Source organism: Gottfriedia luciferensis (assembly GCF_002156865.1).
GTDB classification, from domain to species: domain Bacteria; phylum Bacillota; class Bacilli; order Bacillales; family Bacillaceae_G; genus Gottfriedia; species Gottfriedia luciferensis.
The window spans coordinates 1-47,203 of sequence record NZ_NCTA01000020.1; the positions used below are offsets into that span (position 1 = coordinate 1).

The following is a 47,203-nucleotide window of genomic DNA, read 5'->3' on the forward strand; positions in this document are numbered from 1 at the left end:
GCCTGCGGGGTCTCAGCCTTTCCGCATCTCCCATAGGAGTCGAGCATTCTTCCGTTCCAATCAACTTATTGTTCAATAAAAGTATTCATAAAAATGGTATAAATATTCTTTACCTATAAAAATGATTAATCAGTTTAAACGACAAATTCAAAAAAGCATCGTCTTTTAAGATTTGAATTCATTTTTAAAAATTAGTATTTAATATTTTAACTAATGAAAAAGATCTAATAGTGATTTGAGTTTGATGGTGTTATAAATATTGCTCAGTACAGATTAACATTTCTCTTCATTAATCGATTATCAAACATACTAACTTTATTTCCTTTTTCATATTGTCTGATATATATTTCAACACTCTTAAAAAAAAGAATTCGAATTGAATTCGTTTTTAATTTGCCATTTTCAATAATCACTTCCAAATCGTCATATATTTTTTCCGGTACTTCAGATCTTCTTCTGTTTCGATTAATTCCAAAGCCTTTTGTTTAATTTCTTCATTCTTAAATGCATCATACAAATTTCTCATGCATTGAATAATATCATATCGTATTAATGTATAGTTTTTTTCTTCTCTACAATTTAAGAAACGATTTACAAGATGTTCAATCACAATCGCTCTTTGTTCAGGACCAGCTAATCCGACTCTCCATATTGACTGTAGAGTGTGCCTTGCAGTAACAAATTTTGGATCATAAGTAACTTTCCATATTTCAGAAAAATCATTTAGCATTCTTTTTTCAGGGTCACTAATCGCTAAATTTGATAAGAACTGTGCGGCCCTTGCTCTTTTATGATTACCTTTATGAGTTAGATCCGATTTTAATCGATCCCATACTTCATACGACCAATCCACTTTTTCTTTCGTAACCGAAATAATATAGTTAAACGCTTCATATTGTAAATTTTTATCTTTTGCTTCTAGATTATCAAAATAAATTTGAACTTTATTATCCATCTCACTACCTCTTTAAAATAGTAAATTGATCTTATTCCTCGATGATATCTTTCCCAAGCATTTCATTGCAATGAATAAAATTTTTTCCTTAGCTCTATTCATTATTTTTACTGATTTTCCACATACTAATCTACATATTTAAAGTTTTTTATTTGAAATGGAGCATATTTCCATTATCTAAGTAATCTTTAAGCCTATCATTTGGACTTATAGAGTCTTGCGCAAACGAGTTATAGCATTTGATTAACATATAAAATTCAATTAAACGTTTGTTTAATTTTCACTTACTTACATAAATTTAAATGGAGGAAATACGATCAATTAATTAATCAATGATCGCTATCAATTTCTTTTTAGAATGCTCTGTTTATGTTAATTGTTGATTTTTTACAAAAAACATATTTGAAAAAGATTTTATACAATTTAAAGACATTGATTGGAGTGGAAGGTGGGATAAATAAAAAGCAGGAAGAGCAGGCAGGCAGGGAAAGAAGAGGAAAACAAATTGAAATGAATACTGAAAGGAAATTAATTAAATTCTCTAAAGTCTTTTAATCTCTTTTCCTTTCTCTTTGATCCTGCCTAAAAAAATACCACTGGTGCATATCTTTCTATCACCAATGGCATTTATAATTATTTTTAAGATTTAACAGTTTCTACATTTGCCTCTTCAAAAGGCCAAGATGGAAGCATTTTTCTTAAAACTTTATCTTCTCTATAACCAAGATCATATTCAGCCTGCATAATTGTATGAACTTCTCGTGTTCCTTCATAAATTACCGGTGCTTTTGAGTTTCTTAAATAACGCTCTACCGGGAACTCATTAGAGAATCCATATGCACCATGGATTTGAACGGCATCATTCGCTGCTTCATTTGCCGCATTACAAGAAATCCATTTTGCAAGTGAAGTTTCTCTAGTATTGCGTTTCCCATTATTTTTTAACCAACCAGCCTTATAGACTAATAAACGAGAAATTTCAAGATTTGAAGACATTTTAGCAATCATTTGTTGAACTAATTGGTGTTTACCGATTTCTTTACCGAATGTTTTTCGCTCATGACAGTATTTTACACTCGCTTCAAGTGATGCTTGGATTAAACCACAAGCACCAGCCGCAACTGTAAATCGTCCATTATCTAAAGCTGACATTGCAATTTTAAATCCTTCACCTTCAAAGCCTAATAGATTTTCAGCAGGCACTCTCACATCGTCTAAAAATACTTCTCCAGTATTCCCTGCTCTAATTCCCATTTTCCCTTTAATTGCTTTTGTAGAAACTCCTTCAAAATTACGTTCTACAATAAAGCAGGAAATTCCATGATGCTTTAATTCATGATTTGTCTTAGCAAAAATTAAGAAATGATCCGCTACATCACACAAAGAAATCCATGTTTTTGAACCGTTTAAAATATAACTATCGCCGTCTTTTACAGCTGTTGTCGCCATCGCTACTACATCAGAACCAGCATTCGGTTCCGTTAACCCAAATGCACCAATTTTCTTTCCTTCAGCCTGAGGTACTAAATACTTTTGCTTTTGCTCCTCTGTGCCCCATTGTAACAACGTCATACTATTTAAGCCTGTATGTACAGAAACTGCAGTACGAAAAGCTGTATCGCCACGCTCTAACTCTTCGCATACAATTGCTAATGTATTGTAATCCATTCCTACTCCACCGTATTGTTCAGGAATACAAACGCCCATTAATTGTAGCTCAGCAAGTCGCTTTAAAATATTTGCTTCAAAATGACCTTTTTCGTCCCATTCTTTAATAAAAGGGATAATCTCTCGATCTACAAAAGCCCTTACTACTTTCCTTACACTAATTTGTTCCTCAGTTAATGAAAAATCCATTCTTAATTCCTCCTCAAATCGTTTTATTTAATTTCATTTCTTCAATTTCAATTCGGGAATAACCAAGTTTGCTCATAACTTCTTCAGTATGTTCACCATGTAATGGCGGATGTCTCAATACTTCGATTGGTGTTTTTGATAATTTTAGTGGCGATCCAACAAGCTTTAGATCTTTTATAAGTGGATGTTTTACATCTAACACCATATCCCTCGATTTAGCTTGTTCGGACTGTAAAGCTTCACTCACATTATAGATTGGACCATTAGGGATTCCATGTTGATCTAATCGTTCTTTCCATTCATTTTTACTTTTCATTTTTAACTTATTTTGGATTAATTGCTCGATTTGTTTTCTATACTGTAGACGACTTGTATTCGTCTTGTATTTTTCATCTAATAAAGTTGGTTCTTCAATTAATTGAGCAAATCTCTTAAATTGTTCATCGTTACCAACCGCGATAACTAGCTCCCCGTCGCTTGTAGAAAAGACTTGGTAAGGAACTATATTCGGATGATAATTTCCCATTCGTTCAGGAATCATTCCACTACATAAATAATTACTAGCTACATTTACCAAAGCTGCTAATTGGGAGTCAAATAGAGAAATATCAACTTCTTGACACTCTCCAGTACGATTTCGATGCTGTAATGAAGCAAGAATTCCGATACACGTAAATAACCCTGTTAAAACGTCTGATATAGCAACTCCAACTTTTGTTGGCTCTGCCTCCTTCTCTCCAGTAATGCTCATTAAGCCTGACATCGCTTGAATGATATAATCATACCCTGGGAGACTTGAATTAGGTCCTTGACTACCAAATCCGCTAATTGAAGCTAGAATAATATCTTCTTTTATCGCTTTCATTTCCTCATATGAAAAGCCTAATTTTGCTAATGTTCCAGGTTTAAAATTTTGTACGACTACATCTGCATCTGAAATTAGCTTCCTTAAGATTTCCTTACCTTGTTCGCTTTTCAAGTTTAAGGTAATGCCTTGTTTATTACGATTTGCACACAAATAATAAGCGCTTTCATCTTCAACGAAAGGTGGCCCCCAACCTCTTGTTTCATCGCCATTATTTATACTTTCTATCTTTATTACCTCAGCCCCTAAATCCCCAAGGATCATTGTACAAAAGGGACCGGCTAGCACTCTGGTTAAATCAATGATTTTTACTCCATGTAATGCTCCCGGCAACTTATTCACCTCTATTAATCTAGTTAATAAGCCAGAAAAACGATCAAGTTTAACTGGCTTACAATTGCGCTTTTTATAAACAGTAGTTTTATTAGATTTCTATTCCAATTGAAATATATTTAACTTCTAAAAATTCTTCAATTCCGTAGTGGCCGCCTTCTCTTCCTAGACCGCTTTCTTTATATCCACCAAATGGAACTTGTACAGCTGATGGTAAAGCATCATTTAAACCAATAATTCCATATTCAAGTGCCTCAGTAATACGGAATGAACGACTTAAGTTTTCCGTATACACGTATGCAGCTAGACCATAATTTGAATTATTCGCTCTCTCGATTACTTCCGCTTCCGTTTTAAATGTAGCAATCGGAGCTAGTGGTCCAAATATTTCTTCCTTCATACAAGCCATTTCATCAGTAATTCCAGTTAAAATAGTTGGTGCATAATAGTAACCTGTTTCATCAGATGGCTTATTGCCACTAAATACTACTTTCCCACCGTTTTTTGTAGCATCTTCAACTAATGATTTCACTTTCTCTAGAGCAGAATTGTCAATTAGCGGGCCAACATCAATCCCTTCTTCTAGACCATTACCCACTTTTAACTTTTCTAGTTCTTTTGTAAATAACTCAGTAAATTGTTCTGCAACGCTTTCTTGTACATAAATACGATTCGTACAAATACAAGTTTGCCCAGCATTTCGGAATTTTGACTGAACTAAACCAACCGCTGCTTTTGATAAATCTGCATCGTCCATGACAATAAAAGGTGCATTTCCACCAAGCTCAAGAGATACTTTTTTAACATTCTCCGCTGCGTTTCTCATAAGCGTTTTACCAACTTCAGTTGAACCAGTAAATGTAATTTTTGTAACCCTTGGATCATTTAGCCAAACATCACCGATTTCTGACGATTTACCAGTGACAACATTAATTACACCTTTTGGAATTCCAGCTTCATGTGCGAGTTCTGCTAGTTTCAATGCTGTTAGTGGTGTTTGTGTTGCTGGTTTAATAACTGTTGTACATCCAGCTGCAAGAGCAGGAGCTACTTTTCGAGTAATCATAGCTGCTGGAAAATTCCAAGGAGTAATTGCTGCTACTACACCAACAGGCTCTTTTCTAACAAGAATTCGCTTATTGGGCTGAGACGCAGGAATTGTTTCTCCGTAAATTCGTTTACCTTCTTCAGCATACCAAGAGATAAATCCATTCGCATAAACAGTCTCACCAAGCGCTTCTTTTAAAGGCTTACCTTGTTCGATTGTCATTAATCTAGCGATTTCCTCTTTATTTTCATCAATTAGTCGGTACCAATTCATTAATAAATGATATCTTTCTTCCGCTGTCTTTTTTGACCAAGTTTTAAAAGCTGTATGAGCAGCATCAACTGCTAACTTAGCTTCGTATGTGCCACCTGTCGGAATTGCTCCTACTACCAATCCAGTTGCAGGATTTGTAACCTTTGTAAAATATTCATGATCAATACCAACCCAAGCTCCATCTATATACATTGGGTAGATTTCATATTTTTCTTTAATTTGGCTCATGAGTTTACCTCCAATTGAAATTCCGGTACCAATACAGCTTCAATTGACTCTCTTAAAATATCTAATCCTTCTTCAAGCTGCTCATTTGTAATTGTTAGCGGCATTAAAAGACGAATGACATTTCCAAATATTCCCGCGCTTAGTAACATTAATCCCCTATTGTTAGCTTCTTTAACGATTTTACCAACCGTTACTTTGTCAGGTGTTTTGTCCTTTTTATTCGTGACAATCTCCATTGCACACATTGCACCAATTCCGCGAATGTCTCCGATTTGTTCAAATCGACTAGCCCATTGGTTCATTTTTTCGTTCACTTTTTCTCCAATTTCAATCGCTCGATTATTTAATCCTTCTTCTTCAATAATATCTAGTACTGCTAAAGCCGCTTTACATCCCAGCGGACTTCCAGAGTATGTTCCACCTAATTCACCAATATCAGAAGCTTCCATTATTTCTTTTCTTCCGATAACGCCACTAATTGGTACCCCAGCGCCCATAGATTTTGAAATAGTAATTAAATCAGGCTCAATGCCAAAATGTTCAATTGCAAAATATTTACCAGTTCTAGCAAAACCAGTTTGGATTTCATCTGCAACAAATAAAATTCCATATTTCGTACAGATTTCTCTAACCTTTTTAACAAACTCAATATCTGGAACAATAAAGCCACCTTCACCTTGGATTGGTTCCATTACAACAGCAGCAATTGTTTCTGGTGCAACTTCTGCTATTAGGAACTGCTCAAACTGTTCAATGATGAATTTGCTATATTCTTGTTCGTTCATTTGATCAGGACGTCGATACGTATAAGGATATGGTGCTTTGTACACTTCAGGAGCAAAAGGTCCAAATCCGTATTTATAAGGCTTAACCTTACTTGTCATCGTCATTGTCATTAATGTTCGACCATGGAATCCTCTAGTAAAAGAAATGATTCCTTGACGCTTTGTATATTTACGTGCAATTTTAACAGCATTTTCAACAGCTTCAGCACCGCTATTAAAAAATGCTACTTGTTTATCAAAACTTCCAGGCGAAACCTCAGCTAATCTCTCTGCAAGTTGAATATATGATTCATACATCATGACATTAAATCCCGTATGAATATAATCGCCTACTTGGCTTTGAAGTGCTCTAACAACTTTAGGATGCGAATGTCCAACATTCAGCGTTCCAATCGCTCCTGCAAAGTCAATAAATGTATTTCCATCAATATCTTCAACAAGTGCACCATTTGCTCTTTTTACAAAAGCTTCACTATTATTGCTAATTCCTTTTGGAACGATTTTATTTCTTCGTGCAAGTAATTCTTGAGATTTTGGTCCTGGAATTGTCGTTTTGAGATTCACAAATTTACGATCTGCCATTATTACACCATCCTATCTAGAATAATTAACGTATTTGATCATTTTTTGACTGTAATCAAAGTATGTCATGCTTATAAATGGCATGACATACTCAAATTTGAAACAAAGTCATATGCATCTGATTTCAGGCTGATTAAAAATACTTATCTCACGAGGAGTGGAGTTACCTAAAACGGTAATCAGCACCGCCCATCCAACAAAGAAAGGATCTGCCTGAGCACATTATGTGCAAAAAAATCATTGATGCTAATGAACAGATTAAGCTTTAATTGTAGATAAAATCTCTTTAAATGTGCTTACTACAGTATCAACTTCTTCATAGCTAATCTTTAATGAAGGCTCAATACGAATTGTTTTTGAATTGATTAATGTACCAGCAACTAAGATACCTTTATCGAACATACCTTTAGAAACCTCATAGCCAATTTCATCTTGATGGAACTCAATTCCAATCATTAATCCTTGACCACGAATTTCTAAAACCTTATCTTCATGTCCTTTTGCTGCTTCTTTTAATTGATCCAAGAAGTAAGCTCCAACTACTTCTGCTCTTTCAGGTAACTTTTCTTCAAGTAGCACGCTAATTGTAGCGATTGCAGCAGCACATGCTAATGGATTTCCACCAAATGTTGTTGTATGCATAAATGGATTTGGGAACCAGCTTTTAAATACTTCTTCTTTTGCAACAACTGCACCAGCTGGCATTACTCCTCCACCAAACGCTTTTGCAAGACAGATAATGTCTGGAACAACTTCATATAAATCAGCAGCAAACATTTTACCTGTACGACCCATACCTGTTTGAACTTCATCAAAAATTAATAAAGATCCGTACTCATCACATAGCTCACGTACTTCTTTTAAATAGTTTGGTGGAGGAAGAATAATTCCGCCCTCACCTTGAATTGGCTCAAGGATAACTGCAGCAACATCCTCACCTACTAATGAGCATGTTTCAAATGTTTTTCTCATCATGTCAATATCACCAAATGGAACATGACGGAATCCTGGAATCAGTGGTAAAAACGGTTTACGGAACATGCCTTTTGCAGTACCTGATAAAGCACCTAAGCTTTTTCCATGAAATGCTTTTGTTGTTGAAATAAATGTTGTGCGTTCGCTATACATTTTTGCAAGCTTTAATGCTGCTTCCACACTTTCAGTACCACTATTTGTAAAGAAAGCGTATTTTAAATCCCCAGGAGTAATTTCTGCTAAAATTTTTGCAAGCATCGCACGTAATGGATCTAATAAATCCTGACTATGAAGCGCTTGTCTTTTTAATTGATCTGTAACTGCTTTTACAACTTTTGGATGACGGTGCCCTACATTGTAGATTCCGAATCCGCCTAGACAGTCAATGTACTCTTTACCGTTAACGTCTTTAAAGCAAGAACCGCTATCAGACCATTCTACAGATGCAAATTGCCCGCCTTCTGTAACAGTTTTACGGTAAGCAAGAAAACCTGGATTTACATGCTCTCTAAAACCATCTACTGTTTCTTTTGTAATCCATGCTGCGTCTTCTTCTGTAACAGTCTCTTTTTCAATTAAACTTAAAACTTTATTAATGTACTCGGTTACATTTTTTTCTTCACTTTTTAATTCGTTTTGTAAATTGATACTCATTTTGTCCACTCCTAATTGTCGTTTTCGTTTTTTATTCTGCAAACCAACCGATTGGTTCAACTTGTAAATTAATGTTAATTTGTTTAATTTCTTGGAATTCTTCTAAACCAAATGTTCCAAGACTACGACCTACTCCACTTTGCTTATAGCCACCCCAAGGTGCTTCATTATAAGTTGGATGATAAGCGTTAATCCAAGTAATACCAGAGCGTAGCTTTTTAATTACTCTTAAAGCTTTAGCGCCGTCCTTACTAAATACCGCTCCCGCTAAACCGTAAACAGTTCCGTTCGCTAGTGTTATTGCTTCCTCTTCAGACTTAAACTTTTGGATACAAACTACTGGACCAAAAATTTCTTCTTGAACGATCCGCATGTTTTGGTCAACATCTACAAAAACTGTTGGTTCAACAAAGTATCCCTTCTCTAAACCATTTTTCAAGATGCGATTACCGCCGCACGCAACTCTTGCGCCTTCTTCTTTACCGATTTCAATATAGCTTAATACTTTTTCTAAATGTTCTTTACTTACAAGTGGTCCCATTTCATTTTCTGCTACATTACCTGGGCCAACTTTAATTTTTTGCGCACGCTCAACAAATCGATCAACGAATCGATCATAAATTGATTCTTCAACTAAAATTCTCGATCCTGATGAACATACCTGACCTGAACCTGCATAAATTCCAAAAAGAGCATAGTCTACAGCAGTTTCAAAATCTGCATCAGCAAAAATAATATTAGGAGATTTCCCACCTAGCTCTAGAGATACTTTTTTCATCGTATCAGCCGCTGTTTTCATAATATGTTTTCCAGTTTTTGTTCCACCTGTAAATGAAATCATATCCACATCAGGATTCGCTGAAATCTCGTTTCCAACTACTGGTCCTGCACCCATCACCATATTTGCAACACCACTTGGTAGACCAACCTCTTCAAAAATCTCAAATAATTTCTTAGGAGTTACTGGTGTTACTTCTGATGGTTTGAAAACAATTGTATTACCCGCCGCTAAAGCTGGAGCAATTTTCCAAACGCTCATTAACAAAGGATAATTCCAAGGTACAATTAATCCACAAACTCCAACTGGCTCACGAACAACCATTGCTTGCATTGGATCTGCTACATGATACGTGTATCCATCTGGCTTTGTAATTAATCCTGCATAGTAACGGAAGCACGCCGCAGCGTCAGCTACATCATAGCCTGCTTCACGATTTGTTTTTCCGTTATCTAGTGTTTCAAGCTGTGTTAATTCATCTTGATACTCTTCTATTTTGTCTGCAATTTTAAACAAATAAGTTGCTCTCTCTTGAGCTGATAAATCTGACCATCGACCGTCATTAAATGCTTTACGAGCAACATCAATTGCTTCTTTCGCATCTTCTATTGTTCCTTCTGGAGCATATGCAATAATTTCTCCAGTTGCTGGGTTAATAACAGGGCGTTTCTCATGATTGCTAGAATCTTTCCATTCACCATTAATAAACATCTTTAAATCAATTGTTTTAAATTGAACATCGATCATTGTGAATAAACCCTCCTTAATTTCTTAACAATCTAATAGATTGCAAGAACTGTGCCAATTTGTTTTTCCAAGGTTAATAGGGTTTTGACTGAATAATCTGTACGATTCTTATTCATTTTTGCATAACACTATTACTCCATGCATAACTCCTTAAATCCGAACCAGGGAAGAATAAAAAAGGCAGGGAACACTAAAGTCTCTTAATCTCTTTTTCCCTCTCCTTATTCCTACCCTTAATGCAGAGTTAAATAATAAAAAATATAAGTTCTAATGTTTTATTAAAATGTTTTAAAACGATTGCTGTAAATCAACATAATGAGAATATTCGTTGCATAGGCTAGAACACCATGAAAGGAGGAAAAAATATGTTACTAGCTGGGACGTGTATTGCAGTGGGGCTAATTATCATATTCATGGCATTTGGAATTACAAAGGATCAAGTTGGTATGAGAGAAGTAATCGAAAGTAAGATTGATAATGTAGGAGATTTGGAGAAATAAAGAAAACCCGCCGATTGGCGAGCCTTTGCACTTATACTTTATCTCTAAAATTAGCAACTACGCAGAGTTTTCTCCACCGTTGCTAATTATAAAAGTAAAAAACGCACCCATTGTGCGTTTTTTTAACTTCTATATCCTATTTAAAAGACATAGAATCATTAATTAAATTCTTTTCGTTCATTATTTTTTGATACTTGCGGCTAACTGAAGATTGACTAATGCCCAATACTTGTGCGGCTTTCGTTGTTGTTTTATATTGTTTCATTGCAAGCACGATTAGCTGTTCTTCTACATGATCAATAGCTTCTTGAAGAGGAATGACTTTACTTATGATTGGTTTAGATTTATTGAAATCGTAACTATTTGGTAGGAGCTGATTAACATCTTCTGCATTAATGAGTTGTTCATCCGCTGAAACGACTAATCTTTCAATAATATTTTGAAGCTCTCTGACATTTCCTGGCCATGAGTAAAATTCTAAAACATTAATTGCATCTGGCGTAAGGTGAAAGCTCTTATTATATTTATCATTTAATTGTTGTAAGAAATGGAAAGCCAGTAAGGAAATATCTTCAATTCTTTCTCTTAGCGGAGGAATATTTAAAGGAATAACATTTAATCGATAATACAGATCCTCCCTAAATGTCCGTTCTTCTACCATTTTTTCTAATTTCTTATTTGTAGCCGCAATAATTTGGACATTTACTTTAATCGGCTTTGTACTTCCTATTGGAATTACCTCTTGTTCTTGCAGAACTCTAAGTAGCTTAACTTGTAAATGCAATGGCATTTCACCAATTTCATCTAAAAATAAAACACCTTCATCTGCCTGCTTAAAGTATCCGTCTTTATTTTGATCTGCTCCTGTAAAAGCTCCTTTAATATAGCCAAACAGCTCACTTTCAAGGAGGTTTTCAGGTATCGCACCACAATTAAGTTTCAAAAATGGTTTTGAAGAACGATTTCCTAGTTGATGTATAGCTTGTGCAATAACTTCTTTCCCTACTCCAGACTCTCCATGTAACAAAACTGTTGAAGAAAAGTCAGCAATTTTTTTTGCCTGATTAATGATTTGCTCCATTTTAGGACTACAGTAAATTAATTTTTTTATAAAACGATCCTTGCTCTTAATATCATCGAGTTCCTTTTTATATTGCTCTGAAATTTTCTTAATTTCCTTTAACTCGGTTTTAAGTCGTGATGTTTCAGTAATATCCCTTGAAGCAATAATAATTCGATCAATTTCCATATTCTCATCAAATACTGGATTTCCTACTGCAAGAACTTTACGTCCATTAATTGTTTCTTGAACGATCGATACCTTTTTCTTTTTTTCCAAAACTAATTTTGTAACAGATGGTGTAAAGAGCCCTTGGTTTTCAAACTCTAATATACTTTTTCCAAGTAAATCCTTTAAATCAACGTTCCAAAATCCAGGGATTATATTCTCACTGTAACGAATCAACTCACCTTTATGATTCACCACAAGAATTTCATCATAAATACTTGATAAAATAGCATTCAAATCTTTATTTAAATCTTTAACATACTCAATCTCAGAGGCCATGTCTTCAACCATTGGTAGATCTTGTACAACAACAATTACACCTTCAACTTCATTATCAACAAAAATCGGGCTATAATCGACAAGAACCCCCATATCGTCATTTATTTGAAGTTGATTAAGAATCGTTTTCCCCGAAGTAAATACATGGTCAATTTGTTCACCACTAAAAATAGTTTCTGCTTTTGTATTGATCACTTTTTCCGACGTTGACTTAATCATTTTTAATCCAGCGTCATTACAATTAATAATCATTTTATCTTTATCAACTACAAAAGTTCCCATTGGAATCGATGTTAAAATACTCTTTAATAAATCTACACTTTTATTTTCTTGTTTAAATAGCTCCGCCAATATATCCTCACGACGTATGTACCCTACTGGATTGCCGTCTTCTTCTTTTACAATCGAGATTGGTTCACCAATAATTTGAAATAGAACCGTTAACGAAATTTGCCCACTTAATCGAGAAATACTATTAATTGATTGGGAACAATTAATAATCTTTGATAATGCTATATTTTGTTTTTTATCATTTCCTTGAATAATATTATTTAATTGAACATAACTGGTAATTTTGTTTTGCTTGCTTAAAAATAGAAAGGGTTCATTTATATTAGATAAATCGATTTCATCATTTTCCTTAAACTGATCGAGATTTAATGTAATAACTGGTCTAATTTGTTTCTCGTTTAATAAAAACATTTATTTCCCCCCTTATGTCTAACCTATTATAACTATTTTAACAGAATTTTTGAATTTATTTTAAAAATCTAAAATTAGAATTGTCTAATCTGTTCTGTTATTTGGCTTTCATACTTTGAAATTATGCAAACAAACAGAAAGAAAGGGCAGTCTCATAAGTCTATTTGACAAGAGATGCCCCTTAAAATATTTAAAAAATAGTATGTTTTAATTAGAGCGAAAGGATGATCAATTTATATAGGACCTGTGAACAGCCTCAAAACGTTAACGTGATCTCACCTGTTCTTAATTTACTCTGTTCCTTTTCCCTGCATTTCTCTTTCTTTCCTAAAACCTGCTCTTATTAATCACTAGCAGTCACAAACAAATCTTCTTTAACAAAAGCAAGGACCATTCCAGGTACTACTTTATCTCCTTGTGAGACTTCTAGTGAAACAATTTCGCCGCTTATCCCTTGGTGAATAACTCTCGTGTTTCCGTCAGAAGTTTTAATATAGAATAAAGGCTCCCATTCATAAATTCTAGAATCTTTTTCAATAGCTGTTCGCTCAACTATCCCATGGTAGTCACTCACAATGACTCCAAAATACATATAGATCATTCCTTTCGGGGAAAAAATAAGGCAATTTAATATTGTTCGTTAAATTGTTTTGATTGCAATACTAAACTAAAGAAATTCTGAATTTCTAGAATATCCTCTTCTGCAATACCTAGTTTAGGAGCCCAATAATGTTCCGAATTAATATCTTCTGCACATAATAGCGCCATTCTACTAGACTGAATTGATGTAACCATTGATTTACCATGAAAGTGATTTGAAAAAGCAATCGACAAATCATATCGATTATTCTGTGTTAATAAACAATAATGGTGTACAAGCTGTCTTTCAGTTTCTTCAGAAATAATATCAATCATTCTAATCTCTCCCTTTATTTAGTATTTTACCCAGCCTCTCAAACGACAAGCTTCAGCAATTTTTCGAATTCCTACGATGTATGCAGCTATTTTCATATTCACTTTATATTTTTGTGAACTTTTATAAACTTTTAAGAAGCTATCTGTCATTTTTTCTTTTAAACGCTCATCTACAATACTTTCTGTCCAATAATAACCTTGCATATTTTGACACCATTCAAAATATGAAACAATTACTCCACCTGAATTAGCTAAAATATCTGGAACTACCAAAATATCTTTTTCATCAAGAATTTCTAAAGCTTCTTTTGTAGTTGGACCATTTGCTGCTTCAACTATAAATTTGCAATTTAATTTATGTGCATTACGATTGTTGATCACACCACTTATTGCAGCTGGTATTAAAACATCACATTCTTTTTCTAATAGTTCCTGATTAGAGATCGCATTTTTAAATAAGTTGGAAACAACTCCAAATGAATCTCTATTATCTAAAAGATATGGAATGTCTAAACCTTTAGGGTCATAAATGCCACCAAGTACATCTGATATTCCAACAACCTTAGCCCCAGCTTCATATAAATATTGAGCTAAGTAGCTACCAACATTTCCAAATCCTTGGATAATAACCTTCATATTTTTAATTTCAATTTTCTTTAATTCACTTATTAACTCAAGAGCATAAAATACTCCCTTTGATGTTGCTGTTTCACGGCCTACTGATCCACCTAAAGTTAGTGGTTTACCCGTAATAAAGCTCGGTGAATCAAATTCTCTTATGTGGTCGTATTCATCAAGCATCCATGCCATTACTTGAGCATTTGTATACATATCCGGTGCCGGAATATCTTTTGTCGGCCCTACGATTTGGCTTACTGCTCTTACGTAACCTCTACTTAATTTTTCAAGTTCATTCATACTTAAAAGTCTCGGATCGCAAACAACTCCACCTTTTGCTCCACCGTAAGGTAAATCAGTAATACTACATTTTAGACTCATCCATCCTGCTAATGCTTTAACTTCCTCTGGCGTTACGTCAGGATGAAATCTGATTCCACCTTTTGTAGGTCCTAAAGCGTCATTATGTTGAGCTCGGTATCCTTGAAAAACCTTCGTCTCACCATTATCCATTTGAACTGGTATATTAAATTCTAAAAATCTCATTGGTGATTTAAGAAAATCAAATACTTGGCTTGGATAGTTCATGATTTTAATTGCTTCATTTAATGTTTCCCTAAATTCTTGAAGAGAATCATCTACTTCATTCTGTTCACCAATTTTTTCAATCTGTCCTACCTCAGTTGAGTTTGCACTCATCTTATACACCTCATTATTTGTTTTAATAATTAATAAGCAATTCCCGTGCCAAACTCAAGTTCACCCTTTAATTCAACCATTAAAAATAGGAAGAAACCGTATTAGAATGGCTTTTCAACTTAATATTTTTTTATTTAGGTAGACTAAAATCTGATAGTTAAATTAGCCGAATATATGAGCACTTGCATGAATTATTCAATTTTGAATAATCCCTTATTCAAAATTGAATGAATATACTTCCAACCAACAATTTTGACACTATATCAGCAAAAATCAGTCGTATATCAACAAAAATCTGTAATATATCAACAAAGTTCACTACTTTATCAATAAAATCCACAAAGTGTTCGCCTTTGTAGCCACTTCATACTTTCTTAATGTGAAAAAAAAGACACGCTCTTCTTTATAGAACGTGCCATAAGCAAAAATTAAATAATCGCTTGCTCTTCTTCATACTTAGGAGGCGCAATTTGGAATGCCTTAGTAAGATAAATTAGATAAACTAATCCAATAACAAACCAGACTGTTCCCATTATTAATGAGCTTTTTTCAATGTTAAACCATAAAATGGCTACAGATGCAGCGCCAATTAAAGGCAAAATAAGATATGAGAAGAAGCCCTTAAGTGATCTTTGCTTACCTCGAATATAAAAATGGTTTATTACTGATATATTAACGAAAGTAAATGCCATTAATGCTCCGAAGTTAATTAATGAAGTAGCTGTTACTAAATTAAAAAAGATTGCTGATAATGAAATGACACCAACGAAAATGACATTAAATGCTGGCGTTTTCCATTTTGGATGAACAAACCCAAACCATTTATCTGGGAAAACTTTATCGCGGCCCATTACATATAACAAACGAGAGACACTTGCATGTGATGCTAATCCAGAAGCAAGCGTATTGATAAAGGTGATACATAAGAAGATTGATTGAAATAATTTGCCACCCACATATAATGCAATCTCTGGAGATGCAGCATCTGGATGTTTGAATCTAGATATGTCAGGATAATATAATTGAATGAAAAATGATGTAACGGTAAAGATTACGCCTCCCCAAAGTGCTGTATAAATAATCGCTTTAGGAATTGTTTTTGCGGGATTAATTGTCTCTTCTGATAAAGTTGAAACTGCGTCAAATCCTAAGAATGAGAAGCAAAGGATTGTTGCACCTGTCACTAATGATCCGAAATGCATTCCAGCATTATATAGCGGTTTTAAGCTAAATCCTCCATATCCTTCGCCATGATGCAGACCTTGGATAACTAGAATAATAAAGACAATCATAATTGCAAGCTGTACTAATACGAAGAAAGTATTGAAGTTTGCTAACATATTAATACTTTTTAAATTTAGTAATGTAACTAGCCCAACAAATCCAATTACCCAAATCCATGTTGGGACACTTGGAAAAAGTGCATTTAAGTAGATTTTAGTCAATAAAGCATTTACCATAGGTAAAAATAAATAGTCTAATAGTGATGACCAACCTACAAGAAAGCCTAAATGACCACTAACCGCTTTCTGGGTGTATGTATAAGCAGACCCAGCATCAGGAAACACTCTTACAAGCTTTCCATAGCTCACCGCTGTAAATAACATGCCTAATAATGCCACAATATATGCAGTTGGAACGTGACCTTTCGTTACATCAGATACAATTCCGAAAGTATCAAAAACAACCATAGGAGTCATATAGGCTAAGCCCATCATTACTACTTGCCATAATTTTAAGGATCTTTTTAATTGTGTTTTATTTTCCACCTATCATATCCCCTTCATCTAAGATTAAGCGCTTTCACCCTAACTCTATTTCCTTATAATTCTTTTATTTGTGACAGAAACCTCCTTTTTTTGAAAATTTAAATAAATCTAATTTATTGTTCTGCAAGTTTTATGCCAAATTATTAATTTAATGTAAATGAATTGAAAACCGTTTATCCTCTCTTTGAAAACATTAAACTTTAATAGAAAATGCAATTCTCTTCTTCTGGAAAATACAGTTGCAGTTCTTATTCGACACTATTCAACTTTGCATACATTATTCAGACACTCATACATTCAATTGGTTTTAATCATACTGATTTTTAAATTCTCTCTTCTATAGAGCAGGCAGGAATATCGTAAAACTCAGCACCGTTCTCCTTTTATTTATATCCATTTTTTTCCTGTATTTCCTCTACTAGAGTTCTATTAAAATGAAAGAAGTGTAAATGTAAATTAAGCAGATTATAAAAATATTGAAGTACATTGCGTATTTCGATATCTATAATAAAAGGGGGATAATAGGTGATAAATTTTGAATTGAAGTCGTGGAGAATTCTCCTTGTACTATTTTGTTTTTTGATTGGGCTAATGGGATTAAATGTTCCAAAGCGTATTTATGCAGCATCACCTGACAGCGCTGTCGCAATTGACGTTACGAAAACAGAACACGAAATTACTTTACTATGGACAAATAAGGATCCTTTTAATGAATTGAGTTATGAAGTTCAACGTGATGGTAAGGTAATTACAACATTAGATTATGGGATATATCCAATTATTCATGATAGAAACCTAGATTCAAATACTACATATAATTATAAAATTTATGAAATAAACGGTGACGAGAAAAATTTAATTTATACTAATGATATAGCGACTGATAAAGATGATACACCTCCAACAATAACGGAACCATCAACATCAGTTAACCCTAATAGTCTTATTTTTGATGGAAATGGCACTTTATATAAAAATGGTGCAGCACAGCATGTAAACACTGGGGATTCAATCAATGAAGATGGGACCTACACATTAGTGGTTAAAGATGATGTTGGTGATGAAATTAGTAAAAGTTTTATTATCGATCATACTCCACCTGCACACGCAGAACTTGCTCGCGTTGAAACACAAGGAGATTATGCTTATTTAACATTGAGACGACCAATCGATTCCGATTTTTCAAAAATGGAGATATATAGTGGCGGAATTAAAACGATGCCTAATCTTTTAAAAGTAATTCCTAAAGATCAGTTCTCTCAGGATGGAACTTATAAATATCTTCAAAAAATATACAATCTTACAAAAGGATCAGAAACTTTAAATATAGTTACATATGACAATTACGGTAATCAAGATTCGTCAATGGTACCGGATTGGCAAACTGTAGGTGCATATTTAAATCTTCCAGGTGCATTCTTTGAAATCAAACAAAGTAATCCTGTATACTTCACAAGTCCTAAGGTAAAATCCATACAGCAAATCGAAGGCGGATTTACAATTGCAATTGAGTTTCCGGCTGGAACTAATTGGGCTTATTTTAATAGTAATTTAGGAAAGACAGAAATACCTTTTCATGAGGTGACAACAAAATCAACTGATCAAGTTCTGAAATTTCCGCTAAAAAACATAGAAACTCTTAAAACTACACCAATCGGTGAAAAAGCAACTCTAAAGTATGAAATCGATACAAACGGTTATGTTAATACTCCCGTTAAATCACAATACAAATCAAAACCACTAGTTGGTACATTTAACTATGATGAAAATAACTATCGTTTCATATCACCTAAGTTTTTAGAGATAACAAATAAAAAAGGTGCTATTCTTTATAAGGAAAAGTCAATGAAGTTTGTAGCTAAAAAAGGATCGGTAGGTACACGTTTCATTGTAATTCGCGAAGATGTCAAGTACGCTAAAGTTTCAGATGGTTCGAACATTTACTATGTAAAGAAATCGGATGTAAGAATTACAAAAGGGTTAAATCAAAAGAAAAATACTATTGTTTCTACCACTCTAAAATCAGCTAAAAATTCTTCTTCTCGTACTATTAGTACAATTAGTAAGAATAAACAAGTTATTGTTCTTCAACAATTTACAGGTTGGTACTATGTGAATGTTGATGGAAAATTAGGTTATGTCTTAAGTAAATACTTAAAATAAAGGGAAGAATTAAAATTGTAACTCAACAAGGTAAATAGTTAGTTAAAAATTTAAAGGACTGTTATTAAACAGTCCTTTTTGTGTTGTCCGAAGAATATTTTATTGTGGTATATGTTTCCTACAATTTAATAACTACCTTATACGTTCCTAATTATACCTATTAACATCAGGCGATTACAACAGGCGTTTGCTTCCAAGTAATCCCTACTTCTTGACCAGGAAGGTATGAACTATCATCTATCGTTAATACGATTTCTTCTCCATTATGTATCTCAACTACAAGCTTTCGAACAGATCCTGCAAACAAGACTTCTTTTACAACACCTTTAAAGTAAGAATCCTCATTGGATAAGATTAAGTTTTCAGGTCGAATTGAAATATTTACATATTCTTCAAGTTCAAAATTGTCATTTTTATTTGCCTTAAATTTATGACCAAATAATTCAATCGTTGCCTCATTCCCTTGAATACTAGCGACCTTACCTTTTAATAAGTTCGTTTCCCCTATAAAGTCAGCAATAAATACTGTTTTTGGATGATTATAGATTGATTCAGGTGTATCTAATTGATCAATTCGCCCATCCCTCATAACAGCAATACGATCGCTCATTGTTAATGCTTCTTCTTGATCATGTGTAACGTAAATAAACGTCATTCCTAATGATTTTTGCAAATGCTTTAATTCTAATTGCATTTCTTTACGCAATTTTAAATCTAAAGCACCTAATGGCTCATCCAATAAAAGAACTGATGGATTATTGACGATTGCTCTTGCAACAGCAATCCGTTGTTGCTGTCCTCCAGACATTTCTTTTGGCTTCCTACTCGCAAAGCTTTCCATTTGTACCATTTTTAAAATTTTATTAACTCTTTCTAGGCGTTCATTTTTTTTAATCTTCTTCATTCTCATACCATACTCAATATTTTCGTTTACAGTCATATGTGGAAATAATGCATAGTTCTGAAAAACAGTATTTACATCACGTTTATTCGGAGGAATATCTGTGACATCTTGTTCATTAATAAAAACTTGGCCAGAATTAGGCGCTTCGAAACCACCAATCATTCTTAGGGTAGTAGTCTTACCACATCCACTTGGACCTAATAATGTTAAAAACTCCCCTTTATAAACATCTAATGATAAATCTTTTACAATATGATTCGTTCCATATGATTTATTTATCTCTTTTAATCGAATGATTTTTTCCGTCATACTCGTCTTCCTTCCTCTTTAGTTAATGTAGCCGAAATAATGATAAATACAAGTGATGCGAAAAAGACGATTGTTGAAATAGCATTTACCTCTGGTGTAATTCCATTTCTTGTCATACCCCAAATTTGTAAAGGTAAAGTAGAAAACACGCCATTTAAGAAAAATGTAACAGGTATTTCATCTAATGATAGAGTGAAGGCAAGCATTGCCGCCCCAATTAGCGAAGTAGATATAGATGGTAGAATAATATAAAAGAAAGTTTGTATTTTAGTTGCCCCTAAATCATATGATGCTTGTTCAAGATTTCTGTCCAATCGTTTTAATCTTGAGTAAACTTGAGTCATAATGACAGCAATCAAAAATGTAGTATGACCAATAATGACAGCAGACATAGATGGACGAATACCAATCTCCTGGAAAAAGTTTAATAATGCTACACCTGTTAATATTCCTGGAAGCATTAATGGTAATAATACAATTCTTTCAAATAATTTTTTGCCGGGAAAATTAAATCGGTCTACTAAAAAAGCTCCTGGTAAGCCTAAACAAATCGCAAAAAATGTACTAATTAGTGCTACGATTACCGAGTTTTTGAGTGACTGTATAAGTGCTTCATTATTAGCCATAACATGGTACCACTTTAAAGAAAAACCACTCATTGGAAAGCTATTAACGCTATCCGGATTAAATGAGTAAATTGTCACAACAATCAGAGGTAAATAAAGAAAAAGCAAAACTAGCATAGCTATTATAAAAATTGCACTGTTTAAAAATGAAAATCGCTTTGTCATCTAGTTACCTCACTTCCTTTGAATCGATTGCTGAATATTTTTTCTCAGCTCGACCGGTCAAATCTAGTACAACTAGAACTAGTATAAATATGATCACACCAATTGCCGATCCGTATGGCCAGTTATTTGATGTACCAAATTGCAGTTGAACTAAGTTAGCAATCATTGTATTACTATCTGGACCGCCTAATAATGAAGGTGCTAAAAAATCCCCCATTGATAAAACAAATGCAAATGTGGCTCCGGCAATAACCCCCGGTAGCGATAAAGGAAATATAATTTTAAAAAACGATTGGAATCGATTACCTCCCAAGTCCTTTGAAGCTTCAACTAAATTTTTAGGAATCTGTTCGAGTATTGTATAAATTGGCATCAATACAAAAGGTGTATAAATATGTACCATCCCAATAATGACTGATATTTTACTGTACAGGAAAAATTCCAATGGTTTATCGATAATATGCAAGTACATTAAAGAAGAATTTAATATTCCATTTGTACCTAAAATAATTTTCCATGAGTACGCCCTAACAATGTAACTAATCCAAAGTGGAATGATGACTAACATATAAATAAACTGCTTGTATTTTGTTACTCGAAAATTAATAAAATAAGCTAACGGGTAGCTTAATAAAATTGTAAAAAATGTTACCGTTCCTGCTAAATAAAGCGTATCTAGTAGTATTGAAAAAGGTGCCCGTGCACCCTCAGTTGCTGTAAAAAATTTTGTATAATTTGCAGTTGAAAATTCTTTAATAATATTAATAGGTCCAGCCTGCCAAAAACTATAAATAAATAAATTGATGTAAGGTAAAATTAAAAACAAAAGTAACCAAATAATTGTTGGAACAAAAGCAATTAAAACTAGCAATCTTAGTCTTTTCTTTTTCTTCTTGAGTACTACTGCTACTTTTTCTTGAACAACTTCCATCTTCTACCTCCTATATTGATATTTAAAAGGGTTACTATACTAGTAACCCTTCAGACTGGTAGCCAAACGTTCGCTTTCTTCGTTGCTTCGCCTATCTGTGGTGCTCAACCGTTTATGGTAAACCCCGCTCCTCGCTAGGCTACACGCCTCAGAGTTATGGATATTGTCTATAAATTGAAGGGTTACTATGCTAGTAACCCTTCACATTAAAAAAATACTTTACTGGGTTTTAACCTCTGTCCAAATCTCATTATATCGGCTACGTTCTTTTACAGGCTGCCAGAAGTTCAATTTTGAGAACATATCATCCATATTGTTAACGTATGTTTCTTCAATTAATGTTTTATCCATAAATTGTGCAGCTTTTGGATTCGCAATACCATACGTTGTAACTTTGGCAACTTTTGCTTGCGCTTCCGGAGAGGTAATGTAATTTAAATATTTTTCAGCTAGCTCTTTATGTTTTGATCCTTTTACAATCATTAGTCGATCAATCCATCCTGTTGCTCCTTCTTGTGGAATTGTCCATTTTAAGTTACGTCCTTTTGCGTTTACTTCTGCAATTGTTAATGGCCAACCAACTGCCATAACTACTTCTTTGTTAGCAAATAAATCGTTTAATTCACCTGCTGTAGCCCAATATTTACGGATATTTGGTTTAAGCTCAAGCAATTTTTTCTTCGCATCCTGAAGCTGTTTTTCCGACATATTATAAATCGCACTTTCATCACTTTTATCTAGTCCCATAATTTGACCAGTTAAATAAATATTTGAAATATCATCCCAAACTGAAACTTTACCTTTGTACTTAGAATCCCAGAAAGTACTCCAAGACTTAGGTGCTTCTTTGATGACATCTGCATCATAAATCAGATAATCAGGTCCCCAAGTAAAAGGTATTCCATATGTTTTCCCACCTTTTATTACATCTTTTAACGAACGTAAGCGCTCATTTAAATCGCTGTAATTCTCAATTTTACTAGTATCTATCTCATCGACTAAACCTGAATCAACAAGAATAGATGCAACATCCGATGAAGGAGAAATAATGTCATATGTATCCCCACCGCCAGATTTTAACTTAGCTAATAATTCGTCACTTGAGCCAAAATATGTAGCATTAATTTTGACACCATATTTTTCTTCAAATCCTTTTGTAAATTCTGGGTCAGCGTATCCTTCCCAAGTAAGTAAGTTAAGTGTCTTTGATCCTTTTTCATTACCACCTGTTACTTGGCTATCTTTTCCACAAGCAGTAATCATCATTGATGATGCGACAATTCCCATTAACAAAGTAGCAAACTTATTTTTTATTCTCACCTGTAAGCCTCCCATATTCATCTTTTTAACTTGAGATCTCAAATCAACTTATTACACTAAGCATGTAATCTCATTACCACACTCCGTTTTTTTAGAATATTCAATTAATTAAACAAGCAAGATTTATGCCAGTTTTATTAAATTTCTATTAAAATATGCAGCAAACGTACTCAATTACTTAATTTATAAGGAGTTTTCTAGACTAAAAGGTATATTTTATTAGATCCTCATTTACTTCTTTTTGCCTGTTAATTATTCAGCATTGCATAAGTTATTCAAAACATCATATTAAAACATCTTATTTTCACCCTTCGAAGCTACGGAAATCTACTTAATCATCACTACTTTCAAGACTGGCATAGAAGTTGCATTACTAAATTTTAAATATAAATTAGACAAGTGGTTGGGGCTTTAAGATTCACCATCCTCCCCAAGGAAAGTGAATGTCCTAAAGTGAAAATCAACTACACTTTGTTCAATTGAACAAACCGCCTGCACTTACTAAAACGACTCCTTAAGTCATAAAGGAGTTAGTTTGCTCTGTTTGATTGATCTAGATTGATAATAAAACTTTGGTTAATCTCATCAGACAAACCATAAGTTTAATTATAAGAATATTCTGCTAATTAAAACAAGAAATCGGAGGAGATGATTTATGAGTAAACCAGTTATTGATCAAGATGCTTTACAATCATTTAACTACAAACAAGAATTACAGCGATCATTAAAATTTTTCAGTTCCTTTGCAGTAGCCTTTTCATTTATTTCTATTACAACTGGAATCTTTAGCTCTTATAGTCTAGCTTTAGGAGCAGCTGGACCTGCGGGAATTTGGACATGGCCATTTGTTATGTTTGGGCATCTGTTAGTCGCGTTGATCTTTGCAGATTTATCAAGTAAGATCCCGCTTAGTGGTTATGTTTACCAATGGGTAAGTCGTTTGACTAATCGAGGATTTGGCTGGTTTACAGGTTGGGCTGCATTATGCTACTTAATTATAGTTGTTCCAACTGTTGATTATGGGGTAGCACCGATATTTCTTGATTTATTTGGAATTAAAAGTACTACTTCAGTACTAACAACGGTAGTATTAATTACAATTGCTATTCAAGCGCTATTAAATATTTACGGGGTACGAATTGCAACAATTATAAACAATTCGGCAGTATATACAGAAGTAATAGGATTTATTGGTATTATTATTATTTTAAGCTTTGTATTATTTTTCAAAGGCGCAGATTTTTCACTATTAACTTATACAGCTCACAAAGTTGGCTCAAATGGTAGTTATTTTACAGCATTTGTACTAGCAGTAGTAATGGGATCTTATACATTAGTAGGTTTTGAAGCTGCTGCAAACTTAGCTGAAGAAACTGTTGATGCTAAAAAAACTGTTCCTAAAGCGATTGTTTACTCTATGTTACTTGCAGGTGTAATTGGTTTTATTTTCTTAATCATTGTTACTTCAGGTATTAAAGATATTAGTAGTATTATGTCATCTACATCACCTATTTCTGATATTTTACAGTCACGTTTAGGAACTGCAGTTGCAGACTTCTTCCTTGCATTAGTTATTGTCTCAATTTTTGCATGCGGATTAATTATTATGGCTTCAGCATCTCGCCTTATTTATGCTTTATCAAGGGATAATGTGTTTTTTGCTTCAAATGTATTTAAAAAAGTTGATAAAAAACATAATGTTCCATACAATGCAATTATTTTAGTTTCCGTACTTGGAATAATTGCCGTATTCTACTTTGGAAAACTATCCTTACTAATTGGTACATCTGCTGCACTACCGGCAATTATTTACTTAATTACTGTAATCGCTTATGCAACTAAAATTAAAACTTTACCCGATTCGGATGGGTTCAAGTTAGGCAAGTGGCGTCTTCCAGTTACGATTCTTGCGATTATTTGGTTAGTTTTTGAAGTTGGTATTTTAACACTTCCAAAAGACTTTCTACCAACTACAAAAGTTATACTATACTTATTTCTTGCTGGAATTGTTATTTATTGGGTGTTATTCCGTTCTAGAATTCAAGAAGGTAAAATTGGGATCAATTTAGAGAATAAAGATTTGGATATTTAGATAGTTTAATTAATAAGTGAACAAAACCTTTGTTTATTAGGTTTTAGTAGACCGAGGGATAGCATTTCTAGATGTTCATGAAAAGGTCCTTTAACTTATTAAAGGACCTTTCGTATGTTTTTTAATGTTTACTGTCTTCAATTTGAACTAGGTCAGTAAAACAAAATCTAGTTTCCCCTGAATAGATGTCGTTTGTCAGCTTCTTTTCTCCAATATGAAATTGGATTGGCTTTTTAAAAATGGGGCCATCAAAAACAAAAGAATGATACTCTCCATTTTCACCACAAGGATCGATTCCATAAGGAAGTTCATCAATAAATTGATTATCTATCTCTTTACCTGAAAACTCCTCAGTCAATCTTGTTAAATCTACACAAGTAATAATTGTTTTATAGCCTAGATTTAAAAATCGTTTAAGTACGTTTGTCGTATTTTCACCCCAAAGCGGAAAAATTGGCGTTATTTCTAAAGGTTTTAACATTTCTTCCCGATATTTACGGATATCTTCTAGAAATAGGTCCCCAAAGGCAACATGCTCGATTCCTTGTTCCTTTATCTCTCGATTAACCTGAATCATTATTTCTTGATATTTTTCATTAGAACAATTTTCAGGAATCCATATTTTTCTAAGTGGAATTCCAATTGATTCTGCCTGTGCCTCCAATAATTCGACTCTAACCCCATGTATACTAGTACGATTAAAACCTTCTGTTACTGTAGCAATTAGTAAAACTACTTCATACTCATCAGAATGAATAAGGTCATGCAATGCTAAGGTTGAGTCCTTACCGCTAAAAGATAATGCCACTTTTTTCTTAAAAATACAAATCGCCTCCCTCTCCTAATTCAATTATTCAATTATAATATTAAGTCTACCATTATGAACCGTTCAAAAATACTCCGAGTATTTCAAGAATCTATCAGGTAAATTTGTAAAATGTATTTGACATAACACCTTTTAGGTTTATAATTAAAATACAACACCAAAAGGTGTTATATTTTTGTTAGGAGGCATTCCAATGGACAAGCAAGGTCAAGAAATGTTTTTAGATTTTATCTTACAAAGAGTTCAAGAAGGTAAAGAAGCAGAGGCAAAAGAGATCCTTCTAGAAAACTTCAAGAAACAAAATGAAGGAACTTTTTCAATGGATGATATTCAACAATTTGTCCCTAAGATGATTAGCCTATTAAAACCAGAAAAACTAGATGAAGTACAAGCTGTTGTAAAACAATTTTCTGGTAACTTCGGAATTAAATAAGTAATACACATAAATAACTCTGTATTTCAGAGTTATTTTTATGCTGTTGAAAAATAATCTTGTCAAATAATTACATTAAATAACGATTTGAATATCTTTTACTTAGAACAAATGATTCTTCTTTTGTTTTCTCCACATGATTCAAACCACTTTTTAAAATAATTTGCTTGTAACTCTACTATCTGTCTAATCAGGACTACTAAAAATGAATAGATATATTTTATAAGTAGAAAGGAGGCATATTATGTCATTAAAAGAAGAGGAAAACTATAAAGAAGAAATACAACAGGCATTAGCAGCCAACCCGAATTTACAGACGTTAAATATCAATATCTTTAACATTAATATTGAGGATGTCCGTGTCCAAGTTGAACAGAGAGCAGAAGGTGGCGGACAGATTAATCGTAATGTTGGTATGAACGCAAATCAGGGTGGCCAAAATGCTAGAGACAACAGTAGTACTGCAAATACAAAATCACAATTTGCGGATGGAAATGGTAGAAGTGGTATTGCTGGAAAAAACAATGATGAATTGGGCGGTCAACAAGGTATAAAAATCAGAGATAGTAAAATAAAAAGAAGTAGAATAAGAACAGACTCTGAGCATACCGAAGGCACAGCCAATGAAGAAGAGAGCGCGGAAAGAATTAATAGATTACCAAGTTTTAAAAGAATAACAGAATAAGATAGATAGTTGATGTCTGAGAAATAATAACTTTTAAGAACATCTTATCTATCTTGAGAATCTTAAAATGGACAAGCTATTTCTGTACAATTTAATCAAAATAAATACTAGCTTAAATTGTATTTTTAGGATCTTCCTATAGTGGAGATCCTTTTTTAATTAAATAGAAAACGTTATTTCTTCTATTATATATACTCCAAGATTGGAGAAAGTTACAGATTACGGTTAAAAGATACGTTTAGATTTTTTAATGTGTAAAGCCTTGCCGTAAAAATATACAATTCATTATAATGATTATCTATATACTCACCGATAGTGTTTATTCCTTCTTTAAATCGATCAACTAATAAATAAGTATATTTTTCATCCCACGCAAACCGATTAATTCTCAAAAGTTCTTCTGCCAATACTTGAAATCTATATTCCTCGATAAGAAGTTTTAGTTGATAGATTTTATCTGTATTATTTATGGAGGCATTTTTACTATTCTCATAGGTTTCATAAACGAGTTCTATAAACCCTTTTATACTATCCGCCAACAGATTCGCTTTTTGCATTTCGAAATTCATTGCTCCATCCCCTCGTTGTAGAAAATAAATACCCTACTAAAATAAGTGTATGTTTTAATCCCCTTCCATAATACAAACTATCATATTTTTTAAAAAAGTTTTTACAATTCAATCTGGTAGAGTTCTAAAAGTTTGTTGATAGAATCAGCAATAAAAAAAGAGATGCTATTTCATTTACGAATAGCATCTCTAACTATTTATTACCTTTTTCCAACCATATTACTTAAGTATAAATTACTTTTATCTCCTGAATTAATCTCTTCTATTAATTATCCAAATCACATTCATTAAGCGGAACAATTTTTGTTCTTTTAATCAGTTTGTATCCTATCCATAAAACAAGAAATAGTGGTAATCCGATATAAGAAACAAGTACTCCATTCCAATCGATCGTCTTTCCTGTAAAAGCAGAGTAGTTTTGACCAAGAATTACAATCCCACAAAGTGCGAAAGCAAATAATGGACCAAACGGGAACCATTTTGCTTTATATGGAAGATCGTTTAAATCTTTTCCTTGTGCTACAAAAGCTTTACGGAATCGATAGTGACAAACTGCTATTCCAAGCCAAGCGATAAAACCGGACATTCCTGAAGCATTTAGTAACCAAATATAAACAACTCCGTCACCGTATAGCGACGCTAAAAACGCTAGTGTACCAACTGCTGCAGTAATAATTAATGCATTAACAGGAACACCACGGCTATTTAACTTGCCCAGTGCTTTAGGTGCTTTTCCTTGGCGAGCCAAGTCCCATAACATACGTGCTGAAGCATACATTCCAGAATTGCCAGCAGATAACACCGCTGTTAGAATAACCGCATTCATTACAGAGGCTGCAAAGGCAATACCCGCTTTGTCGAAAACCAAAGTGAATGGGCTGACAGTGACATCACCACTTGCGAGACTTTTATTTGTATAAGGAATTAGTAAGCCAATTACGAACACAGATAAAACATAAAATAATAGAATACGCCAAAATATTTGACGAGCTGCTCGTGGAATATTTTTTTGCGGTTCTTCACTTTCCCCCGCTGCTACTCCTAATAACTCAGTACCTTGAAAAGAGAATCCAGCTGCCATAAAGATTCCAAGAGTTGCCATGAAACCACCATGAAATGGAGCATCACCAATTGTGAAATTTTTAAATCCTACTGCTTCTCCACCAAGAATTCCAAATATCATTAAAAATCCTGCAATTAAAAAAATGATAACTGTCACTACTTTTATTAATGAAAACCAGTATTCTGATTCGCCGAACCCTTTAACAGATAAATAGTTTAGAAGAAAGATAATTGCTAAAAATAATGAACTCCATAATAGAGATGATGTATGTGGCAACCAAAATTTCATAATCATTGTAACTGCAGCTAATTCTGCTGCTATTGTAATTGCCCAGTTATACCAATAATTCCAACCAAGGGCAAAACCAAGTGCAGGGTCTACAAATTTAGTTGCGTATGTACTAAACGATCCTGCAACAGGCATATATGTAGCCATTTCTGCAAGGCTTGTCATTAAAAAGTACACCATAATTCCAATAGCGATATATGCTAACAAAACACCACCTGGTCCTGCAGTATGAATGGCACCACCGCTTGCCAAAAATAAACCAGTACCAATTGTTCCACCAAGTGAAATCATTGTAATGTGACGAGGTTTTAATCCCCGCTTTAACTCTTGGGACGTGGAAGATAATTCATATTTAGAATCAATGACTGTTAATGTATCAATTGTATTTTTCATTAAAATACTCCTTTTCAGTCAAAAAATGAAGAGCAGGACAAAGGAAAAGCAGGATAAAGAATCTGGTTAAAGATTTAATTAAATTGATCAAGCTATACCATTTCCCTGCCCTTCCTGCCTTTTCTATTTGGAAAAATCAAAGTAATTTCTTTTTAATAATCTTGGTTGGTTGATTAACTGTTGGTATGACATTGTTTTATCGAGCAGCTTTGTATTAATTAGGTATAATTGCTCCTCTATAGCTGAAACAGTGTCATCTGTTTGATAGGTCATATTACAGTCCAGACATTCAATACAAGGTGTTTCCTTAATTTCAATCGCCTTCGTACCATCTGGAAGCTCCCAGTAGACCGTATTTGTCGATTCTATTACGTTGACTGACTCACACCACTGACAAGCCATCATTCAGTTTCCCCTTGAGAAGCTGCACTTCCTACTAGTTTCTCACTAACTTGAATTTTTGTAAGTTGTGCTTGGAATTTCTTTTCTTTTAATTCATCACGTTTTTCACGTTTATCTTTTAAAGAAGCATGTTCTGGGTTAGTTGCATAAGTTTTACGAAGGTCCATACGTTGTAACCCTTCTGGTACTAGATTAAATTTAGATTCATTCATTAACCCTGCAATTCCAGCATTTGAACGTTTTTCATTCATATTTGGATAAATTTCTTCAAAATACGCTTCGGCTCTACCAGGTACATAGTTTTGTGGCTCTGGATAAGTTGTGATAACGCCTTCAAAATTACGAAGAACAACTTTATCAGCACTTTGAGAAATTAAATAGTTCGGTTGAAGTGAAATTTTTCCACCACCACCTGGAGCGTCTACAACGAATGTTGGGACTGCATACCCAGAAGTATGGCCTCGAAGTCCTTCCATAATTTCTAAACCTTTTGATACAGGAGCACGGAAATGACCAATTCCTTCTGATAAATCGCATTGATAAATGTAATATGGACGAACACGAATTTTTACTAAATCGTGCATTAGTTTTTTCATGATCGGTACACTATCATTAATTCCAGCTAAGATTACTGCTTGGTTCCCTAAAGGCACACCTGCATTTGCAAGCATTTCGCAAGCTCGTTTTGATTCCTCAGTAATTTCAATAGAAGTATTGAAATGAGTATTTAACCAAACTGGATGATATTTTTTTAAGATGTTACAAAGGTTTTCTGTAATACGTTGTGGGAATACTACAGGTGCCCTTGTACCGATTCGGATAATTTCTACATGTGGAATGTCGCGTAAATTTTTTAAGATGTACTCTAAAATATTATCGTTTATTAATAGGCCGTCTCCACCAGAAATTAAGACATCACGTACTTGAGTATTTTTACTAATGTAATTAATTGCTGCATCAAGCTGTTTTTTAGGTACTCCCATTCCGATTTGTCCTGAGAAACGACGTCTTGTACAATAGCGACAGTACATCGAACATTGATTTGTTACTAAAAATAGGACACGGTCAGGATAACGATGTGTTAAACCTGGTACTGGAGAATCCTCATCCTCATGAAGTGGATCTTCTAAATCATACTTAGTTTTATGAATCTCCGCAGAGATTGGAACTGATTGCATACGAACTGGACAACGTGGGTCATCCGGATTCATTAATGAAGCATAATAAGGTGTAATGTTTAATGGAATCGTTTTTGTCGCAATTCTTACCCCATCTTCTTCTTCTGGAGTGATGTTAATCACTTGCTTTAACTCATCCACTGTTTTAATGGTGTTTGTAAGCTGCCAAACCCAATCATTCCACTGTTCCTCTGTTACATCTTTCCATAAACTGATTTCTTTCCAATGTCTTTTTGGAGCATAGACTGCATTTACCATACTTACATCCCCTTTCAAATTGTTTGTTTTTATTAATAGCAAGAGTCGTGCCAAACTGAAAAAAATTTCAACTGAATTGACTATCAATATAGAAAATTCAAACTATTTAAAGGGTTTTTTTATTTTTTTTTTTAATTTCTTGTAAAGATTACTGGAATTCGTATTAATTTTTAATGAACAAAAACAATAAAACCGCCTAATATTAGGCGGCTTATACAATAATATTTAAATTCTTTATTTTATATTGTAGAGTTTGTCTAGGTATTTCTAGTAAAACTGCGGCTTGTTGAATATTAGAGTTTGTTTGTAGTAAAGCTTGTTTAATAAGAGAGATTTCCATTTCTTGCATTGCCGAACGTAATGGCTGAATTCCCTTTGTCTCAGTACTTTTCTTAATGTGTTGTAGTTGTACTGGTAGATGTTTAACTGATAGAGTATGACCTTCTGCCATAATCATTGCATGCTCGATCGTATGCTTTAATTCCCGAACATTACCAGGCCAGTTATATTGGTGAAATAACTCAAATACAGTATGCTCCACATTTCGAACATGCTTCGAGAATCGCTCATTAAATTGCTCTACAAAATGGGATGTAAGAAGTTCTATATCAAAGTTTCTTTCTCTCAAAGGAGGAATGAATAAAGAAAATACATTTAAACGATAATATAAATCTGGACGCATGATGCCATTCTGAACACAGTCTAGAGGAGATTCATTAATTGCTGCAATTACTCGAACATTAACCTTACGAGTTTTTTGATCCCCTATACGACGGACCACTCCATCCTCTAATACCCGCAATAACTTAGCTTGTAGCTCTAAAGGCATCGAATTAAGCTCATCTAAAAATAGACTTCCTCCATCAGCTAATTCAAATAATCCTGGTCTGTCTATAGCGCCCGTGTAACTACCTTTTGTAGTACCAAATAAGATACTTTCTAATAATGATTCAGGCAAAGCAGCACAGTTTTGAGCGATAAAAGGACCTTCACTTCTACCTGAGCTATGATGAATTGACTGTACGAAAAGTTCTTTTCCTGTCCCTGTTTCACCTACTACAAGTACTGCAGAATCAGCATTTGCCACCTTCTCAACTTGGCTTTTTACGGCCATTAAGGCTGGATCATTCGTTAATATATCTGTAATCGTATATGAATGGACTTGTTTAGATTTCCCTTGTTTAATTTGTGGTTTAATTCTTGCTTGTAAATCCAACACCTTTTCTCCAAGCGTTTTAATCGTGGAGTAGTCTTTTGCAATTTCAACGGCCCCTATAAGATTGTTATCCAAAATGATAGGAATCGTAGTATTAACTGTATCAATGAATTGCCCTTTAATGTTTTCAAAGCGTTGGGGCTGTTGAATAATTGGTTGTCTTGTCTCCAATACCTTCAGTAATGTACTCGTTTCTTTTGTTAAGGATGGAAAGGCTTCTAGAACATGTTTTCCTAACACTTCGTCTACAGAAACTCCATCGTGGTCAGCGGCAACTTGATTATAAAATATAGTCATTCCATTATTGTCGACCGCATGAATTGATTCATCGATACTGTTTAATATGGCACTAATCATTTGATTAGTAGGAATTGTTGAAATCATTTTCTCACCATCCTTTTACTGCCGAAAATTCAGCGATTTCACGACCAATTTTCGGCAGCTTGACATTAAGAGACTACTTCTGAAAGATCTTTCACCCATACATTCATATCTTCTAGTTTATCAAAAATATAACAATTGTTTGTCATTCTACCTGTGTACTTATAACCTAATTGATGAAAAGCCGCATTCATACCGTATGATAAGGAACGTGCAATTGTATATGAACAATAAATTGATTGCTCAATTAAATCCTGTTCTAGTTTTTTCATTAGTTCCTTCATTAGGCCATGCTTGCGGTGTTCTTCAAGTGTTGCACAGTTAGTGAGCTCTGCATTTCTTTGTCCGAAATCAATTTCAGCAGATGCAGCACTTACTATATTACTTTCCTTCTCGTAAATCCAGTAGATCGTACCTTCATCCATCGTCTTTTCTACATATTTTGGCTCATTTAATGGTGTTGGGTAGATTTGAAACACCTGTCCATATAAATTTGCCAGCTTTTTTGAATCGCTTTTTTCAGCTCTTCTAATTCGATATTCATCAGGAATGATTTTTTCATTTTTTCGATCACTTTTTAATACAGCTTCTACAATATCATCTCCGGCTGCCCAATATAGACTATTTCTTCTATCTTGACTAGTATATTTCGTAACAAAAAATCCATCACTACCTTGAAAATAGCCTTTAAGCGCAGATTCGATCATATATCCTGACTGTAAGAAGGAATAAAGATGTTCATTTCTTACTTTAATAATTAACTTTGTAAATTTGTATTCTTTCGCGAGTGCTTCTACTCTCTCAATTAGCATTGCTACATTACCTAAGTAATAATCAACACGGATTCGCTCATTGAAATGGTCTAAAGCACATTCAAAATAATAACTCTCTTGTTTAATCTTAATCGTTTCATAATACTTCTTTGTTTTCATATGCACCCTCCCCTACATTCTGGTCTTGTACTCCACACCAATCAATTAATGTACAGGCAATGATTTCTGCGGCTAAAAACATTTGATCTAAGTCAATATATTCATCTGGATAATGAGCTACTTTTGTTTCGCCTGGGCCAAAAACAATCATAGGAATCTCTAATACTTGTGAAAACAAGCCTCCATCTGTTCCCCACGGTGCTGCTTCAATTACTGGGTTTTGGTTTGTTATTTGGCTATAGTTTCTTTGTAGTGTTTGCACTAACTCACTATCTGCTTCAACAGAACCTGGAACCCATCTCGCCCCAAACCATTCTACTTCTACAGGGTTATCTACGAACCAATTATCAAGATTTTTAACTTCTTTAATCCAGTTTTCAAACTCTTCTTTCGCGTCTTCTAATCTTTCACTTGGTGCTACGCCAAATCTTCCCTCAAGAATTACTAAATCCGAAACAGAAGATGGCCATGTTCCTCCGTGAATTGTCCCTAAATTAATTGGAATTGGAATCGGTACTCCATCATATAATGGATCTTCTATTCGTTCATTTCGAATTTGCTCAAGTTTTTGGATTTGCTGAATAATTAACATGCTTTTTTCGATAGCGCTTACACCTTCATAGCGAGTACCCCCATGAGCTACCTTTCCTTTCACTTTAAGACGGAACCACATCGAACCTTGTTGCTTAATGAAAAATTTCATATTAGTTGGCTCAGGAATAATAACTCCATCGGCAGTATATCCTCGTAAAATCGTGGCAAGTGTGCCTGCTCCACCGCTTTCCTCTTCGATTACACTTTGGAAATAAACATTACCTTTAAGCGTAATACCGCTGTTCTTTATGGCTTCCATTGCTAAAATAAGAGAGACGTTTCCGCCTTTCATATCAGTTGCCCCACGTCCATAAAGCTTATTGTCTTTTACAGTTGCACTATATGGTGGATATGTCCATTGTTGAATATTCCCCTCAGGTACGACATCAATATGACCATTTAAGATCATGGACTTTCCTCCGCTTGTACCTTTCAGTGTAGCTACAATATTAGGACTCCCTTTAAAATTTTCTCTTGTTGAAATAAAGTAAGGATTATCCTGCAATTCCTCAATATCTGGCTCCCATACATCTAAATCCATGTCAAGCTCTCTTAATTTTTCTAATACAAGAGCCTGCGCTCTACTTTCATTTCCTGAAACACTATTTTCCATCACTAGCTGTTTAAGTAAATCAATTGCACTCTCTTTATTATTGCTTATATAGTCTTGAATAATTTTTTTATAATAACTCATATTTTTCACCCTTCTATATAAACATTTTTAGTTCTTTACTGATTTTAAGTTCAGCTCCAGTATGTTTTATAACATCCTCTACAGTATAAGGACTCATTAACTCTTTTAGAACTAATGCATGATCAACAACTTCGATGACTGCCATTTCTGTGATAATTAAATCTACACAGTTTTTTGAAGTTAAAGGCAAACTACATTCTTTTACAATTTTGGGATTTCCGGCTTTATCCGTATGATTCATAACGACGATCACTCTTTTGGCTTTTTGAGCTAAATCCATTGCTCCACCAATTCCAGGTACTCTTTTTCCTGGCACAATCCAATTTGCCAAATCACCGCTTTCGCTTACTTGTAATGCGCCTAATACCGTTAAATCTAGTAATCCTCTTCTTATAATCCCAAATGCAGTAGCACTATCAAAGTAACTAGCACCTTCTAATATCGTTATAGGGAAGCCTCCAGCATTACATAAGTTCTCGTCTTCCATCCCTTTTTCAGGACTTGGACCAATGCCCATAACACCATTTTCAGCATGAAACATAACATGAACATCTTCAGGTAGATAATCAGGAACGAGAGAAGGAATACCAATGCCTAAATTTACAATCATTCCATTCTTTATTTCTTTAGCAGCTCGCTTTGCAATCTTCTGACGAACGTCTATTCCCAAGCCCATTTCCAGTTCACTCCTTCTGATGGAATTATGTAATTAACAAATACACCTGGTGTTACGATTTCCTCTGGATTCAACGAGCCGAGAGGCACAATTTCTTCCGCTTCTACAATTGTAATTTCTCCTGCCATCGCCATATGAGGATTCATATTTCTGGCACTTTTGTCAAAAACCAAGTTTCCGAATGGATCGGCTTTCTTTGCATAAATAATACTGACCTCAGCCTTAAGAGCTTCCTCTACTAAATAAGGTTGGCTTTTTACAACCACTTTTTCCTTGCCATCTTCTGCCATGCTATCAAGACCTACATCTACTAAGATTCCTCCTAGTCCCATTCCACCGGCACGAATACGTTCTGCTAGAGTCCCTTGTGGGGAGAATTCGACTTTGAGCTTACCTTCCGTCATCAACTTTCCTGCAAACGGGTTTGATCCAATGTGAGATGTAACGATTGATTTGATTCTTTCGTTTTTTACCATCCTGCCGATACCTATATCTGGAAACCCAGTATCATTGCAAATTAAATGGATATCTTTTATCTCGCTTTCTAGTAGCTTTTGAAGTATTGTAGGCGGTGATCCAACTCCCCCGAATCCACCAACCATCAATGTCATTTCATTATGGAAATAATGAAGAACTTGTTCAATTGATGTTATTTTTTGGTACGTATTCTCAACTAAGTTCATCTGCTTTCCTCCTTAGCTGTATAGATCAGATGGGATCTCTCCATTTCCAATTCTTTTAAACTATTTTTAAGAATATGAAGAAGCTCGTCCAATTCTTCATAAGAAATGGTTAATGGTGGAGCGATCATGAAAGCTGAATCATCCTTTCCGTTCTTTCCAGCTACAGCAGGGTATAAAAGTAATCCTTTATTTGTTGCTTTTTGAATAAAAGCACTCGATTTTATATTATTAATAAATTCAATTCCAATTAATAAACCTTTTCCTCTAACATCTCCAATAATCGGAAATTCCTCTTTTATTTCTTTGAGCTTGTTTATTAAATAATTTCCTTTTTCTTCTGCAGCTTGTACTAAATTATGCTTTTCAACATATTCAATAACCGCTAATGATACGGCCGCAGAAAGTGGATTCGCACTAAACGTATGCCCGCTCATTACTAGCCTTGAGCCTTTCATAATTGGTTCAATTACTCGATCACTTGCAATCGTTGCAGCCATTGGTGTATATCCTGATGTCATTCCTTTACCAAGAGTAACAATATCAGGCTGAACACCCCAATGTTCCATCGCAAACATTCTCCCTGTACGACCAAGCCCTGTCATTACTTCATCAGCAATAAATAAAATATCGTTTTTCGTACAAATATCTTTTATTCTTTGGTAATAACCTTTTGAAGGTACAATCGCACCTCCTGCTGCTCCGATAATTGGTTCAGCAATAAATGCTGCAATATTTTCTGAGCCTATTCTCTCAATGGCTGTTTCTAATTCAGATGCACATGCTAAGTCACATGATGGATGTTCTAAGTTGAAAGGACAACGATAGCAATACGGTGGAGAAATTGTTGGGTAATCTTCTAAAATAGGAACAAAACGTTGACGGCGTAAAGGATGCCCTGACATGGACAAAGCTCCAATTGTTATACCATGATAGCTCATCCATCGTGAAAGGATTTTGTTTTTCCCTTTTATGCCCTTTTCTTGATAGTGTTGTATTGCTAGTTTCATAGCAGTTTCAGTCGCTTCGGTTCCACTATTAACAAAGAATGTCCAGTTTAAATCCCCTTGCGTTATTTCACTGATTTTCTTTGCAAGCTTTTCAGCAGGTTCACTCGTAAACTGTGAACGATAGACAAATGATACTCGTTTTGCTTGTTCAGTCATAACATTAATTATCTCTTCGACTCCATGACCGATTCCTACAGTAATTGCACCAGACGAACCATCAATGTACTTTTTCCCCTCTTTATCGAACAAGTACACCCCTTTCCCATGAGAAATCATAGGGTAATGCTGAGCAAGTAATGGTTTAATTAAATAATCTCGATCCATCTTATCCCCACCTTTTCATAAAAATAGAGCAACGAAATAAAAAAGCCAAACTACTAAATATAAGTGATATTTTGATAGAGGCTATTTTTTTAGTATTCTTTCTTTCTGAAATACTTCCTTTTTATTTTTTTACACTTCTACTTTTGTTAGAGAGAAAATGAGTTAAAAACAGTAGTTTTTAAAGGGGAATTTAACCATAAAAAAAAGAGAACACGTAGTGTTCTCTCTTTTTGCTATTTTAAATCTATTTTTGTTCCGGGACGAACAGTCCAGGATGGATTTTTTCCTACTTTATCTTTTTCTTTTAATCCTTTAAGGATTGCAACCCATTTACCAGATTTTGGGCCAGTTTTAACTTTTTGCTTCTCTATTTTTCCCTTTTTAAGTACATATACATATGTTGATTTCCCTGATCCCTTAATGCTCGTTTCAGGTACAGCTAGTAGCTGCTTTGATTGTACGACAACATTCAGAGTTGTATCATAGCCAGGATATAAGTTCTTTTGCGAATCTAGACTGGCTTTAAATGAATAGTAAGGAATTGATTCCTTTTGTGAATCTTTCCCTTTTACGTTCGTATTGCTTGGAGATGACTTATAAGTAGGATAATCACTAACCTCTAAAATTTCACCTTTCCATTTCTTGTTAGGTACTACGTTAGAAGTCACAGATATTGGTTGGCCTGATTTAATTTTTGCTTTTTCTTCTTCCGTTAGTTTCCCTTCAATTTGAAATGGTTCATTCGATGCAATTTGCATAATTGCAACTTGCTGATTATCTGATGTTTGAAATCCTTGACCTATATTTAGGTTTAGATTATGTACTATACCATCCGTATTACTTTTAATCGTTAAAGATTCTTGTTGTGCTTTTAGTCCTTCAACCTCGAGAGTATACTTTTCTACATTTAGCTCAGCTACACGAAGATCATCATTAGCTTTATTTAGTTCAATTTGAAGTGACTGGACTGAAGAAATATTAGCTGCACGATTAGCATCGTCCTTACTAGATGGTGTCGATGAATCAACTTCATTCATTTCTTGCTCTAACGAAGTGATTTGCTCATTCTTTTGCGTCACACTTGTTTCTGCTAGTTTTTTATTTGCTTCAGCTTGTCCAATCTCAGCTTTTAGAGTTGAGTCTTCATAAGAAAAGAGATTTTGTCCTTTTGAAACAGTGTCGCCATCTTTTACAAAAATCTCATTTATAGCTCCTTTAGTTGCATTTACATAAATAGTTTCAGTATGACTTTGCACAACACGACCTGAGACAGTTTTTGTTTTAATAAAATTTTCCATAGTTGGATTTATAAACTGTAATGTCTTAGATTTACTTTTTTTAACTTCAATTACGGCTACACTTAGCCCCACAGAAATGAATATTAAAACAAGGATCCCAATCAAAATCAGTTTTTTCTGACGTGGTGATAATGCTTGCTCATTTTCTGCATCAATTGTTTTGGCTGATCCCATAACAATACCCCTTTCTGAATCGGTAATTAGCGAATAATGCCAAATACTGTTAAACCGAACCCACTATCTATTTTCCTTTTTTTTAAAAAACGTTTCAAGGTGTATTTTTAGAAAATGAAAATATTCTATTTTACTCATTTGGATAATTCATTCTTTCTTCCTTATGCAGTCGAGATAACAGCTACATTCTTTTAAAAAACTAATTTAAAAGGACTACTATTTACACAAATTGTAAAGTTTAAAACATTCATACTATTATTGCATTATTTTATCGAAACATGTTACAATACATAAAAAAATCTTTGATTAACAGAATATAACCACTATTATTCTGTTAGTTTTTCTAATTGAATTCGTTTAATCGAATCAATAATGGTCTAAAAGACCTTTCATAAATAATATGGGGTTTAGTACAGCTCTCCCGTTGCAAACTGATTATTACTACGCACAAATTTTATGCGTATGTAATCTTTTACTAAAAATACACAGACTATTCACAAAAAGGGGGAGTACTAAATGAATGCTTTTTTTAGAAAAAAGTCTATTGAACAGCTTCAGCAAGACGGAGCTAAAAATACCGGCCTTAATCGTGTTTTAGGATTATGGCAACTTACTGCTATTGGACTAGGGGGAATTATTGGCGTAGGTATCTTTGTATTAACTGGTGTTGCCGCAGCTGAACATGCTGGGCCAGCAGTTCTACTATCCTTTATTATCGCAGGACTTGCCAGTGCAGCAGCAGCATTATGCTATGCGGAATTTGCCGGTTTAATTCCGGTAGCGGGAAGCGCCTATACTTACAGTTATGCTGTATTAGGAGAAGGAACAGCGTGGCTTATCGGATGGGATTTATTACTTGAATACGCGCTTGTAGTAGCAGTAGTAGCCATTGGCTGGTCTGGATATATGCAAGAGCTACTGCAACAGATTGGTGTTCATATTCCAGTATGGGCACAAGGTGCTCCTGGTACTGGAGCAGGACACAAGGTAAACTTAATTGCCGTATTAGTTAGTCTTGGGATCGCAGGTTTACTTACTTTAGGAACTGAGATGGGTTCAAAATTTAATTCGTTAATGGTTATCATTAAATTAAGTATTATTCTATTAGTTATTGGGGTAGGTAGCTTCCATATCAACTCTGCTAACTGGCATCCATTCATGCCTTTTGGATTCCATGGAGTAATGAGTGGAGCAGCTTTAGTATTTTTCGCGGTATTTGGTTATGATACTTTAACTACAGCAGCAGAAGAAGCAAAAAGACCACAAAGAGATTTACCACTAGCTGTTATCATATCGTTAGCAGTCGCTTTATGTTTGTATGTTGCTATGTCACTAGTTATCACAGGTATGGCACCTTATGAAACGCTTAATAATGCTGCTCCTGTAGCAAAAGCTTTTAGCAACATCGGAATGAAGTGGATTACATTAATAATTTCAGCCGCTGCTATCACAGGTATTCTATCAGTTTTATTCTCATTTATGCTTGCTGGATCACGCATATGGTTTTCTATGAGCCGTGACGGTTTATTACCAAAATATTTTACAAAATTGCATTCTAAATACAAAACACCTTATCGTCCAACTTTAATTATTGGAGTGATTACTGCTTTTGTTGCAGGCGTTACACCAATTAACGAAGTTGCCGAATTAGTTAATATTGGTACACTTACTGCATTTATCTTAATCTGTTCATCAATCATCGTTTTACGAGTAAAACGCCCAGATTTAAAAAGAGGATTCAAGACTCCGCTGGTTCCACTTATTCCAATAATCGGAATAGGATTCTCAGCTTATCTAATTGCTAGTCTTCCTGTTATAACATGGATTCGTTTTGTAGTATGGATGATTATAGGTCTTGTCATTTATCAATTCTATGGTAAGAATAAAAGTAAATTGAAAGAAAATTACGATAACGATAACAAAACAAAGATCAGCTAATCTAATAGAAATAATTGATTAGTAGCAGACCCCTACTATAAGGGGTCTGTTTTCTTTTTTAATGAAATGATTTATATAAATAAAGAAAACTCGCCGGTTGGCGAGCTTTTAAGTGAAGACAGTGGCAAAATTGGCAACTACGTCTAGTTCTACCTGCTGCCAATAAATTGTGAAAATTCTACTGTTCACCCATTATATCAAGATTCTTTGATTCAAAGTTATCAAGCAATGCACGAACTTCATCTGTTGATTTAGTGTTCACCAATTGATTTCTTAATTCACCAGCTCCACGGAATCCTTTGACATAAATTTTGAAAAAGCGATGAAGCCCTGTAATTGAACGAGGCACTTCTTCCGCATATTGATCTTGTAGGTCAAGCTGTAGTCTTAAAAGATCAAGGTACTCTTTACTACTATGCTCCTTTGGCTCTTTTTCAAAAGCAAATGGATTTTTAAAAATACCTCTTCCGATCATAACGCCATCAATACCATATTGTTCAGCAAGCTGCAGCCCAGTTTGACGGTCAGGGATATCTCCATTAATCGTTAGCAGCGTATTTGGTGCGATGCGGTCACGTAATTTTTTGATTTCCGGAATTAGCTCCCAATGAGCATCAACTTGGCTCATTTCCTCTCTTGTACGTAAATGAATAGAAAGGTTCGCAATATCCTGTTTTAAAATATGCGTTAGCCACTCCTCCCACTCATTAACTTCCTTAAAGCCAAGTCGTGTTTTCACGCTGACAGGTAGTCCGCCCGCTTTTGCTGCTTCAATAAGTTCTGCCGCAACGTCTGGACGAAGAATAAGGCCACTACCTTTACCTCTCGATGCTACATTCGGTACAGGGCAGCCCATATTAATATCGATGCCTTTAAAACCTAGTTCTGCCATACCAATACTCATTTGACGGAAATATTCGGGATTATCCCCCCAAATATGCGCCACCATTGGCTGCTCATCTTCTGTAAAAGTTAAACGTCCACGCACACTTTTCATACCCTCCGGATGACAATAGCTATCCGAATTTGTAAACTCAGTGAAAAATACATCCGGTCGACCGGCTTTACTTACTACGTGACGAAAAACAACATCCGTCACATCTTCCATTGGTGCAAGTACAAAAAATGGTCGTGGTAAATCACGCCAAAAATTATCTTTCATATTTCAATTCAATTCCTCTCAAAATAATCTACAAATAACTGGAAGTAAATAAGAAAAAGCAATGCCCAAGGATCAGTTGCCTTCTTTCAGTACTAATTTCGCGACCGCTTCACAATGACTAGTGTGCGGGAACATATCTACAGGTTGGATCTCTATTGTTTTATATCCGCCATCTTCAAGTACTCTTAAGTCTCTTGCTAAAGTTGCAGGATTACATGATACATAAACTACCTTGCTTGGTTTCATCTCAATGATTGTATTTAAAAGAGCCTCGTCGCACCCTTTTCTAGGTGGATCTACGACTAATACTTCTGCTTTAATCCCTTGCTTGTACCAATTCGGTATAACCTCTTCAGCTTTTCCTACTTCAAATTCAACATTTGTCATCTCGTTAATCATGGCATTTCGTTTTGCATCTTCAATCGCCTCTGGTACAATCTCTACTCCGTAAACTTTTTTCGCTTTTTGAGCCAAAAATAGTGAAATAGAGCCGATTCCACAATATGCGTCAATAACTGTTTCATTTCCATTTAGATTGGCATACTCGAGTGCTTTATCATATAAAACCTTTGTTTGAATTGGGTTAACCTGATAGAACGAGCGAGCTGAGATTTCAAACGTAATGTCTCCAATTTTATCTTTAATTGTTTCGCTTCCATATAAAACAAATGTTTGTTTCCCAAGAATCACATTCGTTTTCTCATTGTTAACATTTTGGATAATACTTGTAATACCTGGATGTTTCTTAATGATTCTAGCTATTAGTTCATCTTTTTTAGGAAAGTTTACCTTATTTGTAACAAGAACAAGCATTGATTCATTCGTATAGTAACCATAGCGTGCCATGATATGACGTAAAAGTCCTTTATGTGTTATTTCATCATATGGATCGATTTTTAATTCATCACAAAGTTCTTTAACCCCTTGAATCATTTCATCATTTTCTTTACCTTGGATAAAGCATTCATTCATTGGAATGATTTCATGGCTTCTTTTTTGATAAAAACCTACTACAAGTCCACCTTCTAGCTCTCCTACTGGAACTTGTGCTTTATTTCGATAACTCCATGGGTTTTCCATTCCTAAAACCGGATGAATCACTACATCATCAAGTTTACCAATTCGTTTAACAACCTCTACTACTTGTTTTTGCTTCGCTTCAAGTTGTCCTTCATAGCTCATATGCTGAGTTTGACAACCACCACATTGATCATAAATTTTACAGATTGGTTCAACGCGGACATCGCTTTGTTTATGAAATTCAATAATTTTACCAAATCCAAAGCCTTTACTTGTTTTTAAGACTTTTATTTTTGCTTTTTCACCCGGAAGTCCATTTGGTACAAAGATCGGATATCCATCTACCTTTGCTACTCCATGACCTTCATGGGTTAAATCTATAAATTCAACTTCAATAAATTGATTCTTTTCTACAGGTAACACTCTTTTCGACAAGTCCTTTACCTACCTTTCAACCTTTTGATAAACCATTACAATATTATATAAAGAAAGCCCACCTCTGGCTAGCTTTTCGATACCAAACATATTGTTGAAATTATACTTAATTCCTAGAATTGGCTTCAATGTCAGCTACTATTCCTTGATGCCAATTATTAATTACTTTATACATAAAGAAAACTCGCTGATTGGCGGGCATTTAGTTGAAGACAGAGACTTAGTTGCACTTATCTTTCATACCTATAATTGGAAAATGCGTCCTTTCTTGCTCCGCTGCCAATTTATACATTCTTAATATAAAATAAATAACCACGTAGACTACCGTGGTTATTTACAGCCTTACTTATTAAGGTACATAGATTTCTAAATGATTATAAAGCATATCGACTGTGCATGGCGTCTCTCCACCATATTCACCATCAATATTTAATAGTAACTTCTCATCTGACGTAATTTTCAAATGACTTGCTCTAGTATAAAGTACATATTCATTTTGAACGTGTTGACCCCTTAATAATTGTGCACAAACGCGAATGATTTCTGCAATATTGGATTTCTTTAATACTAATAAGTCAAATTGTCCGTCATTTATACTTGCATCAGGAGCAATTTTCTCGAAACCACCTACAGAATTTGTATTCGATAATAAAAACAAAAATGCTTCTTCATCAAATACTTTTCCATCGTACTCAATCTTTAATCGAGTGGGTTTAACTTTCGGTAACATTTCGATCCCTTTTAAATAATACGCTAGTTGTCCTAGCATGGTTTTTAATTTGCTTGGTACTTCATATGTTAATTCTGTAATTTTGCCAGCAGCTAAAATATTTACGAAATATTTATCATCAACTCTACCAATATCAAGTGGAACAGTTTGCCCATTTGTTATTACTTCAGCAGCTTCCATAATTGAAACATTTACACCGATAGCTCTAGCAAAATCATTTGTTGTCCCAACAGGGATTAATCCTAACTTTGGTCGATACTCTTGTTCTGCTAAACCACTAATGACTTCATTAAGTGTTCCATCCCCACCACATGCTACAACTAAATCAAATTTTCGATCACACGCTTCTCTTGCAGCGATTGTTGCATCACCTGCTCCAGTTGTTGCATGGCAAGAAGTCTCATATCCTGCTTGTTCAAATAATTGCAACACATCAGGAAGTTTTTTCTTAAAAATTTCACGACCAGAAGTAGGGTTGTAGATAATTCTAGCTCGTTTCATCATTAACCATCCTACTATTTTATTTATACTCTCTATCTTATATCGTAACCTAAAACGTTTTTGTAGTAAACTTTTTCCATTTACTTATTTATTTTTGCCTTTCTATAGCTGATTCAAACGCGTCTTAAACTTATAACATTTTATTAATTTATTAATTTTTTGTTCCAATGCTATATTTTTCTATTGTTTGGAACAACCTAACTATTATAGGACAATATTACGTTAAAAACATTAAAGTAGCATTAAGGATTGATAACTCAATGGAAAACAAACCACTGGCAAATGTAGAGTACTTGGCATTAAAGAAATTAACAGTTTTTCGTAATAGTATTTTTCGTTATTTACTACGAGCAATGATGGCTAGTATGTTCATAGGCTTTGGAGTTATAGTAGCATTTAAATCAGGTAACTATTTTTATGCCGAACATTCACCGTTTGCATACCCTATGGCTGCTATTACTTTCGGTGTAGCTATTCTTTTGATAGCATACGGCGGCGCTGACCTTTTCACTGGCAACACATTTTATTTTACTTATACCGCTATTAGAGGAAAAATGAATTGGCCAGAAGTCTTTCTTTTATGGTTAATGACCTATATTGGTAACATTCTAGGTGCAGCATGCTTTGCCTTACTAATCCATTTAACAGGGTTATATGACGACCCAACAGTAAGTGGATATCTTCTAAGTGTTGTAGACAAAAAGATGCACGTACCAACGGCTCAATTATTTTATAGAGGCATTTTATGTAACTGGCTAGTTTGCTTGGCATTTTTTATCCCGATGGCTCTTAAAGAAGACGTCGCAAAGATTATAACAATGCTGTTACTTGTTTTTTGCTTTTTTGTTTCCGGATATGAACATAGTATCGCTAATATGTGTACTTTTGCGATTGCACTTGTGATTGAACACCCAGAATCCATCTCATATGGAGGAGTTATTCATAATTTAATTCCTGTTACCATTGGAAATATTATTGGTGGAAGTATCTTAATGGCGTGTTTTTATTATTTCGTTAACAAACCTTATCTTGATCATGATGAAAAGGTATTGGAGTAGGTCCTACTGATTTTGGTTTTTCTATCATTTTAATAAATAAAGAATATTTATATTAAAAAGTACCCTAAAGAGTAGACACTAGATAAAGGTCAACTCTATGGGGTACTTTTTTAATAAACAAAATAGATAAACTGAGGAATAAAAATGTCGAAGAAACTTAAAAATCACTTTGAATTAGAAATTTAAAAAACAATTAATAGGAAACTTAGATTCTGTTAGTTTTAATTGTTGATTTTATACAAAACAAATATTTTAAAAAGATATTAGAATTTAATGTATAGAATATTGAAAGACGTTGGTTGGAGTGGAAGGTGCGAGACTCCTATGGGAGTAGCGGGAAGGGTGAGACCCCGCAGGCTTGCCGAGGAGGCTCAGCTCACGCCCCATGGAAAGGGAGCATCCTGTAACGGAAATCAACATTCTTTTTTAACAGAATCAAAACTTAAAATACAAGATTCTAATTTGATAAATCCACCTAGGGTGCACATTAATATTATTTTCAAATTAACACTTTGATGTTATATACAACAACAATCAAAAAATAAAATCGGCCGAAACCAATCATGTCAATTGTTTCAGCCGATTCTAGTAAAACGTATTCTATTAAGATAACTACGAGCGAAATGCTCGTAGTTTTTTGGAAGAAAATTATCTTTTTTGAATTTCTTCCATTAATATTTTATTTAATAATGGTGGATTAGCTTGACCTTTAGTTGCTTTCATCATTTGACCAACAAGGAAACCAATCGCTCGGTCTTTACCATTTTTAAAGTCTTCAATTGATTGAGGGTTCTTATCAAGTGTCTCAATTACAAGATTACGAAGAGTACCTTCATCAGAAAGCTGAACTAAACCTTGTGATTTAACGATTTCGTTAGCGTCTCCGCCTTTTTCGATTAGCTCAGTGAATACTTTTTTCGCAATT

The 47,203-nt window shown here is 34.3% G+C and carries 39 protein-coding genes and 1 pseudogene; 8 read left to right on the plus strand and 32 right to left on the minus strand.

What is annotated here, in order from left to right; all coding sequences use genetic code 11:
• Positions 1-409 precede the first annotated feature (409 nt).
• Complete coding sequence (locus tag B7R67_RS14000; RefSeq protein WP_088071425.1) at positions 410-955, minus strand: hypothetical protein; 546 nt, start codon at positions 953-955, stop codon at positions 410-412.
• 369 nt (positions 956-1,324) lie between these two features.
• On the opposite strand from B7R67_RS14000, the gene B7R67_RS14005 reads away from it, so the two are divergent.
• Complete coding sequence (locus tag B7R67_RS14005; RefSeq protein WP_088071427.1) at positions 1,325-1,510, plus strand: hypothetical protein; 186 nt, start codon at positions 1,325-1,327, stop codon at positions 1,508-1,510.
• An 84-nt stretch (positions 1,511-1,594) separates the two neighbouring features.
• Here B7R67_RS14005 and B7R67_RS14010 read toward each other — a convergent pair whose 3' ends face one another.
• The 6 genes from B7R67_RS14010 to B7R67_RS14035 all read right to left on the minus strand — a co-directional run bounded on the left by B7R67_RS14010 (position 1,595) and on the right by B7R67_RS14035 (position 10,080).
• On the minus strand, positions 1,595-2,812 hold the full coding sequence (locus B7R67_RS14010) for an acyl-CoA dehydrogenase family protein (protein WP_088071429.1): 1,218 nt from the start codon (positions 2,810-2,812) through the stop codon (positions 1,595-1,597).
• Positions 2,813-2,825: 13 nt separating this feature from the next.
• Positions 2,826-4,010: a CaiB/BaiF CoA transferase family protein gene (locus B7R67_RS14015; protein ID WP_088071431.1), complete on the minus strand. Its 1,185-nt coding sequence runs from the start codon at positions 4,008-4,010 to the stop codon at positions 2,826-2,828.
• Between the two features lie 91 nt (positions 4,011-4,101).
• Positions 4,102-5,559: an NAD-dependent succinate-semialdehyde dehydrogenase gene (locus B7R67_RS14020; protein ID WP_088071433.1), complete on the minus strand. Its 1,458-nt coding sequence runs from the start codon at positions 5,557-5,559 to the stop codon at positions 4,102-4,104.
• Complete coding sequence (gene gabT / locus B7R67_RS14025; RefSeq protein WP_088071435.1) at positions 5,556-6,926, minus strand: 4-aminobutyrate--2-oxoglutarate transaminase; 1,371 nt, start codon at positions 6,924-6,926, stop codon at positions 5,556-5,558. The genes B7R67_RS14020 and gabT overlap by 4 nt, the downstream gene beginning before the upstream one ends.
• Before the next feature lie 258 nt (positions 6,927-7,184).
• On the minus strand, positions 7,185-8,555 hold the full coding sequence (locus tag B7R67_RS14030; RefSeq protein ID WP_088071437.1) for a putrescine aminotransferase: 1,371 nt from the start codon (positions 8,553-8,555) through the stop codon (positions 7,185-7,187).
• Between the two features lie 31 nt (positions 8,556-8,586).
• Complete coding sequence (locus B7R67_RS14035; RefSeq protein ID WP_088071439.1) at positions 8,587-10,080, minus strand: aldehyde dehydrogenase family protein; 1,494 nt, start codon at positions 10,078-10,080, stop codon at positions 8,587-8,589.
• Positions 10,081-10,445: 365 nt separating this feature from the next.
• On the opposite strand from B7R67_RS14035, the gene B7R67_RS22680 reads away from it, so the two are divergent.
• Complete coding sequence (locus B7R67_RS22680; RefSeq protein ID WP_268876037.1) at positions 10,446-10,580, plus strand: hypothetical protein; 135 nt, start codon at positions 10,446-10,448, stop codon at positions 10,578-10,580.
• Between the two features lie 136 nt (positions 10,581-10,716).
• Here the strand turns inward: B7R67_RS22680 and B7R67_RS14040 are convergent, their stop codons facing one another.
• The 5 genes from B7R67_RS14040 to B7R67_RS14060 all read right to left on the minus strand — a co-directional run bounded on the left by B7R67_RS14040 (position 10,717) and on the right by B7R67_RS14060 (position 16,850).
• Complete coding sequence (locus B7R67_RS14040) at positions 10,717-12,849, minus strand: sigma 54-interacting transcriptional regulator (RefSeq protein WP_088071441.1); 2,133 nt, start codon at positions 12,847-12,849, stop codon at positions 10,717-10,719.
• Positions 12,850-13,192: 343 nt separating this feature from the next.
• Positions 13,193-13,441, minus strand: coding sequence for a hypothetical protein (locus B7R67_RS14045; RefSeq protein ID WP_088071443.1), 249 nt, complete (start codon positions 13,439-13,441; stop codon positions 13,193-13,195).
• Between the two features lie 35 nt (positions 13,442-13,476).
• Positions 13,477-13,764: an SAV0927 family protein gene (locus B7R67_RS14050; protein ID WP_088071445.1), complete on the minus strand. Its 288-nt coding sequence runs from the start codon at positions 13,762-13,764 to the stop codon at positions 13,477-13,479.
• A gap of 18 nt (positions 13,765-13,782) precedes the next feature.
• On the minus strand, positions 13,783-15,081 hold the full coding sequence (locus B7R67_RS14055) for a Glu/Leu/Phe/Val family dehydrogenase (RefSeq protein WP_088071447.1): 1,299 nt from the start codon (positions 15,079-15,081) through the stop codon (positions 13,783-13,785).
• A 428-nt stretch (positions 15,082-15,509) separates the two neighbouring features.
• On the minus strand, positions 15,510-16,850 hold the full coding sequence (locus B7R67_RS14060; protein ID WP_208615654.1) for an APC family permease: 1,341 nt from the start codon (positions 16,848-16,850) through the stop codon (positions 15,510-15,512).
• A 525-nt stretch (positions 16,851-17,375) separates the two neighbouring features.
• Between B7R67_RS14060 and B7R67_RS14065 the strand changes: the two genes are divergently transcribed.
• Positions 17,376-19,013: an SH3 domain-containing protein gene (locus B7R67_RS14065; RefSeq protein WP_088071449.1), complete on the plus strand. Its 1,638-nt coding sequence runs from the start codon at positions 17,376-17,378 to the stop codon at positions 19,011-19,013.
• Positions 19,014-19,179: 166 nt separating this feature from the next.
• Here B7R67_RS14065 and B7R67_RS14070 read toward each other — a convergent pair whose 3' ends face one another.
• From B7R67_RS14070 to B7R67_RS14085, 4 genes are all read right to left on the minus strand, one after another.
• Positions 19,180-20,226 carry an ABC transporter ATP-binding protein gene (locus B7R67_RS14070; protein ID WP_088071451.1) on the minus strand — a complete coding sequence of 349 codons (1,047 nt, stop codon included), beginning with the start codon at positions 20,224-20,226 and terminating at the stop codon, positions 19,180-19,182.
• A complete protein-coding gene (locus tag B7R67_RS14075) occupies positions 20,223-21,017 on the minus strand; it encodes an ABC transporter permease (RefSeq protein WP_088071453.1) in 795 nt (264 codons plus the stop codon). Before B7R67_RS14075 ends, B7R67_RS14070 begins: the two co-directional genes overlap by 4 nt.
• A gap of 4 nt (positions 21,018-21,021) precedes the next feature.
• Positions 21,022-21,948, minus strand: a complete 927-nt coding sequence (locus B7R67_RS14080; protein ID WP_088071455.1) for an ABC transporter permease — start codon at positions 21,946-21,948, stop codon at positions 21,022-21,024.
• Positions 21,949-22,167: 219 nt separating this feature from the next.
• Positions 22,168-23,268, minus strand: a complete 1,101-nt coding sequence (locus B7R67_RS14085) for an ABC transporter substrate-binding protein (RefSeq protein WP_158095113.1) — start codon at positions 23,266-23,268, stop codon at positions 22,168-22,170.
• A 655-nt stretch (positions 23,269-23,923) separates the two neighbouring features.
• Here B7R67_RS14085 and B7R67_RS14090 point away from each other — a divergent pair.
• Positions 23,924-25,360: an APC family permease gene (locus B7R67_RS14090; protein ID WP_088071459.1), complete on the plus strand. Its 1,437-nt coding sequence runs from the start codon at positions 23,924-23,926 to the stop codon at positions 25,358-25,360.
• 121 nt (positions 25,361-25,481) lie between these two features.
• Here B7R67_RS14090 and B7R67_RS14095 read toward each other — a convergent pair whose 3' ends face one another.
• On the minus strand, positions 25,482-26,168 hold the full coding sequence (locus B7R67_RS14095) for a Dph6-related ATP pyrophosphatase (RefSeq protein ID WP_208615655.1): 687 nt from the start codon (positions 26,166-26,168) through the stop codon (positions 25,482-25,484).
• 211 nt (positions 26,169-26,379) lie between these two features.
• Between B7R67_RS14095 and B7R67_RS14100 the strand changes: the two genes are divergently transcribed.
• A complete protein-coding gene (locus B7R67_RS14100) occupies positions 26,380-26,619 on the plus strand; it encodes a hypothetical protein (protein WP_208615656.1) in 240 nt (79 codons plus the stop codon).
• 244 nt (positions 26,620-26,863) lie between these two features.
• The gene (locus B7R67_RS14105) at positions 26,864-27,304 is read left to right on the plus strand and encodes a hypothetical protein (protein ID WP_235822169.1); all 441 of its coding nucleotides are present in this window, start codon (positions 26,864-26,866) and stop codon (positions 27,302-27,304) included.
• Positions 27,305-27,516: 212 nt separating this feature from the next.
• Here the strand turns inward: B7R67_RS14105 and B7R67_RS14110 are convergent, their stop codons facing one another.
• The 11 genes from B7R67_RS14110 to B7R67_RS14160 form a co-directional block, all read right to left on the minus strand.
• Complete coding sequence (locus B7R67_RS14110; protein WP_088071463.1) at positions 27,517-27,873, minus strand: hypothetical protein; 357 nt, start codon at positions 27,871-27,873, stop codon at positions 27,517-27,519.
• A 265-nt stretch (positions 27,874-28,138) separates the two neighbouring features.
• Entirely contained in the window at positions 28,139-29,617 is a 1,479-nt protein-coding gene (locus B7R67_RS14115; protein WP_088071465.1) for an amino acid permease, read from the minus strand.
• Positions 29,618-29,740: 123 nt separating this feature from the next.
• Positions 29,741-30,019: a YokU family protein gene (locus tag B7R67_RS14120; RefSeq protein WP_088071487.1), complete on the minus strand. Its 279-nt coding sequence runs from the start codon at positions 30,017-30,019 to the stop codon at positions 29,741-29,743.
• Positions 30,019-31,455, minus strand: a complete 1,437-nt coding sequence (gene kamA, locus B7R67_RS14125; protein WP_088071467.1) for a lysine 2,3-aminomutase — start codon at positions 31,453-31,455, stop codon at positions 30,019-30,021. The genes B7R67_RS14120 and kamA overlap by 1 nt, the downstream gene beginning before the upstream one ends.
• Positions 31,456-31,666: 211 nt before the next feature.
• Complete coding sequence (locus B7R67_RS14130) at positions 31,667-33,052, minus strand: sigma-54 interaction domain-containing protein (protein WP_142289566.1); 1,386 nt, start codon at positions 33,050-33,052, stop codon at positions 31,667-31,669.
• A 68-nt stretch (positions 33,053-33,120) separates the two neighbouring features.
• The gene (gene ablB, locus B7R67_RS14135) at positions 33,121-33,984 is read right to left on the minus strand and encodes a putative beta-lysine N-acetyltransferase (protein WP_088071471.1); all 864 of its coding nucleotides are present in this window, start codon (positions 33,982-33,984) and stop codon (positions 33,121-33,123) included.
• Positions 33,962-35,272: a peptidase gene (locus B7R67_RS14140; protein WP_088071472.1), complete on the minus strand. Its 1,311-nt coding sequence runs from the start codon at positions 35,270-35,272 to the stop codon at positions 33,962-33,964. Before B7R67_RS14140 ends, ablB begins: the two co-directional genes overlap by 23 nt.
• 13 nt (positions 35,273-35,285) lie before the next feature.
• Positions 35,286-35,948 carry a 3-oxoacid CoA-transferase subunit B gene (locus B7R67_RS14145; RefSeq protein WP_088071473.1) on the minus strand — a complete coding sequence of 221 codons (663 nt, stop codon included), beginning with the start codon at positions 35,946-35,948 and terminating at the stop codon, positions 35,286-35,288.
• A complete protein-coding gene (locus B7R67_RS14150) occupies positions 35,933-36,631 on the minus strand; it encodes a CoA transferase subunit A (protein WP_088071475.1) in 699 nt (232 codons plus the stop codon). Before B7R67_RS14150 ends, B7R67_RS14145 begins: the two co-directional genes overlap by 16 nt.
• Positions 36,628-37,962 carry an aspartate aminotransferase family protein gene (locus B7R67_RS14155; protein ID WP_088071477.1) on the minus strand — a complete coding sequence of 445 codons (1,335 nt, stop codon included), beginning with the start codon at positions 37,960-37,962 and terminating at the stop codon, positions 36,628-36,630. The genes B7R67_RS14150 and B7R67_RS14155 overlap by 4 nt, the downstream gene beginning before the upstream one ends.
• A 233-nt stretch (positions 37,963-38,195) precedes the next feature.
• Positions 38,196-39,434, minus strand: coding sequence for an efflux RND transporter periplasmic adaptor subunit (locus tag B7R67_RS14160; RefSeq protein ID WP_088071478.1), 1,239 nt, complete (start codon positions 39,432-39,434; stop codon positions 38,196-38,198).
• A 516-nt stretch (positions 39,435-39,950) separates the two neighbouring features.
• On the opposite strand from B7R67_RS14160, the gene B7R67_RS14165 reads away from it, so the two are divergent.
• Positions 39,951-41,372 (plus strand): amino acid permease, encoded by a 1,422-nt coding sequence (locus tag B7R67_RS14165; RefSeq protein ID WP_088071479.1) that lies wholly within the window; start codon positions 39,951-39,953, stop codon positions 41,370-41,372.
• A gap of 178 nt (positions 41,373-41,550) precedes the next feature.
• Here the strand turns inward: B7R67_RS14165 and B7R67_RS14170 are convergent, their stop codons facing one another.
• The 3 genes from B7R67_RS14170 to B7R67_RS14180 form a co-directional block, all read right to left on the minus strand.
• A complete protein-coding gene (locus tag B7R67_RS14170; protein ID WP_088071480.1) occupies positions 41,551-42,534 on the minus strand; it encodes a tRNA dihydrouridine synthase in 984 nt (327 codons plus the stop codon).
• A 72-nt stretch (positions 42,535-42,606) separates the two neighbouring features.
• On the minus strand, positions 42,607-43,989 hold the full coding sequence (gene rlmD, locus B7R67_RS14175) for a 23S rRNA (uracil(1939)-C(5))-methyltransferase RlmD (protein ID WP_088071481.1): 1,383 nt from the start codon (positions 43,987-43,989) through the stop codon (positions 42,607-42,609).
• Positions 43,990-44,338: 349 nt separating this feature from the next.
• Positions 44,339-45,223, minus strand: coding sequence for a diacylglycerol kinase (locus B7R67_RS14180; RefSeq protein WP_088071482.1), 885 nt, complete (start codon positions 45,221-45,223; stop codon positions 44,339-44,341).
• Positions 45,224-45,480: 257 nt separating this feature from the next.
• On the opposite strand from B7R67_RS14180, the gene B7R67_RS14185 reads away from it, so the two are divergent.
• Positions 45,481-46,278, plus strand: coding sequence for a formate/nitrite transporter family protein (locus tag B7R67_RS14185; protein ID WP_088071483.1), 798 nt, complete (start codon positions 45,481-45,483; stop codon positions 46,276-46,278).
• 648 nt (positions 46,279-46,926) lie between these two features.
• Here B7R67_RS14185 and B7R67_RS14195 read toward each other — a convergent pair.
• Positions 46,927-47,203, minus strand: a pseudogene (locus tag B7R67_RS14195) (Asp-tRNA(Asn)/Glu-tRNA(Gln) amidotransferase subunit GatB); the annotation flags it as partial.

Excerpts from the sequence above, each read along its gene's own strand:
- B7R67_RS14000 (WP_088071425.1), bottom strand. The coding sequence starts at position 955 with ATGGATAATAAAGTTCAAATTTATTTTGATAATCTAGAAGCAAAAGAT.
- B7R67_RS14005 (WP_088071427.1), top strand. The coding sequence starts at position 1,325 with ATGTTAATTGTTGATTTTTTACAAAAAACATATTTGAAAAAGATTTTA.
- B7R67_RS14010 (WP_088071429.1), bottom strand. The coding sequence starts at position 2,812 with ATGGATTTTTCATTAACTGAGGAACAAATTAGTGTAAGGAAAGTAGTA.
- B7R67_RS14020 (WP_088071433.1), bottom strand. The coding sequence starts at position 5,559 with ATGAGCCAAATTAAAGAAAAATATGAAATCTACCCAATGTATATAGAT.
- gabT (WP_088071435.1), bottom strand. The coding sequence starts at position 6,926 with ATGGCAGATCGTAAATTTGTGAATCTCAAAACGACAATTCCAGGACCA.
- B7R67_RS14030 (WP_088071437.1), bottom strand. The coding sequence starts at position 8,555 with ATGAGTATCAATTTACAAAACGAATTAAAAAGTGAAGAAAAAAATGTA.
- B7R67_RS14035 (WP_088071439.1), bottom strand. The coding sequence starts at position 10,080 with ATGATCGATGTTCAATTTAAAACAATTGATTTAAAGATGTTTATTAAT.
- B7R67_RS22680 (WP_268876037.1), top strand. The coding sequence starts at position 10,446 with ATGTTACTAGCTGGGACGTGTATTGCAGTGGGGCTAATTATCATATTC.
- B7R67_RS14040 (WP_088071441.1), bottom strand. The coding sequence starts at position 12,849 with ATGTTTTTATTAAACGAGAAACAAATTAGACCAGTTATTACATTAAAT.
- B7R67_RS14045 (WP_088071443.1), bottom strand. The coding sequence starts at position 13,441 with ATGTATTTTGGAGTCATTGTGAGTGACTACCATGGGATAGTTGAGCGA.
- B7R67_RS14050 (WP_088071445.1), bottom strand. The coding sequence starts at position 13,764 with ATGATTGATATTATTTCTGAAGAAACTGAAAGACAGCTTGTACACCAT.
- B7R67_RS14055 (WP_088071447.1), bottom strand. The coding sequence starts at position 15,081 with ATGAGTGCAAACTCAACTGAGGTAGGACAGATTGAAAAAATTGGTGAA.
- B7R67_RS14070 (WP_088071451.1), bottom strand. The coding sequence starts at position 20,226 with ATGACGGAAAAAATCATTCGATTAAAAGAGATAAATAAATCATATGGA.
- B7R67_RS14075 (WP_088071453.1), bottom strand. The coding sequence starts at position 21,017 with ATGACAAAGCGATTTTCATTTTTAAACAGTGCAATTTTTATAATAGCT.
- B7R67_RS14080 (WP_088071455.1), bottom strand. The coding sequence starts at position 21,948 with ATGGAAGTTGTTCAAGAAAAAGTAGCAGTAGTACTCAAGAAGAAAAAG.
- B7R67_RS14090 (WP_088071459.1), top strand. The coding sequence starts at position 23,924 with ATGAGTAAACCAGTTATTGATCAAGATGCTTTACAATCATTTAACTAC.
- B7R67_RS14100 (WP_208615656.1), top strand. The coding sequence starts at position 26,380 with ATGGACAAGCAAGGTCAAGAAATGTTTTTAGATTTTATCTTACAAAGA.
- B7R67_RS14105 (WP_235822169.1), top strand. The coding sequence starts at position 26,864 with ATGTCATTAAAAGAAGAGGAAAACTATAAAGAAGAAATACAACAGGCA.
- B7R67_RS14110 (WP_088071463.1), bottom strand. The coding sequence starts at position 27,873 with ATGAATTTCGAAATGCAAAAAGCGAATCTGTTGGCGGATAGTATAAAA.
- B7R67_RS14115 (WP_088071465.1), bottom strand. The coding sequence starts at position 29,617 with ATGAAAAATACAATTGATACATTAACAGTCATTGATTCTAAATATGAA.
- B7R67_RS14120 (WP_088071487.1), bottom strand. The coding sequence starts at position 30,019 with ATGGCTTGTCAGTGGTGTGAGTCAGTCAACGTAATAGAATCGACAAAT.
- kamA (WP_088071467.1), bottom strand. The coding sequence starts at position 31,455 with ATGGTAAATGCAGTCTATGCTCCAAAAAGACATTGGAAAGAAATCAGT.
- ablB (WP_088071471.1), bottom strand. The coding sequence starts at position 33,984 with ATGAAAACAAAGAAGTATTATGAAACGATTAAGATTAAACAAGAGAGT.
- B7R67_RS14140 (WP_088071472.1), bottom strand. The coding sequence starts at position 35,272 with ATGAGTTATTATAAAAAAATTATTCAAGACTATATAAGCAATAATAAA.
- B7R67_RS14145 (WP_088071473.1), bottom strand. The coding sequence starts at position 35,948 with ATGGGCTTGGGAATAGACGTTCGTCAGAAGATTGCAAAGCGAGCTGCT.
- B7R67_RS14150 (WP_088071475.1), bottom strand. The coding sequence starts at position 36,631 with ATGAACTTAGTTGAGAATACGTACCAAAAAATAACATCAATTGAACAA.
- B7R67_RS14155 (WP_088071477.1), bottom strand. The coding sequence starts at position 37,962 with ATGGATCGAGATTATTTAATTAAACCATTACTTGCTCAGCATTACCCT.
- B7R67_RS14160 (WP_088071478.1), bottom strand. The coding sequence starts at position 39,434 with ATGGGATCAGCCAAAACAATTGATGCAGAAAATGAGCAAGCATTATCA.
- B7R67_RS14165 (WP_088071479.1), top strand. The coding sequence starts at position 39,951 with ATGAATGCTTTTTTTAGAAAAAAGTCTATTGAACAGCTTCAGCAAGAC.
- B7R67_RS14170 (WP_088071480.1), bottom strand. The coding sequence starts at position 42,534 with ATGAAAGATAATTTTTGGCGTGATTTACCACGACCATTTTTTGTACTT.
- B7R67_RS14180 (WP_088071482.1), bottom strand. The coding sequence starts at position 45,223 with ATGATGAAACGAGCTAGAATTATCTACAACCCTACTTCTGGTCGTGAA.
- B7R67_RS14185 (WP_088071483.1), top strand. The coding sequence starts at position 45,481 with ATGGAAAACAAACCACTGGCAAATGTAGAGTACTTGGCATTAAAGAAA.